48 protein-coding genes, 1 tRNA gene and 1 pseudogene (2 of these 50 running past the window's edge) are annotated in these 57,671 nt (G+C 52.4%); 11 read left to right on the top strand and 39 right to left on the bottom strand.

From position 1 onward, the window contains the following. From ACN0YD_RS05865 to ACN0YD_RS05850, 4 genes are all read right to left on the bottom strand, one after another. Positions 1-406 carry the 5' portion of an NAD(P)-dependent oxidoreductase gene (locus ACN0YD_RS05865; protein ID WP_417317761.1) on the bottom strand. Its footprint begins 542 nt before the window's first position, so 406 of the gene's 948 nt are visible here — the first part of the coding sequence; its start codon is at positions 404-406; its stop codon lies beyond the left edge, outside the window. Between the two features lie 51 nt (positions 407-457). Next, complete coding sequence (locus tag ACN0YD_RS05860) at positions 458-949, bottom strand: OsmC family protein (protein ID WP_417317759.1); 492 nt, start codon at positions 947-949, stop codon at positions 458-460. A 113-nt stretch (positions 950-1,062) separates the two neighbouring features. Then, positions 1,063-3,297, bottom strand: coding sequence for a molybdopterin cofactor-binding domain-containing protein (locus ACN0YD_RS05855; RefSeq protein ID WP_417317757.1), 2,235 nt, complete (start codon positions 3,295-3,297; stop codon positions 1,063-1,065). Continuing rightward, positions 3,287-3,766 carry a (2Fe-2S)-binding protein gene (locus tag ACN0YD_RS05850; protein ID WP_417317755.1) on the bottom strand — a complete coding sequence of 160 codons (480 nt, stop codon included), beginning with the start codon at positions 3,764-3,766 and terminating at the stop codon, positions 3,287-3,289. Before ACN0YD_RS05850 ends, ACN0YD_RS05855 begins: the two co-directional genes overlap by 11 nt. A 788-nt stretch (positions 3,767-4,554) precedes the next feature. Between ACN0YD_RS05850 and ACN0YD_RS05845 the strand changes: the two genes are divergently transcribed. Further along, positions 4,555-6,918: a TonB-dependent receptor gene (locus ACN0YD_RS05845; RefSeq protein WP_417317753.1), complete on the top strand. Its 2,364-nt coding sequence runs from the start codon at positions 4,555-4,557 to the stop codon at positions 6,916-6,918. A 101-nt stretch (positions 6,919-7,019) separates the two neighbouring features. On the opposite strand, the gene ACN0YD_RS05840 is transcribed toward ACN0YD_RS05845, so the two are convergent. From ACN0YD_RS05840 to ACN0YD_RS05810, 7 genes are all read right to left on the bottom strand, one after another. Beyond that, a complete protein-coding gene (locus tag ACN0YD_RS05840) occupies positions 7,020-8,054 on the bottom strand; it encodes an ABC transporter substrate-binding protein (protein ID WP_417317751.1) in 1,035 nt (344 codons plus the stop codon). 112 nt (positions 8,055-8,166) lie between these two features. Continuing rightward, entirely contained in the window at positions 8,167-9,183 is a 1,017-nt protein-coding gene (locus ACN0YD_RS05835; RefSeq protein WP_417317749.1) for a LacI family DNA-binding transcriptional regulator, read from the bottom strand. Between the two features lie 157 nt (positions 9,184-9,340). Then, positions 9,341-10,582, bottom strand: coding sequence for a dihydrolipoamide acetyltransferase family protein (locus ACN0YD_RS05830; RefSeq protein WP_417317747.1), 1,242 nt, complete (start codon positions 10,580-10,582; stop codon positions 9,341-9,343). A gap of 35 nt (positions 10,583-10,617) precedes the next feature. After that, positions 10,618-12,066 (bottom strand): NAD-dependent succinate-semialdehyde dehydrogenase, encoded by a 1,449-nt coding sequence (locus ACN0YD_RS05825; protein WP_417317745.1) that lies wholly within the window; start codon positions 12,064-12,066, stop codon positions 10,618-10,620. A 4-nt stretch (positions 12,067-12,070) separates the two neighbouring features. After that, positions 12,071-13,045 (bottom strand): alpha-ketoacid dehydrogenase subunit beta, encoded by a 975-nt coding sequence (locus ACN0YD_RS05820; protein ID WP_417317743.1) that lies wholly within the window; start codon positions 13,043-13,045, stop codon positions 12,071-12,073. Beyond that, the gene (locus ACN0YD_RS05815; RefSeq protein WP_417317741.1) at positions 13,033-14,022 is read right to left on the bottom strand and encodes a thiamine pyrophosphate-dependent dehydrogenase E1 component subunit alpha; all 990 of its coding nucleotides are present in this window, start codon (positions 14,020-14,022) and stop codon (positions 13,033-13,035) included. The genes ACN0YD_RS05820 and ACN0YD_RS05815 overlap by 13 nt, the downstream gene beginning before the upstream one ends. A 41-nt stretch (positions 14,023-14,063) precedes the next feature. Continuing rightward, positions 14,064-15,368, bottom strand: a complete 1,305-nt coding sequence (locus tag ACN0YD_RS05810) for a M24 family metallopeptidase (RefSeq protein ID WP_417317738.1) — start codon at positions 15,366-15,368, stop codon at positions 14,064-14,066. A gap of 245 nt (positions 15,369-15,613) precedes the next feature. Between ACN0YD_RS05810 and ACN0YD_RS05805 the strand changes: the two genes are divergently transcribed. After that, the gene (locus ACN0YD_RS05805) at positions 15,614-15,952 is read left to right on the top strand and encodes an FmdB family zinc ribbon protein (protein ID WP_417317736.1); all 339 of its coding nucleotides are present in this window, start codon (positions 15,614-15,616) and stop codon (positions 15,950-15,952) included. Between the two features lie 68 nt (positions 15,953-16,020). On the opposite strand, the pseudogene ACN0YD_RS05800 reads toward ACN0YD_RS05805, so the two are convergent. From ACN0YD_RS05800 to ACN0YD_RS05745, 12 genes and pseudogenes are all read right to left on the bottom strand, one after another. Further along, positions 16,021-17,268, bottom strand: a pseudogene (locus ACN0YD_RS05800) (malic enzyme-like NAD(P)-binding protein); the annotation flags it as partial. Between the two features lie 11 nt (positions 17,269-17,279). Further along, entirely contained in the window at positions 17,280-18,686 is a 1,407-nt protein-coding gene (gene lpdA, locus ACN0YD_RS05795; protein ID WP_417317734.1) for a dihydrolipoyl dehydrogenase, read from the bottom strand. A gap of 126 nt (positions 18,687-18,812) precedes the next feature. Continuing rightward, complete coding sequence (locus ACN0YD_RS05790; protein WP_417317732.1) at positions 18,813-19,580, bottom strand: glutathione S-transferase family protein; 768 nt, start codon at positions 19,578-19,580, stop codon at positions 18,813-18,815. 164 nt (positions 19,581-19,744) lie between these two features. Next, positions 19,745-20,377: a peptidylprolyl isomerase gene (locus ACN0YD_RS05785; protein WP_417317730.1), complete on the bottom strand. Its 633-nt coding sequence runs from the start codon at positions 20,375-20,377 to the stop codon at positions 19,745-19,747. A gap of 30 nt (positions 20,378-20,407) precedes the next feature. Beyond that, the gene (locus ACN0YD_RS05780; protein WP_417317728.1) at positions 20,408-21,628 is read right to left on the bottom strand and encodes an amidohydrolase family protein; all 1,221 of its coding nucleotides are present in this window, start codon (positions 21,626-21,628) and stop codon (positions 20,408-20,410) included. A gap of 53 nt (positions 21,629-21,681) precedes the next feature. Further along, positions 21,682-23,946, bottom strand: coding sequence for a TonB-dependent receptor (locus ACN0YD_RS05775; protein ID WP_417317726.1), 2,265 nt, complete (start codon positions 23,944-23,946; stop codon positions 21,682-21,684). A 147-nt stretch (positions 23,947-24,093) separates the two neighbouring features. Then, complete coding sequence (locus ACN0YD_RS05770) at positions 24,094-25,119, bottom strand: helix-turn-helix transcriptional regulator (protein ID WP_417317724.1); 1,026 nt, start codon at positions 25,117-25,119, stop codon at positions 24,094-24,096. Positions 25,120-25,336: 217 nt separating this feature from the next. Continuing rightward, positions 25,337-25,412: transfer RNA gene (locus ACN0YD_RS05765), tRNA-Glu, on the bottom strand. A 105-nt stretch (positions 25,413-25,517) separates the two neighbouring features. Continuing rightward, entirely contained in the window at positions 25,518-27,332 is a 1,815-nt protein-coding gene (recJ, locus tag ACN0YD_RS05760) for a single-stranded-DNA-specific exonuclease RecJ (RefSeq protein WP_417317723.1), read from the bottom strand. After that, on the bottom strand, positions 27,332-28,303 hold the full coding sequence (gene glpX / locus ACN0YD_RS05755; RefSeq protein WP_417317721.1) for a class II fructose-bisphosphatase: 972 nt from the start codon (positions 28,301-28,303) through the stop codon (positions 27,332-27,334). Before glpX ends, recJ begins: the two co-directional genes overlap by 1 nt. A gap of 92 nt (positions 28,304-28,395) precedes the next feature. Further along, positions 28,396-29,688 (bottom strand): homoserine dehydrogenase, encoded by a 1,293-nt coding sequence (locus ACN0YD_RS05750; RefSeq protein ID WP_417317719.1) that lies wholly within the window; start codon positions 29,686-29,688, stop codon positions 28,396-28,398. Continuing rightward, the gene (locus ACN0YD_RS05745; protein ID WP_417317717.1) at positions 29,685-30,917 is read right to left on the bottom strand and encodes an LL-diaminopimelate aminotransferase; all 1,233 of its coding nucleotides are present in this window, start codon (positions 30,915-30,917) and stop codon (positions 29,685-29,687) included. Before ACN0YD_RS05745 ends, ACN0YD_RS05750 begins: the two co-directional genes overlap by 4 nt. A 209-nt stretch (positions 30,918-31,126) precedes the next feature. Between ACN0YD_RS05745 and ACN0YD_RS05740 the strand changes: the two genes are divergently transcribed. The 5 genes from ACN0YD_RS05740 to ACN0YD_RS05720 all read left to right on the top strand — a co-directional run bounded on the left by ACN0YD_RS05740 (position 31,127) and on the right by ACN0YD_RS05720 (position 37,844). Continuing rightward, a complete protein-coding gene (locus tag ACN0YD_RS05740; protein WP_417317715.1) occupies positions 31,127-32,908 on the top strand; it encodes a PHA/PHB synthase family protein in 1,782 nt (593 codons plus the stop codon). Between the two features lie 88 nt (positions 32,909-32,996). Next, entirely contained in the window at positions 32,997-34,196 is a 1,200-nt protein-coding gene (locus tag ACN0YD_RS05735; RefSeq protein ID WP_417317713.1) for a hypothetical protein, read from the top strand. Positions 34,197-34,209: 13 nt separating this feature from the next. After that, positions 34,210-35,403: a hypothetical protein gene (locus ACN0YD_RS05730; protein WP_417317711.1), complete on the top strand. Its 1,194-nt coding sequence runs from the start codon at positions 34,210-34,212 to the stop codon at positions 35,401-35,403. 153 nt (positions 35,404-35,556) lie between these two features. Then, complete coding sequence (locus ACN0YD_RS05725; RefSeq protein ID WP_417317709.1) at positions 35,557-36,759, top strand: hypothetical protein; 1,203 nt, start codon at positions 35,557-35,559, stop codon at positions 36,757-36,759. Positions 36,760-36,782: 23 nt separating this feature from the next. Continuing rightward, on the top strand, positions 36,783-37,844 hold the full coding sequence (locus ACN0YD_RS05720; protein WP_417317707.1) for a sugar-transfer associated ATP-grasp domain-containing protein: 1,062 nt from the start codon (positions 36,783-36,785) through the stop codon (positions 37,842-37,844). 2 nt (positions 37,845-37,846) lie between these two features. Here ACN0YD_RS05720 and ACN0YD_RS05715 read toward each other — a convergent pair whose 3' ends face one another. From ACN0YD_RS05715 to rplM, 10 genes are all read right to left on the bottom strand, one after another. Then, entirely contained in the window at positions 37,847-38,398 is a 552-nt protein-coding gene (locus ACN0YD_RS05715; RefSeq protein ID WP_417317705.1) for a gamma carbonic anhydrase family protein, read from the bottom strand. A 26-nt stretch (positions 38,399-38,424) separates the two neighbouring features. Next, positions 38,425-39,555, bottom strand: coding sequence for an N-acetyl-gamma-glutamyl-phosphate reductase (argC, locus tag ACN0YD_RS05710; RefSeq protein WP_417317703.1), 1,131 nt, complete (start codon positions 39,553-39,555; stop codon positions 38,425-38,427). Positions 39,556-39,692: 137 nt separating this feature from the next. Further along, positions 39,693-41,042 (bottom strand): hypothetical protein, encoded by a 1,350-nt coding sequence (locus ACN0YD_RS05705; RefSeq protein ID WP_417317701.1) that lies wholly within the window; start codon positions 41,040-41,042, stop codon positions 39,693-39,695. A gap of 212 nt (positions 41,043-41,254) precedes the next feature. After that, positions 41,255-42,406 carry a cupin domain-containing protein gene (locus ACN0YD_RS05700; RefSeq protein WP_417317699.1) on the bottom strand — a complete coding sequence of 384 codons (1,152 nt, stop codon included), beginning with the start codon at positions 42,404-42,406 and terminating at the stop codon, positions 41,255-41,257. 86 nt (positions 42,407-42,492) lie between these two features. Then, positions 42,493-43,737 carry a methyl-accepting chemotaxis protein gene (locus tag ACN0YD_RS05695; RefSeq protein ID WP_417317697.1) on the bottom strand — a complete coding sequence of 415 codons (1,245 nt, stop codon included), beginning with the start codon at positions 43,735-43,737 and terminating at the stop codon, positions 42,493-42,495. A gap of 4 nt (positions 43,738-43,741) precedes the next feature. After that, on the bottom strand, positions 43,742-44,272 hold the full coding sequence (locus ACN0YD_RS05690) for a PAS domain-containing protein (RefSeq protein WP_417317695.1): 531 nt from the start codon (positions 44,270-44,272) through the stop codon (positions 43,742-43,744). Positions 44,273-44,657: 385 nt separating this feature from the next. After that, a complete protein-coding gene (locus tag ACN0YD_RS05685) occupies positions 44,658-46,028 on the bottom strand; it encodes a hypothetical protein (RefSeq protein WP_417317693.1) in 1,371 nt (456 codons plus the stop codon). A gap of 237 nt (positions 46,029-46,265) precedes the next feature. Then, the gene (locus ACN0YD_RS05680) at positions 46,266-47,606 is read right to left on the bottom strand and encodes a hypothetical protein (protein WP_417317691.1); all 1,341 of its coding nucleotides are present in this window, start codon (positions 47,604-47,606) and stop codon (positions 46,266-46,268) included. Between the two features lie 158 nt (positions 47,607-47,764). Beyond that, positions 47,765-48,256, bottom strand: coding sequence for a 30S ribosomal protein S9 (rpsI, locus tag ACN0YD_RS05675; protein ID WP_417317689.1), 492 nt, complete (start codon positions 48,254-48,256; stop codon positions 47,765-47,767). A gap of 2 nt (positions 48,257-48,258) precedes the next feature. Continuing rightward, complete coding sequence (gene rplM, locus ACN0YD_RS05670; RefSeq protein ID WP_417317687.1) at positions 48,259-48,723, bottom strand: 50S ribosomal protein L13; 465 nt, start codon at positions 48,721-48,723, stop codon at positions 48,259-48,261. A gap of 284 nt (positions 48,724-49,007) precedes the next feature. Here rplM and ACN0YD_RS05665 point away from each other — a divergent pair, with 284 nt between their 5' ends. Then, the gene (locus ACN0YD_RS05665) at positions 49,008-50,294 is read left to right on the top strand and encodes an O-acetylhomoserine aminocarboxypropyltransferase (protein ID WP_417317685.1); all 1,287 of its coding nucleotides are present in this window, start codon (positions 49,008-49,010) and stop codon (positions 50,292-50,294) included. A 53-nt stretch (positions 50,295-50,347) separates the two neighbouring features. On the opposite strand, the gene cutA is transcribed toward ACN0YD_RS05665, so the two are convergent. Together cutA and ACN0YD_RS05655 are read right to left on the bottom strand one after the other, a co-directional pair. Further along, positions 50,348-50,653 carry a divalent-cation tolerance protein CutA gene (gene cutA, locus ACN0YD_RS05660; protein ID WP_417318853.1) on the bottom strand — a complete coding sequence of 102 codons (306 nt, stop codon included), beginning with the start codon at positions 50,651-50,653 and terminating at the stop codon, positions 50,348-50,350. Between the two features lie 19 nt (positions 50,654-50,672). Beyond that, complete coding sequence (locus ACN0YD_RS05655) at positions 50,673-51,683, bottom strand: COX15/CtaA family protein (protein ID WP_417317684.1); 1,011 nt, start codon at positions 51,681-51,683, stop codon at positions 50,673-50,675. Between the two features lie 156 nt (positions 51,684-51,839). Here ACN0YD_RS05655 and ACN0YD_RS05650 point away from each other — a divergent pair, with 156 nt between their 5' ends. Next, a complete protein-coding gene (locus ACN0YD_RS05650) occupies positions 51,840-52,259 on the top strand; it encodes a hypothetical protein (protein ID WP_417317682.1) in 420 nt (139 codons plus the stop codon). Between the two features lie 53 nt (positions 52,260-52,312). After that, positions 52,313-52,513: a hypothetical protein gene (locus ACN0YD_RS05645; RefSeq protein WP_417317680.1), complete on the top strand. Its 201-nt coding sequence runs from the start codon at positions 52,313-52,315 to the stop codon at positions 52,511-52,513. On the opposite strand, the gene ACN0YD_RS05640 is transcribed toward ACN0YD_RS05645, so the two are convergent. Then, positions 52,505-54,811: an NADP-dependent malic enzyme gene (locus tag ACN0YD_RS05640; protein ID WP_417317678.1), complete on the bottom strand. Its 2,307-nt coding sequence runs from the start codon at positions 54,809-54,811 to the stop codon at positions 52,505-52,507. The two genes, ACN0YD_RS05645 and ACN0YD_RS05640, sit on opposite strands and share 9 nt — an antisense overlap. A gap of 157 nt (positions 54,812-54,968) precedes the next feature. Beyond that, positions 54,969-56,069, bottom strand: coding sequence for an alanine dehydrogenase (ald, locus tag ACN0YD_RS05635; RefSeq protein ID WP_417317677.1), 1,101 nt, complete (start codon positions 56,067-56,069; stop codon positions 54,969-54,971). A gap of 118 nt (positions 56,070-56,187) precedes the next feature. On the opposite strand from ald, the gene ACN0YD_RS05630 reads away from it, so the two are divergent. Continuing rightward, on the top strand, positions 56,188-56,673 hold the full coding sequence (locus ACN0YD_RS05630) for an Lrp/AsnC family transcriptional regulator (protein ID WP_417317675.1): 486 nt from the start codon (positions 56,188-56,190) through the stop codon (positions 56,671-56,673). Here the strand turns inward: ACN0YD_RS05630 and ACN0YD_RS05625 are convergent, their stop codons facing one another. Together ACN0YD_RS05625 and ACN0YD_RS05620 are read right to left on the bottom strand one after the other, a co-directional pair. Next, positions 56,674-57,447 (bottom strand): SDR family NAD(P)-dependent oxidoreductase, encoded by a 774-nt coding sequence (locus tag ACN0YD_RS05625; RefSeq protein ID WP_417317673.1) that lies wholly within the window; start codon positions 57,445-57,447, stop codon positions 56,674-56,676. Next, on the bottom strand, positions 57,444-57,671 hold the 3' portion of the coding sequence (locus tag ACN0YD_RS05620) for a phosphotransferase (protein WP_417317671.1). It continues 816 nt past the right edge of the window; only the last 228 of its 1,044 coding nucleotides appear in the window; its start codon lies beyond the right edge, outside the window — the gene reads right to left on this strand; its stop codon occupies positions 57,444-57,446. Before ACN0YD_RS05620 ends, ACN0YD_RS05625 begins: the two co-directional genes overlap by 4 nt.

The raw sequence follows: 57,671 nt of genomic DNA, 5'->3' as shown, positions 1-57,671 counted from the left end.
TGACGACCTTGCCGTTGCCGCTCACCGGCGCGGCAATGAAATCCGAACCGATTTTCTTTGCGGCTTCCCTCATTTCAGCGGAGGCTTCCACAGAAACACTGCTGCAATCGACAAAACATTTTGGCGCATTACCGGAGATGCCGGAAAATACACCGTTTTCTCCCGCCAATACCTGGGCCAGGTCTTTCGATGTGGAAACCATCGTGAATATCACATCGCAATCGGCCAGTTCCGCCGGCGTATCAACAATGCTGGCGCCATATTCCGTCAACGGTTCGGCCTTCGCCCGTGTTCTGTTATAAACTGCCACGTTGTTTCCAGCCTTGGCCAAACGGGCCGCCATGGGAAATCCCATTCGCCCAGCTCCAATCCAGCCAATTTTAAGACCGCTTTCTACCGATGACATATTTTTCTCCAAATTTGATTTACTTGACTTATTATAATCTTATTTCCCAATTCAGTTGCCGGAAGGGCATCTGACCCAGGTAAACTCTACATTGACCTCTGCATCTTTAAGCAGATTATACACGGGGCAGCGCGCCCCGACTTCCTCAATCACTTCCCGAAGCCGGTCCTCGGGTTCGTCGGTCTTTACGTTGGCCTGCACCCTGATTGTCTGAAAATGAGGAACAACTCCCCTGACCCCCTTGCGACCGCGCACATCAATCGTAAAACTGGAATCGAAATCGATACCTTGATAACTGAAGCCGAATTCCTTCGCCGTGCGATTAAAGGTGACTGCCTTGCACCCGCTCAGCGCACCCAGGACAGCCTGCAAAGGAGATGGGCCCTCTCCGCTACCACCATGTGGAACAGGCTCATCTGTGACAAAAGAGCCGAACTCCCCGCAATCAACAACAGCCTTCATTGAACCATCGTTGTGAACGGATACTGACTTCCGCCGGATGATTGGCTTGTCTAGCTCTTCTGCTGAAATAACCGTTACCATGATCTGCTCCTGTTCCTTGAGATATGACTGTCGAAGAATCACTTTCAAAATAATATGCATACGTTTGCATTGATTTGCAACAAGTAATTCTGAAATCTCTTTTCGTCCTGAAATCATACTGTGGACTGAATGGATTCCAGATTTTTTTCTGCTGTGAAAGGCAATGACCTCAGCCGGACTCCGGTCGCCCAGAACAAGGCGTTGGCAATGGCTGCAGACATTGGGCCCTGTGCCACTTCACCCGCCCCGAGCGGAGGATTATCTTTTGCCTCAATCAGGTGCACGTGTACTTCCGGCACAGAATCAAACGTCATAATCGGGTAGCTGACCCAGTCTTCAGACAGTATCTGTTTGCGATCGAAGCTGACCTGCTCATAAAGAGTCCAGCTAGCGCTCTGGAGCAGCCCCCCTTCAACCTGGTTCCGTACCCCGTCCGGATTGATCACCTCGCCGCAATCCACTGCCGCATTGATTTTCCGAAGCTTAATCGTCCCGTTTGTTGGGTCATAATCCAGATCCACACAAACTGCCAGATAGCCGCCCAGGTTCTTGTATCTGGCAAAAGCAAGACCCCGGCCGGCCGAACGGCCCCCGAAATTCTTCGCTGCATCCTGCCAACCGGCCATATCCGCTGCCTCAGTGATCACCGCTCGGCCCCTTGGGTCGGTCAGATGCTTCAGCCTGAAGCGAACCGGATCTGCGCCAACCCTATGCGCCAGTTCGTCCATAAAGGATTCAATGGCGAATATATTACCGTAAGCTCCCAACCCCCGTAATGCCGAGGTTCGAAGTGGACTATTGGGGATATAGTTTTTGGTGATCTTCTGGTCCGGAAGATCATAATAAGGAACTGCGTTCCGATCCAGACCACCTGCCGGTTGGGGTATCGGTCGCGGTGCCGAAAATTTCCGGTCCGGTTCAAGCAACCGGGCCGCCAGCAGATTTTCCCCGCCACCGTTGGGCCGTGTGGAATGGGGAAAGCCCCGGACATCATACTGCCAACTCGAGATAGTACCCTCTGTTGTCAATTCTGCCGCCGCTTCCATAATCATGGCCGGACCGTAAGGCTCCCATCTGAACTCCTCCTGGCGCATCCATTGCAGGCGCACAGGCACGCCCGGCATCTTCATGGCAATCCAGGCAGCCTCTAGCGCAGCATCATCTGCGCCGTTATGTCCATAACAACCGGCACCGTCCCGGTGAATGACTTTTATGGCCGCTTCCGGCAATTTCAAAAGGGCCGAAATTTCCCGCCTGAGCGGATAGATCCCCTGACTATGCGTCCAGACCGTAAGGATATTTTCTGACCAAAGGGCCAGCCCGATGGACGGCCCCAGGCTGGCATGCGCCTGGTAAGGTCGATAATAACGTGCCGTGTGGGTGAATGATTTGCGTTCAGAGACCGGCTTTCTGATGACTTCTGTCCTGGTGTCAGGGTGATCGCTGATAAAGGCCTCAAGACCATTCATATCCGGGAGTTGCCCAACTTCCTGCCAGTGCAATGTTTCAGCCAGTTTCTCTGCGGCCCCTATTGCTTGCTCTTCCCTTTCTGCGACTACAGCAACAAAATTATTTTCCCGGACTATTTTCGCAGAACCCGGAAGATCCGACGACACAATCCCTTCCATACTTCCCAGCCGTGCCGTGTAAGAAGGCGGCCGGACCATACGGGCATGACGCATTCCAGGAAGCCGGATGTCATGGATATATGACTCTTCAGCAAAGACCTTGGCCGGTATGTCAGTTCTGTTTACTGACGTTCCTGCCACCTTCCTGTCAACCGCCTTCCGGGGCTTCACACGACCACTGGCCTTTTCCTCAATATTTCCGGTTTCCTTGATCAGGGCGCCATAGGATATTGACCTGGACCCAACCGACAAATAGCCGTCATGAGTCTTGATTTGTCCTTCAGGGACAGCCCATTTTGTGGCGGCCCGTTCCACCAGCAGCCACCTTAATTCAGCCGCCGCCTGCCGCACCGCCATGCCGCTTTGCTGAATGGACATACTGCCGTAGGTATACCCCTCGTCCGGTGAGACATCGGTTTCTGCCGACCATACAGTAATTTGAGCCAGAGCAAGATCCAGTTCATCCGCCACTATCTGGGCAATCGCTGTCCTGATCCCCTGCCCCAGTTCCACCTTCCCGGTATAAACGACAGCCATGTTGTGTTCGTCAATGTTGATCCAGCTTGCCAATGCAGGTGTTGTCTGCAGGCTTTTCGCCAGCTTCCCCTGCGCCGCTGCGGCCAGATTTTCAGGGAGGCCAAAATAAACGGTGAAGGCCGCTGCTGCACCCGCCTTTAAAAGATGCCGCCTGGTCAAGACCGGGCAAAATTCAGTTGTCATCAGAACTCTCCCCGGCACATTGTGCGACCGCATCAATGATACGCTGATGAGCACCGCAACGACAAAGGTTGGCCGCCAATGCGTCTTTGATTTCCTCCTTTGTCGGGCTCTTATTGTCCTGAAGAAAGCCGGCCGCCGTCATGATCATCCCGTTGCTGCAATATCCACACTGCATGGCCTGCTGATCAATGAAGGCCTGCTGAAGGGGGTGTGGCGACTGCCTGTTACCCAGGCCTTCCAGAGTAGTCACTTCTGTCCCGTCGACATCCCCTGCATCGAGAATACATGACCTCATGGAGACACCATCCACCAGCACCGTACAGGCCCCGCACTGGCCAAGACCACAACCGAATTTCGGTCCGTTAAGCCTCAAATCGTTGCGTAATAGGTAAAGCAGTTTTGTCTCTGCCGGCACACTGAATGAAACAGCCTCACCGTTAATGACAAAGCTGATATCAAAATCTCCCATGAGCTGACCTCCTTCGAAAAGAGGAAGAAATGAAGACCGGGTAGTTCAATGTCCCCTATTCTACCTGACTGCACATGTGACATAAACAGCAGCCTCCATTCTTCCTCGGGAAGAATTGTGCAATCGTTTGCCTTTGTCAAGTTCTATCCTCTTATTCAACCTGATATCCTGACGCCAGCTCAATCGACATGGATCAAGCCAGCAGGATATCGGCAAATACAGAATGTTTGACTGTTTCAGAATTTCTCTGATGACTTCAGGGTATTAAATTTCAGAAATTTTGTCTTATTTTTCAGCTTGTTAATGTCTATTTCTAAAATCTATAAAATTTCATATTGAGCATTAAGGAAAAACATCTATACTGTCAGAGCAAACGTTTGCATTTGGTGTTAGTATGTGTAAGAGTAGCACAATGGGGGAAACCCGCTTAGTCGGCCACCTGCCAAAAACATACATAATCAGGCAAGTTTCCGACGCCAAAAGTACAATACAAGAAACAATGACTTTCAGAGCTTGGTCAGAATTTATTTAACCTTAAAAGCAAACGTTTGCATATCAAGTTCTGAGAGATTGATAGGGAATGACTAACTTTACTCTGATCCCGTTCCCGATGCTGCTGCGCAGCTCGTTCCAGCAACAGGTATCAGGGCTAAAGAACCATAAGGGAAGAACAGCTTCCCACCGGAAATAAAAATATTTCTGTCCGGGATGAAGCTGTTTGTGAGAAGATCATCTGTTTCGTGGGAGAAACCGGTGAAAACTTAAAAAAAAGGGAGGTTCATATACCCATGACCCATAAACAAAAACTTCTGCGATTCAATCTGGCCGGAGCGACAGCGATCGCCAGTGGAATGATTGCGTTGACGGGACCGGCAGTACCCGCCTTCGCCCAGGAAGAACAAATGATGACCCTGGAAGAAATTGTTGTGACATCCAGGCGCTATGAAGAAAGTCTGCAGGATGTGGCGGTTTCTGTTAACGCCATGACCGACGACTATCTCCGCGATCAGGGCATCAGCACAGTGAACGATGTTCTTGATTTTTCACCGGGCGGTGCCTTTGTCCGGTTCAACAAGATGCAGCATGAATACAGCATGCGCGGGATCAGTTCCCAGAGTGAGGGTGCTTCCGGTGATTCCTCTGTACAGACCGTCATCGACAACGTCGTGATCACTAAGGATTTCCTGAAAAACCCCGCCATGTTTGATATCGAGCGTGTCGAGGTCCTGCGTGGTCCTCAGGGAACATCTTTTGGACGAAACGCCTCTGCCGGCCTGATGCATATCATCAGCAAACGCCCAACCGAAGAGTTTGAAGCCGGTGTAACCTTGAATGCAGACACCTTCAATAGTGTTGGCATTGACGGCTTTGTCAGCGGCCCTCTTGGAGAGAATATCTTTGGTCGCCTGGCGGCCAATTACGACTATTCCGATGGTTATATGGAAAGCGCATCCACCGGTGAACGGCTGAGTGGCGAGAAAAATTACGCCATTCGGGGATCTTTGCTCTTTAACCCGTCAGATGATCTGCAGATCTACCTCAAGGCGGAATATAACAAGGACGACGACGAAACTTCTGTTCGCCGGTCTGCCGATTGCACCCAGCCCATGCTGGACGGCACCGGTGAAAGTGCGCTCGCCATGGAAGTTGGCCCCGGCCATCCGGCATGGGTTGACGACAATGGCAATCCCTTGGTTTATTTCGACTCCTGTGACTTCTGGAAGACGGAAATTTCCGATGGTGATTTTTTCATCAAGCGTGAGATGTTCAATATCACATCCGAGATCGTTTACAACATCAACGATGATGTGGCTTTGACCTCCGTGACAAGTTACATCGACGGCACCAATGACTATCTGATCGAGGCCAACGGTACGCCCCGCAATGTGATGTTCCAGGAAAACCATAACGATGCCTGGATCTTCAGTGAGGAAATCCGCTTGGACAACCATGGTTCCGGAGATGCATTGCGCTGGTTGTTCGGTGTCTATTATATGCAGGACCATCAGGAGCGTTTCGATGAAAACCAGTTCTATCTGGGCGAAAATGAGTACGGCCTGAACCGCATCGATACCAAGGATACCCGTATCAACAGCGGCGATACAGAATCCATCGGCATTTTTGGTGAACTGAGCTATGATATCACCGACGACCTGTCCGCAACCGGTGGCATTCGCTGGAGCAAAGACACCAAGGATTATACCTCCCAGCACTTTGGTTTCGGACGTGGAGCCATTCTTGAAGGCTTTGCGGACTGTACCTTTGATCCCGGTGCGGACCTGTTCAACTGCGGCACCAATGCCGACGAAGCCGTTGGCCTGATCACTCCGGTTTCCGCAAGCGACAGCTGGGACAAGATCAGCTACAAGGCTTCTCTGGAATATAAAGTTTCAGACGACAAGCTGGTTTACGCCCTTATCTCCTCCGGTTATAAAACAGGCGGTTTCCAGAACGAGCCTTTCCTGCTGGAAGACCAGACCACACCTTATGATGAAGAAACCTCAACCAACTATGAGATCGGCTTCAAGGGTGATTTTGGTAACCGCTTCCGCCTGAATGCCTCTGCTTTCTACATTTCCTACGAAGACATGCAGATCCTGCAGTTCGTGGGCCAGGGCGAAGGCTTCTCCCAGATCGTACGGAACGTTAAAGGTACGAATGTCTACGGCCTTGAACTGGAAGGCGTCCTCCAGGTTACGGACAATTTCCGCCTCAGCGGAAGCCTGGCGATCATCGATTCCAAGTTCAAGGACGGCACGCTTATCGCAACAGGCCCGGGTGAGCTCACTGACTTCGGCGGCACCCATCCGGATAACGCCCCCGACTGGACTGGTACGGTCGTTGCCGAATATGACATTGACCTTGGCAATGGCGATTCCCTCACCCTGCGCGGTGACTGGCGCGGACGCAGTGATGTCTATGATGATATCGGCGAGGTGCCGGAACGCCTTCGCCCCAGTGTCCATAAATTTGGCGCGCGCGTCTCCTACACGCCGGAAAGCGATGCCTGGACATTGTCCGTCTGGGGTAAAAACCTGACACAGGAAGCCGATATCATCGGTGTCGGCCCACCGCAGCCCAACAACCTGCAGCGCCCTGTGGCATTTGCTCCACCACGCTCCTTCGGGATTGAGTTCAGCGCGAACTTCTAAGCAACAGTATATACACATCAAAAAGGGCGGCACCTGGTGCCGCCCTTTTCTTTTTCCCAATCTGGTCAATCAGATTTTGTTGGACCATCCAAATCCTGCGGTTATTTTTGACCCCCGCGTACCGCATCAAGATAGCTGGTATCTATAAAATCAGACGGGCGGCCAAGAGGCCCCTCACCTGCTCCATACTGCTGACGCAGGGCCAGAACCGTCTCAATTCCGGCCAGATTAAAATCAGGAGAGAGCCCCCCAACCAGCCTCTTGACCGTATTCAGCGCCGCCTCTTTGGACATGCCATCTGTATAATGACGCAGGATATCGGCGGCTTCTACATGACTGTCGGGTTTAGCCAGCCAGCTTTCCGTGGCCAGAACCGCCCGGATGAAAGAGTTAAGCTTCTCAGGGTGTTCCGCTGACCAGCGTCGGCTGGAAATAAAGCAGGTCCCCTGGTAGTTGTCGGTAAAATCTGCGCTGGATCCGATCTGACGAAGACCGGCTGCCATCGCCATACGATTGAAAGAAGGCGTCAAAATAGCCCCTGCATGCTCCCCTGCTTTCAGGCTTGCCAGCCGGTCGCGCGCATTGCCGACGGACACCAGCTCATAATCCCCCATGCCAAGACCATGTGTTTCCAGGATTTTCCTTAGTACAAAGGAAAATCCTGTTGATACAGCGTCTACAGCAAGGGTTTTTCCCTTGAGGTCTGCAAAGTTCTTAATATCTCCCTGGACGATGAGAGGCAGGGTCATATTTCTGGAAATATTCATAAAACCGAAAAAGTCGGCAGGGCGAGACAACGGCACCTGTCCCTGTCCGCTATTATAGGCAATCACATTATCAATGGAAGATGTGGCGATATCATACTGCCCCTCAACAAGCTTTGTCGCCAGTTCCATGGACGTACGGGTAAATTCATGGGTCATTTCAAGCCCTTCACTGGCAAAGAACCCCTTCTCCCGCCCTGCCCAGATCAGCAAATTGAGCGACCCTGGAAAACTGAACAGTCGTATGGGTGTCAATGGCCCCGCACGGCCGGTTCCCGCTATCGCCATCCCCTTTACACTCAATCCCCCCACGGCACCTGCCGCCAAGGAGGTCGCCAGCGCCCGACGGCGCGTTATCATAGTCTTCACCATTAATCCTTCCCTTTTTGTTAGCTGAAAGCACAGTATAATGCAATCGTTTGCAAATAACAAAAAGAGAACGACAGGCCGGCTGAAAAATACGACAAAAGGGAATAACGGCCTATCAGGTGATTTTTCGGGTGGAGTCCCGGACGATCAGCTTTGGTTTCAACCGGGCAAGAACAATCTCGCCACCGCTTTCCTGAAGCTGGTTGAGAAGTATTTCAGCCGCCCGCTGACCGATCTGGTACTGCGGTATGGCGATTGTGGTCAGGGCCGGCGCGACACGATCCATCATCGGGATATCATTATAGCCAATCACGGAAATATCGTCGGGGCATTTCATGCCGGCTTCCTGAAGGGCATCAAGACAGCCCAGTGCAAGCAGGTCGTTACCGGCCAGAACTGCTGTAAAGTCAGATTTCTTGGCGAGCATTTTCTTCATGGCGTCATAGCCGGCTTTTTCCGTAAATCCGTTGGCAACAACCACCAGATCGGAGGGCAGTTTCTTCCCCTTGAGATGGGATTTAAACTTTCTGAGCCGCACAAAACCCGTGGATGTATCCTGCGGGCCGGCAATATGCATTATCCTTTTGTGTCCCAATTCGATCAAATGATTGAGAGCATCTTCAATTCCCGCTTCATCATCATTGATAACCGCGTTCACATCCTGACGATCCGTTGTCCTGTTCACCAGAACAAGCGGCAGTTTCTGCTTCAGGCAGTCATCAACCACCTGGTCCTGACGGTGAGCCGACGCCATAACGCAACCGTCAATGGCCCGCTCGCGCAAGCGGCGGAATGCCGTTTTTTCATATTCCTCGATATTGTCGCTGTTGACGGTGATCAGGGTATAGCCGGCCTTTTCAAGGCCATCTTCCAGTCCGCGTATAATCGGGGGGAAAACCGGGTTAGTAACATCTGGCACCAGCATACCTATTGTAAAGGATCTCCTTTGCACCAGCGCAGCGGCCATCCGGTTGGGAAAATAGCCCATTTCCTCTGCAGCCTTGGAGATTTTCTCAACAACCTCCGCCGTGATAAGATGCTTGGTGGATGGATTCAGCGCCCGTGATACAGTCGACGGATTGACCCCTACGGCTTTCGCCAAATCCCTGATTGTTACTCTTTTATCTGACATATCTTGTACTTCAAGTGTCGACCCATTTTGTAACGGGTCATAAATTTCATAAAACCTTATACTCCTTAATTACTTAACTAATGTACAAGTGTAAAGGTTGACGGACACTATATTATACGAGAGTATCGCGCCAACCCTAGCATTAAATGCAATTCATCTATATTTCCCGCTCCCAGTCATGCTGCTCCAGAAGCTGCTTGACCCGTCGCAAATAAGCGGCCGAATAAGCGCCGTCAATGGCCCTGTGATCAAATGACTGGGCAACGACCCCCACCGGCTGAATGGCAATGCTGTCTCCCTGGGGGCCCTCAATAACCACAGGCTTCTTCTGCACCCCGTCCGTCGACAGTATGGCCACCTGCGGAAGATTGATAATTGGCGCGGTAAATAACGTCCCAAACGAGCCTGAATTGGAAATTGTATAGGTTCCGCCCGAAAGCTCGTCCGGCTTCAGGCTGTTTGATCGCGCCCGTTGCGCCAAATCCCGAATGGCCAGAGCAAGACCGGCCACAGTCATCCGTTCGGCATTTTTGATCACCGGCACAATCAACCCTTCAAATTCCATGTCTACAGCGATGCCCAGATTAACCCCGCTGAAAAGCTTCATCCGATCACTCTCCAGATGAGCATTCAGGCGGTCAAATTCACGAAGCGCCATGCAGGTCGCCCTGGCGATAAACGGCAGATAGGTCAGGGAAAAGCCGTGTTGTTTCTTCCAGGCCGCGCCTTTAGCCTGGCGCACCCTGTCCACATTGCCGAACATAACTTCGGTGCCCTGGAACACATGAGGGGCCGTGGTTTTTGCCGCCACCATTTTTTCGGCCGTTTTGACCCTGACCCGGTTGAAGGGAACAATGGCAACACCGTCCCGGTTTTCCGCAAGCGGTGCCTGAACCGGTACAGCCGAGGCGCTTCCGGCAGCTTCCAGATATGTTTCGACATCCTTGCGGGTTATACGGCCGGCAGCACCGGTTCCCGTGATTTTATCCAGATCGAGATCATTTTCCGCCATCAGGCGACGCACTGCGGGAGATAACCGGGCGCGGCCGGCTCCTGATTGCGGTGCCATTTTAACTGTAACTTTGGCTGATGGCTCGGCATCCCCACCCACATTTTCAGTACTGGTTTTTGCATCGTTCTCCGTTTCATCGGCGCTGTGCTCTTCTCCCTCTCCCAAAAGAGTGGCCAGCCTGACACCAACGGCGACGGTTTCACCTTCCTGCACAAAAATCTCCGCCAATACACCACCCACTGGTGCAGGGATTTCCGTGGTCACCTTGTCGGTTTCCACCTCGAACAAAAGATCACCTTTGCTGACGGTGTCCCCTGCTGCTTTCAACCAAACCGCAATGGTTCCCTCTTCCACGGTTTCGCCCAACTGAGGCATGATAATATCCATGATTCACTCCTTACAGGAACTGCCCCCGGCAGCCCTTACCATTCCACTGCGATATACTGGCTTTCAAGAAATTCAAGCAGGCCCTCGTGGGCACCTTCGCGGCCAATCCCGCTCTGCTTCACTCCGCCGAAGGGCGCCGCCGGATCAGATATGAACCCGCGATTTACCCCCATGACACCTGCTTCTATCTGCTGTGCCACGCCGATGGCCCGGCCCACGTTACTGCCGAACACATAAGCCGCCAGGCCAAATTCCGTATCGTTGGCCATCCGGATCACATCCTCGTCATTCTCGAAGGTCACAATCGGCGCCACCGGGCCAAAGATTTCCTCATGCAGGATTTTGCTATCCGGTTTCACATTCACCAGGACGGTCGGCTCGTAAAAGAAACCCGGGCGCTGAGGCGCTTTACCACCGGTCAACACCTGAGCCCCGGCCGCAATGGCTTCATCCACCAGCTCTATGACCTTGTCACGGGTATCTGCGTTGACCAAAGGTCCTACATCCACCCCCTCTTCAAGCCCCGGCCCTACCTTGAGCTCAGCCATGCGGGCAGAAAATTTGGCGCAGAATGTGTCGTGAAGGGAAGAATGCACATATATGCGGTTCGCCCCGATACAGGACTCCCCTGCATTACGCATTTTCGCGACCATGGCGCCTTCAACCGCCTGATCGATATCCGCATCATCCAGAACAATTAACGGGGCATTGCCACCAAGCTCCATGGAACAATTGATTACTTTGTTCGCCGCCTGGGCAAGCAGTATCCGCCCGACCTCTGTCGAGCCGGTAAAGGAAATCTTGCGCACCCGGTCATCAGCCAGCATGGCGGAAACCACTTTTCCTGACTGCCGCGAGGGCACCACATTGACCACGCCAGCCGGCACACCGGCCTCTTCCAGAAGACTGGCGAGAGCCAGTGCTGTCAGCGGTGTTTCCGAGGCCGGCTTGAGTATGGTGGTGCATCCTGCTGCCAACGCCGGGCCGATTTTCCGGGTCGCCATGGCGGCCGGAAAGTTCCAGGGGGTGACAAGAACACAAACACCCACCGGCTTATGAGAGACCAGAATATTGTTATTCCCCGCAGGCGATCGGGAGAACTGTCCCAGACTGCGCGGCGCCTCTTCCGCATACCAGCGGAAGAATTCAGAAGCATAGGCGACTTCACCGAGCCCCTCGGCATAGGTTTTACCTTCTTCCAATGAAATCAGCCGGGCAAAATAGTCCTTGCGCTCGACCATCAGCTCAAAGGCCTTGCGCAAAATTTCCGCCCGCTCCCGTGGAGAGGTTTTAGCCCAGTTCTTTCCCGCTTCATGGGCAGCGTCAACCGCCCTGAGACAATCCTCAGGTGTGGCGCTCGACACATGGGTCAGGACTTCTTCTGTAGCCGGATCGTATACCGGAAACTCGGCACCGTCGCCGGCCTTTTGCCAACCGCCGTCAATATAAAGTTCCGTCGGGACGGTTGAGAGTATATTTTTCATCACATCACCCCATGTTTCTTTCGATGGTTTCCACAATGCGTTCCACAGACGGAACCGTGGCATCCTCCAGGTTATCCGAAGACGGCAGGGGAACGTGCGGTGTTGTAATTCTGGTCACCGGCGCATCAAGATCGTAAAAACATTCCTCCATGACAATGGAGGATATTTCCGCACCCCAGCCGCACAGGCGGGGGTTTTCCTCGACCGTAAACAGGCGTCCTGTTTTTGAAGTTTCAGCAAGGATCGTTTGCGTGTCCAGCGGCACCAGAGACCGTACATCAATCACGGTCAGGTTAATACCTTTGCCTTTCAGGATTTCTGCCGCTTTCACTGCCCTTGGCACCATCGCTGCCAGGGCGACAACGGTAGCATCATCACCACGGGTCAAAATTTTCGCCTTGCCCAGTTCATCCACCAGTTCACCGTCCGGCACTTCGCCCTTCATGGCATAAAGGGATTTATGTTCAAAAAAGAGTACCGGGTCCGGGTCGCGAACCGCAGCGGCCAGAAGCCCCTTCACATCCGCCGGACTGGAGGGCGCCACCACCTTAATGCCGGGAATAGCCATAGCCCAGTTTTCCACACTCTGGGAATGTTGGGCGCCGAACCGTGAACCGCCGCCGTTGGCCGTACGGATCACCAGCGGCACCTTGACCTGACCATTGGTCATATACCGGGCCTTGGCGATCTCGTTGGCGACCATATCCCAACATACCGCCAGAAAGTCGGAAAACATAATCTCGGCAATGGGCTTCAATCCCGTCATGGCCGCACCCATGGCAGCCCCGAGAATGGCATTTTCAGAGATGGGAGTATCAATCACCCTCTTCTCGCCGAACTGCTCCAGCAATCCAACAGTGGCTTTGAACACGCCACCTGCTGCCGCTACATCCTCGCCCAGGAACACCACATTTTCATCCCGCGCCATTTCCTGCGCAATTCCTGCTGCAACAGCATCCCTGTAGGTTAATTGCGCCATGCTGCACCTCCATCTGCCCATACATCTTTATCAATCAAATCAAGCGGCGGCGGCGGGGAAGCCTTGGCCTCTTCTGTCGCGTCATCAATGACTTTCTGGATTTCTTTCTCCAGCGCCGTCAGGTCTTTGTCAGCAAATCCACCCTCAATGAGACGCTGGCGGTACATGGGGATGGGATCCTTGGCCAGCCAGGCTTTTACTTCCTCATCGGGCCTGTATTTACCCGGATCTGCACGGGAATGCCCCTGGTGACGGTAGGTTTTCGCCTCGATCAGAGAGGGGCCCTTCCCCGCCCGGGCCTTTGCATAGGCATCCTGGGCCGCTTTATAGACCTCGTCCGCATCGTTGCCGTCGACAATGATTGGATCAAGACCGTAGGCAGAGGCCCGGTCAGCGCCCGGATGCTCCACTGCGGTCACCTTGCCGATGGACGTATATTCCATGTAAAGATTGTTTTCACAGACGAAAACCACCGGCAGCTTCCAGACGGCCGCCATATTCAGGGCCTCGTGAAAAGTTCCGATATTTGTCGTACCGTCACCGAAAAATACCGTGGTCACCTGCCCGGTATCCTTATATTGCGCGGTCCAGGCGGACCCCAGCGCAATACAAAGCTGGGCGCCGATAATTGCGTAAGAGCCCATGGCGCCATGCTCCACACTTGTCAGGTGCATGGAGCCGCCCTTGCCGCCCAGAATACCGCATTCACGACCCATCAGCTCCCCGAACATGGCAGCAACCGGAGCGCCGCGCACCAGGGTATGGGTATGCCCCCGATAGGTGCAGAAGGTATAGTCTTCCTTCTTCATCGCCACACCGAAACCAGCCGCAACAGCTTCCTGCCCCAGAGCCAAGTGGTTGGTCCCCTTGACCAGATTTTCGAGAAACAGATCCGACGCACGTTGCTCGAAATAGCGCGCCAGAAGCTGGGTCCGGTAAAGCTCCAGCCCTACCTCGTTACCTTTACTTTTTGACATTTTTCACATCATCCTGTTAGTCAGAACAGCCGTTCGGCAGATCAGTATTTATTGGCAATGAAAAGTTCCTGGGCCGGGAAATGGGTGATTACCCGGCACCCGTCTGCTGTCACCACGACCTCTTCCTCAATACGGGCGGCACCATTGCCATCGGCTGCGGGACAATAGGTTTCCAGCGCAAAGACCATGCCTTCCTTCAATTCAAAGGGATTATCCAGGGACACCAGCCGGCTGATAATCGGCCGTTCATGAAGGGCAAGACCGAGACCATGACCAAACTGCAGGCCAAAGGCCTCCATTTCATTTTCAAAACCAAATTCCTCGGCCTTCGGCCAGACAGAGGCAATCCGGTCCGTGGTCATACCCGGACGAACCAGATGAATTGCCGCATCGATCCATTCCCTGGCCTGATGATAGGCATCATGTTGAGCCTGGGTCGCCAGCCCCACATTCAGGGTGCGGTAGTAACAGGTGCGATATCCCATATAGGACTGAATGACATCAAAGAAAGCCTGGTCACCCGGCCGGTACATTCTGTCGGTAAAGTTATGGGGATGGGGGCTGCAACGCTCGCCGGAAACGGCATTGATGGCCTCAACATCATCAGAGCCCTGTTCGTACAGGAACTGATTGGCCATGGCGACGATCTCGTTTTCCCGAACACCCGGCTTCAGCATATCTGAAATTTTCTGATAGACGCCATCCACCATGGAGGCTGCCATGTTCAGCAAGATGATTTCATCCATGCTCTTGATTTCGCGGGCATCCAGAAAGACCTGCTGGGCATCCACGACCTTCAGACCTTCTGCCTGCAGGGCGAAAAGCATCGGCGGTTCACAGACATCGACGCCGAGCGGCATATCTGCAAGCCCTTCCTGTTCCAGCAAATATTTTATTTCCTGGGCCGCCTGCTTGAACAGCCCCGCATCTTCCGCCACTGATCCGCGCAACCCGAGCATCCCTGCCCGGCAGTGATCCTGTTCCAACCAGGGCGCATATAGCCTGTGATGAGCGGCAGCAGAGCCGAAATCCCAAAGGTAGGGTTTGGCAGACACCGTGAAGAGCGCATAGCGACAAATTTTATCCCGGGACCATTCCCCGATCACACTGCTTGTCAGATAGCGGATGTTGTTATTGTCAAAACAGAGAAGCGCGCCGATATCGGATTTTTCCAATGCCGCCTTTGCCCGGGCCGTGCGATAGTTATGAAGACGGCGAAAATTCACTCGCTCTTCAAAATCCACTGCCGTCCGGCCAGGCGCCGGAATTGGCCGGTCCCAATTCCATCCCGGATTGATATCTTCTGGCGTAATGATAGCCGGTTCCACCACGTTCTTACTGTTCATGTCTCACCTGTTGTTGAAATCCTTAATTGCTCCCGCTCAAGTAACCATCGCGAAAGCTTGATGTGCAAACGTTTGCATTTAAGCTATATAATTCCATGAGTGTGGTCAAGTGTTATTTTCATCACAACGACCTCCCCTGCCGCCATCACCACCACAAATAAGCCCATTGCAATCGTTTGCATTTTTTACCAAGATATCCTATATATGGAAATGTAATTCTACAGTTGCCTGCCAGGAGAAAATATATGCCAACCTACACCTATGAGACAATTCCCCAAAATGAAGACGAACAGGCAGAGCGCTTTGAAGTATTTCAGAAAATGTCTGATGCCCCCCTCGCCACCCACCCCGAAACCGGTGTTGCGGTGCGCAAGGTTATTGCCAGCAGTTTTGCCATGAAACGTAAAATCGTCAACGGTGGCGTTAACATCAGTCGGGCAAGTGCGGGGGCCGGCGCCTGCGGGTGCGCCACAGGAAAGGCACCGGGACTGGAACATAATCCCTTCCGGCGCGCCCAGCGCGGCAGTGGCGTCAATAGTAATACCCATAGTTTCGGCCACAAAAAACACAATCACCAACACTAGACTGAAAATATCGATTACGGACGGACAGGAACTGCCTCCCCACGGCCGTTTTCGATTCAGATTGCGGCCCGGGCAGACAGGGTTTCCAGATACATTTCCCTGTTTTCAATCGGCTTACGTGCAACATTGCTGGCTGCCGCTGCTTCTGCCACAGCAAGCGACACCCTGCCTAACAACCTGTCATCAAATGGTGACGGAATGACGCAATCAGGACCAAATGCCCAATCCGCAGCAGCCTCCCGTGCAATCCCGGCTATCGCCTCTACGGCCGCCAGCTTCATTTCCATGGTGACCGCAGTGGCACGCACATCCAGGGCGCCCCGGAAAATATACGGAAAGGCCAGAACATTATTCACCTGGTTGGGATAATCAGAACGTCCGGTACCAATGATGGCTTCCGGGGCAACTTCCCTGATCAGCTCGGGTGCAATTTCCGGGTCCGGATTGGCCAGAGCGAAAATTATCGGCTTCTCCGCCATGGACTGCACCATTTCCGTATCCACTGCGCCGGCCACTGACAAACCGATAAAAACATCAGCACCGCACATAGCGTCCTTCAAACTGCGACAATTGGTTTCAACCGCATGGGGTTCTTTCCAGACATTCATCCCGTCCTTGCGTCCTTTATAGACAACCCCGCGACTATCACACATCAGGATATTTTCGCCGGGAAAGCCCAGGTGCTTCAGCATTTCGATGCAGGACAGCGCCGCAGAACCGGCTCCATTGACCACAACCCGGCTCTGCCTTCTGTCCCTGCCCACCAGTTCCAGGGCATTGAGAATGCCAGCCGCAACCACAATAGCCGTGCCATGCTGGTCATCATGAAAAACCGGCCGGTCCAGTTTGGCCTGCACTTCCTTTTCGATAGTAAAACAGTCGGGCGCCTTGATATCTTCCAGGTTTATACCGCCAAAGCTGCGCCCGATCACCCGGACACAGTTGATCACCTCATCAACATCCTTGCTGTCCAGCTCAATATCGAAGGCATCTATGTCGGCAAATCTTTTGAGCAATACAGCCTTGCCTTCCATGACCGGTTTGGCCGCAAGCGGATCGAGATCCCCGAGCCCCAACACTGCCGAGCCGTTGGTGACTACCGCCACCAGGTTACCCAGCGAGGTATAGTCGTAAGCCCGGTCAGCATCCTTTTCAATCTGGATGCAGGGCCAGGCGACCCCCGGCGAATAGAGAATTGACAGATCACGGGCAGAAGCCAGGGGTTTGGTGCTGAGCATACCCAGTTTTCCCGGCCGGCCGGAAGCATGTAGGTCAAGAACCTCCTGCTCTGATACTTTTTCAAAGTCTTTACGCATCTGGCGGTTCCCTAGATATGAATAGCACGATCATCTGCATCCAGCACCGCCTCATGCATCACTTCCGAGAGGCTTGGATGAGGGAATATCACATGCGCCAGATCGTCAAGTTCCGCGCCGACAGTCAAAGCAATGACATACCCCTGTATCAACTCGGTCACTTCTGCACCGACCATATGGGCGCCGAGGAGTTCGTTATTGTCCGCATCAAATATAACTTTGACAAACCCTTCGGTTTCCCCGATGGCTATAGCCTTGCCATTCACAGAGAGAGGGAAGCGCCCTACCTTGATGTGACGGCCTGCCGACAAAGCGGCCGGTTCGGTGTAGCCGACGCTGGCGACCTGCGGATGGCTATAGACACACCCAGGAATATAAAGTTTTTCCATGGGCCGGACATGGCTGTCACCGGCAATTTTTCTGACACATATCAAGGCTTCGTGGCTGGCTTTATGGGCAAGTCTTGGTGCCTCCACCAGATCGCCGATGGCATAGAGGCCGGGCTCATCCGTCTCCAGCCATTCACTGGTTCTTATAAAACTACCCGTCAGTTTGGCAGCGGTGTTTTCAAGACCGATATTTTCTGTATTGCCCACAACGCCAATAGCCACCAAAACCCGCTCTGCTTCAATCTCTTCCGTCGCATCACCGGCGACAAGACGCCCCTTGACCTTGTCTCCGGAAACCTTATCGAGCTCGAAAGACGTTCCGGTTTTTACCGACACCCCTTGCCTGGCGAACTGTTTTTCCACAAAGGTGGAAATTTCAGGATCTTCTGTCGGTAAAATTCTTTCTGCCATTTCCACCAGGGTCACTTTCGTCCCCAGACTTTGATAAAAACTGGCAAATTCAGCCCCGATTGCCCCTGCCCCGATCACCAACAATGATTTTGGAAGTGCCTTTGCACTCAACGCTTCCCGATAAGACCAGATATGTTTGCCATCGACTTCCAGACCCTCGGGAAAACGCGCCCGGGCACCCGTTGCCAGAATGATGTGGGGCGCTGTGAGGTGTCTGCTTGCCCCGTCATTCATGACAACGGATATCTGTTTATTTCCTTCCAGCCTGGCAAACCCGCTAACCAGGTCCACCTTTGCTTTTTTCATCAGAAACTGAACACCCTTTGAAAGCTGGTCGGCCACCTTTCTTGAGCGCGCGATCATCTGCTTAAAGTCGAGCTTTGGCTCACCGATCTTGAAGCCGAATTCAGCTGCATTTTCCAGGATATGGCCAACCTCTGCCGACCTGAGCAGCGCCTTGGTGGGTATACAGCCCCAGTTCAGGCAGGTCCCGCCAAGACTTTCCGCCTCCACCAATGCCGTCCTGAAACCCTTGCGCGAGGCCTCGATAGCCGCCACATAGCCTGCCGGACCGCCACCAATGACAATCACATCATATGTTTCCATCTCTGCCGTCATTTCCCGTTTTCCTCAAGGACCTTGTTAAGGGCCCATTAAAAATAATGCAATCGTTTGCATTTGGATATCAGAATAGTTTTCGGAATGCAATCACCCTTTCACTTTTTCATGCTTATTGGAAGTCCGTCAGGGGGTTGGGGCACGGCCGCCACCCGGCAGCCAGTCTGTTACCGCCCGATTGAAGGCACGACGCTCTTCCAAATGCGCCACCCAGCGACGAATATTTGGATAGGGCGTGAAGTCATAGCCCTTGCCGGTCAGCAAAACATATTGCACGACCCAGGTAATATCAGCGAGGCTATAGCTGTCCCCGACCAGATAGGTGCGCCCTTCGAGTTGAGCTTCGACACGCTCAAAACTATCCTGGAGGATGGCAACCGCGGCTTCAATATCTTCCGCCGGAAAGCCTTCTATGCTTTTCCAGTGGAACTCCACCAGTTCCCGCCCCGGGGCCAGCTTTTCATACCGGTCCATTTCTGAACGGTCCTTGGTCACCAGTCCGGCCTTGCCATAGACAAAGGTCTTTACGCCTTTGACATGGATTTCCCCTGCCAGATCAATCCACCTACGGATTTCTTCACGGCTGTTGCTATCCTGTGGCAAAAAAGCAGGCTGGGGATATTTTTCCTCCAGATAATAAAGAATATCGATGGAATCAGTTACCGGCACACCATCATCAACAAGGGCCGGCACCAGGCCATTTGGATGGATACGGAAATAGGATTCCGTCAGATTTTCCCTTTTCACCAGGTTGAGATGATGACTGGTCCAGGAAAGTCCCTTCTCCTCCAGCAACAAACGCACCCGCGTTGAACAGTTGGACACATTGGTATGGAAAAGATGCAGCCCTTTCAGGTTTAAAACTTCGGCATCATTACATTCACGTATCGGCACGGCTTGACTTCCCAGGATAATGACTTGAATATTTAATGCATACGTTTGCATACACCTTAGGAGCAATTTTCCCGCCTGTCAACTGGTGGAGTGAAACGGGGCATGTAAATTATCGGATATCATGGCTAAAAGAATGCCCCAAAACCCTGGCTTATATTTGTGCCTTAAGGGGCGTTAATCCTTGTAACCGACTGGATGGCCACAGGTTTCACCAACATCTGTCCACTGGTATATTCAAGTTCATCGCCCATGGGCTGAATGGTTGGCATCTTCTGAACCCGACGCACGATATCCATGCCGGTGATGACTTTGCCAAAAGCGGCAAACCCCTGGCCATCGGGGTTACGCATCCCCCCGTAATCGAGACTTGGCTGGTCGCCGATGCAAATAAAAAATTCAGATGTCGCACTGCCCGGCTTAAAGCGTCCCATTGAAATCACGCCATCCTTGTGAAGAAGACCACTGCTTTTAGTCGTTTCATGAACCACAGGCGGAAAGACTTCTGTTTCGACATCCATTCCCCTGCCCCCCTGGATTACCTCGATCCTGATGTTATTTTGGGCCTGGTTGTCCTGACGCACCACACGATAAAATTCACCGCCGCTATAATACCCCCCGTCCACATAACGGAGGAAATTTTCGACAGTCGCGGGTGCCCGTTCAGGATATAGTTCCAATAGGATATCCCCTGCATCTGTTGCCATCAGAACCCTGACAACCTCGGAAGCCATAGCACCGGTTATCGTTACCAGAGAGAGGGTTAATGAGACGAAAAGAGAGAGTATGATGTTCCGCATAGCTGTATCCTGACTACGATCTGATTGAATTCACGAAATAATTTCGCCGTTTTTCATCACCATTGACAGGTTGTGACTATCCCCTGCCAACAGAGATATATCCTCAAGAGGATTGCCATTCACCAAAAGAAGGTCGGCTAATGCCCCTTCGGCTACAACACCCAGCTCCCCGGTTTTATTGAGGATCTCCGCATTTACCGAAGTCGCGGATCTGAGAATCTCAAAAGAGGACTGCACTTCTTTTCGAATGAGAAATTCTTCTGTCTGATGCACATGCATTTCACCGATCAAGTCAGTACCAAACCCGGTTTTAATCCCGGCGGCAACCGCATTTTCAAGGCTTTGCAGACCTGCCCCACTCACCTCATCCAGTTTGCGGAATTGCTCATCCGTAAAGCCGAATCTCCGGCCTTTGTCGCGCAAAGCTTTGTAAGTGACCAAAGTCGGTACAAGAAACACATCTTTGTCGGTCATATAATGTGCCGTATCCAGGGTGAGGAAATTTCCATGCTCAATTGTTCTTATGCCAAGATCAACCGCCTTGCGGATCTGCCGGTCCTGATAGACATGGGCCATGACATATGAACGGCGACGATTTGCCTCATCGACAGCAGCTCTGATTTCAGCATCCGTGAACTGACACAACCACACAGGGTCAGTTTCCGATGAGATGCCACCGTTGAGCATAATTTTAATCTGATGGGCGCCTTTGCGGAATTCCTCCCTGACGGCCTTGCGTATCTCATCCTCACCATCGACAACTGCAACCATATGGCCCTGGTGGGATGCGCAAAGACACGGTTCAGTGTGAGATCTGGACCGCATATCCCCATGACCGCCGGTCTGGGTCAATGGCCTGCCTGAACAGAATATACGAGGCCCGTTGATGATCCCCGTACGGGTTGCTTCCGCCAAACCAAAATCGGCGCCACCCGCATCACGAACCGATGTAAAACCGCGGCGCAGGGAAGCCTCTAATAAATTGGTTGCGGCGGGATATAATAATGAAGGAGGGATTGTCGCCAAATCATACCCGCTGACCTGCACCAGGCAGGCGTGGTAATGAGCGTCAATCAATCCCGGCATCAGGGTTTTTCCCTGACCGGAAATAACAGACGCACCGGGAAGACGAACTTCCCGGTGCGAAATTTCTTTTATGCGCCCCTGCTCGATAACCACATGATGATTTTCCATGATCTCCGGCGAAAGGCCGTCAAAAATATCAACATTTTCGATCACTATCATCGTCATGACGGGTCAGTATTCCTGATGAACAGACGAACAGTTGCGCCTTACACCAAAAATCAGAATTCAGTCTTGGCAGTGAGACCAATGGTACGCGGCTGAACGCGAATTGCCCCATCCGGATCAAACGGTGCCCGACGCAGTGACCGTACAACGCCACGACTGTCAAACAGGTTGTCGGCAAACAGGGAAACTTCCATATTGTCCCATGTTACGCCAACCCGGATGTTAGCCAGATTATAGGCGTCCATATCCCGATAATCGGCATAGGCCCGGTTGAACTCAGTCTGACGATGTCCGACATGCTGGTAGTTGAGCCAGACAAATCCGTCCATCTCATCAGACAGCTGATGAACATATTCCAGTGTGGCATTGAGGCTGAATTCCGGAACATAAGGCGCACGGTCACCGGAAACAGCGTTCAGGCTCGGAATGTCCGTATCCAGGTTGGAATTCATGTAAGTACCGCCAGCGCTGAAAGTCAGGCCTTCAACAAGGTTGGCGCTTACTTCGAACTCAACCCCTTTACTGGTCAGGTCCGTCACATTCTCACGGTAACCGAAACCGCATTCAAAGCGGCGGCTGGTCTGCACGTCATCCCATTTAATCAGGAACACAGCTGCATTGACCATCAACTTGCCGTCCATCATACGGCCCTTGACACCGGCTTCGTAGTTCCAGGTTTTATCAGGTGCAAAGGTCTTGAGGGTATCAACGTCGATACCCAAGGCATCAACTTCAGCACCACAAACATCCAGCGGAATGGAGGCATTGATACCACCATAGCGGAAACCACGGGCCACCTGGCCATAAACCAGCATATCGTCGGTCAGGTCATAGGAAACGTTAAGCTTGGGATTAAAGCCGTCAGCTTTACCCTGGGCCGGATTATCCGTTTCCGCGCCACCGGCAATGATACCGGATACATATGTGGCAATATCCTGTTTCCAGTTGAAATAACGCAGTCCGGCCGTAACAGTCAGCTTGTCAAAGCTATAGTAAGCCTCACCAAACAAGGCAAACGACTTAACTGTCAGATCATCCGTACCGTAATAGATGTAATCGGTCGGCGCGCCAAAGTCGGAAGCAGGAACGCCCAGCACGTCATCGGAACCCGGAACAGGCCAAGTATTTTCATAGGCCACGTCTTTCTGGTCAAAATAGGTGCCGACCGTCCACTGAAGCGGGCTATCCGTAGTGGAAGCAACGCGTAGTTCCTGAACAAAAGTATCTGTCTTGGTGAAATCAACAAGTTCGTGCGGTGTCAGATCGCCAAATCCATCTACCAAAACATAAAACTGGTCCAGTGACCGGGGGTTGATCACATCACGTTTGAAGTATGATGTTGAAGAGACCAATTCAGCTGCGCCCATATCATAAGTCATGGTCAGGTTGTAAATCTGCATCTCGTCATCATAGCCGTCAAATGACGGATAGTTCCGGGCCAGTTCCCCGGCGGAGTCCACATCTTCAGGACGACCGTTGTCGGAATAATCATGATGCATGAATGTGAAATCAAGCGTGAGGGCATCATTGACCTGGAAGCGCGCGGCAACTTTCACACCTTTAGACGTGCCGTTGTTCACGTCTTCTGCTTCGTGGCCTGCCAGTACATTGTCAATATAACCGCCGTTGCTCAGGAAGTAACCGCTGGTACGCAGGGCAATCTTGTCTTCAATGATCGGCACATTGACCAGACCTTTGAGGGAATAGTTCTCTCCGCCTTTGTTGATGGTGGACAGACCGACTTCCGCCTTGCCTTCCACTTCATTCAGGTTCGGCTTCTTGGAAACCAGGCGAATGGTTCCGGACATGGAACCGGCACCGTACAAGGTTCCTTGCGGTCCGCGCAGAACTTCGACCCGCTCAAGGTCAAACAGGCTCAGCTCAGGATTAAGTGCACCCATGGAAATCGGAATTTCATCCAGATAAACACCCACTGTTTCCTGGTTCTGGGTATCATTGTCGTTACCGCCACCGTTGGAAACGCCACGGATTGCAATACGGGTCCGGCCCGGACCGTTTTGATAGGCCGTCAGGCTGGGTACTGTACCAAGAATATCGGTAAAGTCATTGGCGCCCATTTTCTCGATCCTGGCTTCCGATACCACATTAATGCTCATCGGCACATCCAGAAGTGTCTCGGAGCGTTTCCGGGCAGTCACAACAATTTCATCAAAGTTGGTCATATTTGCCGCTTCTTCGGCAGACGCCAGGGTCGATACAGCGAATCCGCCCGACAGCAAAATGCTTGCAAGAGCCGTTGTCTCTGTCAGTCTCTGGGACAATCGCTTCCGATTGTTGAAATCAGGTGTAGTTTTCATTCCTCATCCTTTCGAAAGGTTCAGTGCAGCACATACCGCAGGGCTTTTTGTTTATTAAGGAATGCCACTAGTAGCAGAAACAACTTGCCAAGAATGATGAAGTCGTACGAATGAATGATGCAATGATCAGAATATATGAAATATATCTTACAACAGCCTGATAACCTTTGGTAAAAAACCATACTGTTTTTTAAAAGCAGCCGTGAAATTCGTCGGATGTTCATAACCGACAGCCTCGGCAACTTGGGAAATACTCAGATTGCGGTCCTGGAGAAGCTCGCGCGCCTTGTTCATCCTGTAACTCTGCGCAAATTCGGCGATTGTCACGCCGAACATTTCCCTGAATTCCATACACAGCCGGGTACGGTTAAGCCCGACCTTTCGCGCCAAAACCGCTATCGTCGGCGGAGAACGGTAATTGGCAACCAAAATACGCTGCGCTTCATAGAGTTTCATTTTCAAGGTATGCGCCGGGGTAGCCAACACCGGTGTTGCCTTGAAGTCATCCTCGATTTCCTGGAACAGCCGGCAAATCAGCTCCGCTGTTTTGGCTTCGGTGAAAATCCGCCGCCGCGCACCCTGATACGGCATACGCAACAAATCAAGAATATTGTTCATCATGCCAGGGCTCAGGGGAAAGTTATACAGGTTTTTATCCCCTGCATCTCCGAAAACCACATCCTGGAGATGCGACGGCAAACTGGCGCGATCAACGCCAAACCCCTTGTATAAGAACTCTGGTTTCATATGAAGCGTAACCGAACTGAGATGACTGTCGTTGGCAATAGACAAATCAAATTTCCGGTCTTCTTCCGTATAGATAATGGACGCTGACGCCGGAGGGATTGTCACGTTATCCAGATTGTCAAACATCAGGCCGTAATCACCTGACAGCACGAAACGCAGGGTTACCAAATCCCTTGTCGGGACGATCTCCTGACTATAGGGAGCGTGATAATGTCCTTCAGCAAGACATATCAATAATTCATTATTCGGCCTGTAAAGTTCCCAATAGCCCTGTGCGACATCATCATTCAGTTGAAGTCTCAGGCCGTTATCCGTATCTCCGAACCGGCTTATATCCAGAAACTCAAACCGTTCCGGTTCAGCATGATAAGCTTCGTTAAAGCCCTCATAAATTCTGTTGATGTCACTTTGAGTAGGTACTTGCATACGCGGCACATCACATTTGGAAACGTGGTTTTCCAGCCCTCGCACTATTCAACTGGAAGAATGCCGGGAATATATCAGAATATTCGCAAAATAAAAGGAGCATGTCTGGGTTCGACCATACTATTGGATGATCGAAAACCCCTGAAACCTGGCAAACATTTTGTAGAAAGTTGGAAACATTGAGCCATCCTTTTGTTAAGTTATTGAAACTTAGGGATGGTGACCCCTACGGGACTCGAACCCGTGTTTCCGCCGTGAAAGGGCGGCGTCCTAGACCACTAGACGAAGGGGCCAACTTGGCTTGGTGAGGTGGTTTCTAACCGTTTCACCGGGTCCGGTCAATAGCTATTTCCCAAAAAAATGACTTTTTTGTAAAATCGCCCGACCAGCCTTTGTTATCAGCGGACAGGCGCTGCATCGTCGATAAAGATTTCCGCCGATGTCCGGCCATTCCAGCTGTTGTTTTTCAGGGTTCCCGCCACATGAATATACTGTCCCCGGGATCCCAGAATAAGTTGTCCCAGGGGCTGCTCGGCAGAGCGGAAAGCCATGCCCTTGATGGTGGTGCCGTCCCTGCCCTGCAAAGAGCACTTTACATGGTCCTGGCCGACCACATCCGCATAAGTCACCTTCATATGCGAAAGTGCAAAACGCGGCTGGGCATTGCCCTGACCGTAGGGGCCGACCCGGTTGAGCGCGTCCACCAGTTCCGGGCGCACCGCCGAGGCGGCAAGCGCCCCGTCCAGTTTCAGGCTCAACCCCTCGAGCGCTTCGCCCACCTGGCGACCAAGACGGTCTGCGAGAAAACCCTCGAACTCCTCCAGGAGCTCCCCGGACAGGGTAAGGCCTGCCGCCATGGCGTGGCCGCCGCCATTGATCAACAGCTCCTCCTGCCGGGCTGCCGTCACTGCCGCCCCCAGATCAACACCGGGAATGGAACGGCCAGAGCCCTTGCCAATTCCGTTCTCGTCAATACCGATGACAAAGGTGGGACGCTGGTAAAATTCCTTGAGCCGGCCCGCGACAATACCAATCACACCCGGATGCCAGCCATCGCCATGGGCGATTATCACTGTCGGCACCTCGCCTGCCGGGCCTATTTTCGCGGCCACCTGTTGCTTTGCCTGCTCCAGCACCATCATTTCGATGGCCTGGCGTTCCGCATTATACTGATGCAGTTCCCGGGCCAGGGTTTCGGCCTGCAGGCGATCATCCGTAGAAAGAATTTCAAAACCGGTCTCGCAGCGTCCGACCCTGCCGCCGGCATTAACCCGGGGGCCGATCAGGAAACCGGCATGATAGGTGCCCGGGGCTTCAGTGGTGCCACAGACGTCCAACAGAGCATTGATGCCCGCATTGCCGCGACGGGCCATGATTTTCAGCCCCTGGGCCACCAGCGCCCGGTTTACACCCTTTAGCGGCACCACATCACAAATGGTTCCCAGCGCCACCAGATCAAGCCACTGCAACAGGTCAGGTTCCCCGATGCCCTGTTCCTCGTACCAGCCACGCTTTCGCAATTCACGGCTCAGGCCCACGATCACCAGGAAGGACACGCCAATAGCGGCGAGCTGGCCATAGCCCTCCTGCTCGTCCAGCCGGTTCGGATTAACCACAGCCACGGCCCTGGGCAGGGCGGGTTCAGCCTGATGATGATCGACAACAATGACCTCAAGCCCGGCCTCGGCCGCGGCCTCCAGCGGTGCGAAGGAGACAATGCCGCAGTCGACGGTAACGACCAGTTTTGCGCCCCGCTCTTTCAGTTTCAGAAAGGCGTCCACATTGGGGCCGTAGCCCTCTTTCATGCGATCGGGAATATAGGCGATAAGGTCCCGGCCAAGAGCCGAAAAAAAGCGCCTGAACAGGGCGGAAGAGGTGGCACCGTCCACATCATAGTCGCCAAAGACGGCAACCTGCTCGTTGTTCATGACGGCGTCGGCAAGACGGGCACAGGCTGCGTCCATGTCCCGGAAGGAAGAGGGATCCGGCAGACTTTCCCTGAGGGTGGGATTCAGAAAGGCCGGGGCATCCTCGATGGAAACGCCCCTGCCCGCCACCACCCGGGCGATAATTTCGGATACATTATTCTGTTGGGCAATAGCCTGGATTTCACGGTATTCAGCGGGCCTGACTTTCCAGGCCCGCCCGGTAACGGATTTTTCCACACCGAGCAGAAACTCACTCTGTTCCGTGTCAGAAAAAACTTCCGTCATCAGTTTGTCTTGCGTTGATGTTCACCCTTGATCCAGCGCACGGTCTTGGTCTTGGAGCGCATCACGACGGAATCTGTGGTGTATTTCTTACCGTCAGCAGAACTGTGAACACCGCGCAGCATGGTGCCGTCGGTCACACCGCTGGCCGCAAAGATCACTTCGCCGCTGGCCAGATCCATGGTGTTATATTTACGATCCAGGTCCTCAATACCCCATTTGCGGGCGCGGCCACGTTCATCATCATTCCTGAACAACAGACGTCCCTGCATCTGGCCGCCGATACAGCGCAGGGCTGCAGCCGCCAGAACACCTTCCGGTGCGCCGCCCGACCCCATATAGATGTCAACGCTGGTTTCCGGGTTTGTCGTGGCGATCACACCGGCCACATCGCCATCACCGATCAGTTTAATACGGGCGCCAGCTTCGCGGACAGCCTTGATCAGGTCGGCATGACGAGGACGATCCAGGATACAGACCAGCATATCGCTTACGCTCTGGCCCTTGGCGTCAGCCACCGCCTTGATATTTTCTGCCGGCGTTTTGTCCAGGTCGACAATTCCCTCTGGAAGACCAGGTCCGACAGCAATTTTATCCATATAGACATCGGGAGCATTGAGCATGTGACCTTCTTCTGACAGAGCGATCACCGCCAGTGAATTCTGATCAGCCTTGGCAGCAATAGTCGTCCCCTCCAGCGGGTCGAGAGCAATATCTACTTTCGGTCCGTTACCGGTACCTACTTCCTCACCGATATACAGCATAGGTGCTTCGTCACGTTCCCCTTCACCAATCACCACACGGCCCTGGATATCCATCTGATTGAGGGCATCACGCATGGCGTCCACAGCGGCGGCATCTGCTGCCTTCTCGTCACCTTTACCCACCAGCTTGGCCGCAGCTACAGCTGCTGCTTCGGTTACCCGTACAAGTTCGAGGACAAACAGACGGTCCATATTTGATTCAAATGACATTAGCTCACAATTCCTCTTCTGGTGATTTCCCGATATATTTCATTCTCTCCCGAGACGAGAGTATTCCTTTACGAGTGTTTTTTCAAACAGTCTCACAAATTTTCAATCCGGATGGCCAGCGGTTCCTCCTGCACGGAAGACAATTCACCGATCCTGTTCAGCGCCTCGGACAATATTTTTTCCTGTATTTTATGGGTCACCAGGACCACATATACAGAACCGTCCTGTTCATGCCCCTTCTGCAACATAACATCAAGAGAAACGTCATGTTCCTTCAGGATAGATGTAATATCAGCAATCACACCCGGTTTTTCCTGGACATGCAGACGAATATAGCAAGCGCCTTCATGTTCACTTATCGGCACCGGTGCGGCCTTTTTCAATTCACCTGACGGTACGAAGAAAGCAGGCCCGGTATGACCGCGGGCGATATCAATGATGTCTGCGACAACGGCGGAAGCGGTCGGCCCCTGACCGGCACCGCGTCCCTGATAAAAGGTCCTGTCGATGAAGTCGCCTTCCGCAACAACGGCATTAAAAGCATCCTCCACCTGGGCAATGGGTTCATTCTTTTTCACCAGTGCCGGGTGCACACGCTGCTCCAGCCCCTTTTCGGTCAGCCGTGTAATTCCCAGAAGCTTGATCCGGTAGCCGATTTCCCTTGCATACTCGATATCCACAGCTTCGATCCGGCGAATACCTTCAGTATAGACATGTTCGAAATCGGTCTCGGTGGCAAAGGCCACACTGGAAAGGATCGCCAGCTTGTGCGCGGTATCAATACCATCCACATCGAAGGTGGGGTCAGCTTCCGCATAGCCCAGCCGCTGGGCCTCGGTCAGCACTTCTTCAAAGCTCTGTCCTGTCGCTTCCATTGTGGTCAGGATGTAGTTGCAGGTCCCGTTGAGAATACCGTAAACCAGATTAAGCTCGTTCGCCGCCAACCCCTCACCAATAGACTTGATGATCGGGATACCGCCGGCAACCGCTGCCTCATAGCGAAGAGCAACGCCTGCCTCCTGGGCGGTATTGGCAAGATCCGCCCCGTGATGGGCCACCAGTGCCTTGTTGGCGGTGACAAAGGACTTGCCCGCCGCCAGCGACTTCTGCGCCAGCTCCTTGGCAATACCGTCAGAGCCGCCGATCAGTTCGACAACCACATCGATGTCATCCTGGCCGGCAAAATCCAGGGCATTGTCAGACCACTGATAACCTGAGATATCAACCCCGCGGTCGCGCGCCCGGTTGTTGGCGGATACTCCCACGACTTCAATGGAGCGACCGCAACGGGACCGGATCAGGTCCTTATGGGTTTCCAGAATTTTGACCACACCGACACCGACTGTTCCCAGCCCCGCGATAGCTACTTTCAACGGTTTACTCACTTGTTCTCTTCCCTGTTTTTCAGGTGCTGTCTGGATTCCTCCAGATATTCATCGCTTTTCGACATAAAGCGTTTGATGTTTCGTACGGCCTGACGGATACGTTGCTCATTTTCCACGATGGCAATGCGCACGTACCCTTCACCATATTCGCCAAAACCGATCCCCGGCGAGACTGCCACCTGGGCATAGGTCAAAAGCTGCTTGGCAAACTCCATACAGCCCACTTCCTTCCATTCCTCGGGGATTGGCGCCCAGGCAAACATAGTCGCCCGGGGCGAAGGAATGGACCAGCCCGCGGCTTCCAGCCCCTGCACCAGCACATCCCGCCGCGCCTTGTAAATAGCGCGAACCTCGTCGATATAATCCTGCGGACCATTCAGGGCCGCCGTGGCCGCCACCTGGATCGGTGTAAAGGCGCCGTAATCCAGATAGGATTTAACCCGTGTCAAAGCACTGATCAGTTTCTCGTTGCCGGCAGCAAATCCGATCCGCCAGCCCGCCATAGAATAGGTCTTGCTGAGCGAGGTAAACTCTACAGCAATATCCTTCGCCCCTTCCACTTCCAGAATGGATGGCGGCGGTGTGTCGTCAAAATAAATCTCCGAATAGGCAAGATCGGAAAGAACCCAGATACCGTGCTTGCGGGCAAAAGCCACCACTTTTTCATAAAATTCCAGGTCAACCACCTCGGCCGTAGGGTTGGACGGATAGTTCAGCACCAGCGCCAGCGGCTTTGGCACACTGTGGCGCACGGCCTGCTCCAGGCTTTCCATGAAATTTTCCTGGGTGCCCGGCGGCAGATGACGGATGGTTGCCCCGGCGATGATAAAACCGAAATGATGAATCGGATAGGTCGGGTTCGGCACCAGGATCACGTCACCGGGTGCGGTAATGGCCTGAGCCAGATTGGCAAGACCTTCCTTGGACCCCAGCGTTACAATGGCTTCATTGTCAGGATCGATATCCACGTTGAAACGCCGCTTGTAATAGGCGCACAACGCCTTGCGCAGCCCGGGTATGCCCTTGGAGGCGGAATAGCGATGGACCTTGGGGTCCGGCAGGGTGGCCACCAGCTTGTCCATGACATGCTGTGGCGGCACCAGGTCCGGGTTTCCCATCCCTAAGTCAATGATGTCTTCACCGGCCGCTCGCGCTTTTGCTTTCATCGCATTGACTTCGGCAAAAACGTAAGGCGGTAATCTTTTGATCCGGTAGAATTCTGACTCCATTGGAAACTCGCTTAAATTGTCGATAAAAATGCCGGTTCTTCCAGCAGAAAGTCTCTTTAGCAGTTATTTGCCGGAACGAAAACATTCATTCACCGAAAATATGAAAAAAATAAGGAAAAAGTGCTGTCATATGAATGACAAGCCCCATAAAATAGTATTTGCGAAAGTATATAGTCTTTCATTTGGGTCTGACACTAAGGAGAAGGTCTATGGACAAAGACATGCCGGACATGGAACAGTTTACTGATAACATGAAGGCATATGCGGAAAAGTTCCAGAAACTTGCCAGCGACTTTCTGGAGAAGCAAAAAGAGCATCCATCCTCCGCAGATCCCGATCCCCTGAATCTTTCCGGCGCCATGATGGAGATGACCAAATATTTCGCCGAAAACCCCGAGCAGATTGTCGAAAAACAAGTCAATCTGTGGAAAGACTATATGAAACTGTGGCAATCCACCGCCCAAAAAATGGTCGGGGAACAAAATGTCGAACCGGTTGTCCGCCCTGACAAGGAAGATCGAAGGTTCAAGGACAAGGATTGGGAAGAAAACCAGGTTTTTGATTATATCAAGCAATCCTACCTGTTGACTTCCAAATGGATCGAGGACCTGGTAAACGAAAACCCGATTGCCGACAGCCATGAGGGCCGGAAACTCAAGTTCTTTGCCCGACAGTTCATCGATGCCATTTCGCCGACCAACTTTGCCATGACAAACCCGGAAGTGATCCGCGAGACCATCGAAAAGAATGGCAAGAACCTGCTTGCCGGCCTGGAAAATATTGCCAAGGACATTAATCCCGAAACCGGCGAATTCCGAATCCGCATGACCGATGAGACCGCCTTTGAGCCGGGCAGAAATGTGGCCAGCACCCCGGGCAAAGTGGTTTACCAGAACGAACTGATCCAGTTGATCCAATATGAGCCAACAACCGAAAAGGTCTACAAGACACCCATCCTGGTCACACCGCCCTGGATCAACAAATTCTATATCCTGGACCTGAGACCGGAAAACTCCCTGATCCGCTGGCTTGTTGAAAAGGGCTATACGGTCTTTGTCATTTCCTGGAAAAACCCAGACAAAAGCATGGCCGAGCTTGACTTTGATGACTATATGACGCTTGGGCCGCTATCCGCCCTGGGCGCCATTGAGGATGCCACAGGAGAAAAATCCGTCAACGCTATCGGTTATTGTATCGGCGGCACCCTGCTGGCCTGCACCCTTGCCTTCCTGGGCGCAAAGAACTCCATTGATCGGGTAAAGAGCGCCACTTTCCTCGTGACCCAGGTTGATTTCAGTGAATCAGGTGAGCTGCAGCTGTTTGTTGATCAAAGACAGCTTGCGGCAATGGAAAAAATGATGATGGAGAAAGGCTATCTGGACGGCAGCACCATGGCCCAGACCTTCAACATGCTGCGCTCGAATGACCTGATATGGTCCTTTGTCATCAACAACTATCTTTTGGGACGGGATCCCTTCCCCTTCGACCTGTTGTACTGGAACAGCGATTCAACCCGTCTGACCCGGGCCTGCCATACCCAGTACCTCAAGGAAATGTACCTGGAAAACAATCTGGTCAAACCAGGCAAGCTTGTGCTTCACGATACCCCGATCGATCTTTCGAATATCACCATCCCCACCTATATCCAGGCCGCCCAGACGGATCATATCTGTCCCTGGAAGTCGGTCTATAAGGCGACCCAGCAGTTCAGCGGCAAAAGACGTTTCATGCTGGCAGGGTCCGGCCATATTGCCGGCGTGGTCAATCCCCCCTCCGCAAAGAAATACAATCACTGGGTAAACAAGGAAACTCCGGAAAGCCCTGATGTCTGGCTTGAACAGTCGGAGGAACACCCCGGCTCATGGTGGTCGGACTGGCACAAATGGCTGAAAGGGAAATCCGGCAAAAAAGTTCCCGCCAGAATTCCCGGAGACGGCAAGCTTGATGTTATCGAGGATGCCCCCGGCAGCTATGTGAAAATCCGGTATTAGTCCATTTGTCTTAACATAAGAAACAATGAATTTTCACTTACATTTATCACTTTATATCCTATAAAGCGAAATAACAGGGGGAGTTATAATGGTTGGGCCCGAGACAAAAAATAACCATATTCTCATTTCAGATGTCACTCTGAGAAAACTGGAGGATGGTCAGGAACTTTCCGCCAACATTAATGGCGAGAAAGTCTGGTATAATTTTCCAACTGAATTTCCCGTCCGGGCCCGGCCGGAGCCGTTCCTACCTCTCGCCCTTTTTGAAGCGATGCTAGACAATGTACCGGTCGTAATTGACCCTGAATTCCCTCTTTCAAGAGAAAATCTGAAGAACCTCGAAACCTTCCAGGACATCATGACGTGCTGGAATACAGACCTTAACAAAGTGGACATCAAGGCAACAACAGGTGAACTTGAACCAGCAGGGGAAAATGTCTATTGCTGCTTCTCCGGCGGTGTGGACAGTACATACAGCTATGCAAGGCACCAGGATGAAATCACCCACCTGCTGACCATTCAGGGTTTTGATTCATCCGGCTTCAATGACCAGGTCTGGCAGGATACTATCGGAATCCGCAAAAAATTTGCGGACCAGGAAGCCGTCAGGCTGGTTCATGTCAGCAGCAACGTCAGAAACTATTGTGAGGGACGCAGGTTGCCCTGGAGTCCGGTCCATGGCAGCATACTCGCCTGTCTCGGCCTGACACTAAACGCCAGAAAGCTCTATATCCCTTCCACATTCACATATAACACGCTGTTTCCCTGGGGCTCACACCCCTTGCTTGATATCCAGTGGTCGAATGAAAATACCGAAATTATCCACGACGGACTGGAGGCGGCCCGAAGCCAGAAAACAGCCTATTTAACCAAATATCAAAACCTGCTGGATCATATTCAGGTCTGTTGGGGATCTTCACACAGCAACTGCGGTCACTGCCCGAAATGTGTCCGCACCAGCCTCGTCCTGAATATACTGGGGAAATCTTCTGCAAATCTGCCTGATTATAAAACCCACGGGGATATCAAGGTCCTCAAACCGGCAGGCTATACCACACTGGCCTATTTTGACGACCTCATATTCTTTGCTTACGAGCACGACCGGCACGATATCGTCAGGCAACTTAAATCCATGCGGAAAAAATTTGTCATCAAACATGCGCTCCAGACCATCGGAAAAACACTTGTCGGCAACTTCGGAAAAAGAATTTATCGCAGGCTCTTTCCTGCCCGGTGGACCTTGACCCGAACAGGCATTATAGCACGGAATTCGATCCTTGATGACTGAGGGTAGTTAGGGAATGAACAAACAGGAAAATGGCACCGAAATCAGGATATCCGGCATAAAGCTCGAAAAAAATGCCGGCTACCAGATTTTGTCAGCCATTGTTGACGGGGAAAGGGTCTGGTTCCGTTTCCCGGCACATATTCCTCTCAGAGCACGCCCTGAAATCTTCGTCCCCTTCTGCCTTTATGATGCCATGTTGCGCAACATCCCTATCGAAATAGATCCAGCTTATCCCGTGTCTCCCCTGTTCCTGAAAGGCTTTGAAGAAGCCCAAAATATCTACAGCTGCTGGAACAGCGACCTCACAAGGGTCAAACTCATCGCAACTCCAGGTGAACATGATGAAAAAAGCAATGATGTCTACTGCTGCTATTCAGGCGGCATCGACAGCGCTTACAGCTATGCGCGGCACAGGGATCATATCACACATCTGCTGCTGATTCAGGGGTTCGACAAGACCCATGATCCGGATGAATGGGCCAAGTCCGTCGCCCAACGGAAAGCCTTTGCAAATTCCGAAGGCAAGAGCCTGGTCGAGGTGACAAATAACGCCTGGAAGTTCCTTGAAGATCGTAAGCTGAACTGGGTTCCCGTGCATGGCAGCATACTGGCCTGTCTTGGAGTCACCCTGGGAGCAGAGACCCTGTACATTCCGTCTTCCAATACCTACAACGGCCTGTTTCCCTGCGGATCCCACCCCTTGCTGGATGTTCAGTGGGGTACAGAGAATACGCGGATCATTCACGACGGACTTGAGGCAAGCCGAAGCCGGAAAACCGAATATATCGCGCAATATCAGGAACTTCTGGATCAGTTACAGGTTTGTTGGTACTCCCCCGGTTCAAATTGCGGCAAATGCTCCAAATGTATCAGAACCTCCCTCATCCTGCATATCCTGAATAAAAAATCTGCCAGTTTGCCGGATTTTGCAACCCACGGAAGCATTGAAGCCATGAAGCCAACCAGCAAGGCTTCGCTGACCTATATTGACGATTTTGCCCACTTTACCCATGTGCATGGCCAGATGCAGTTTAAAAAGAAACTGCTGAAAATGAGAAAAAAGTATATCATTTCTGACAGCAGCTCAACTATCCTGAAAGCAGTAGTTGGCGGTTGGGGCCGAAAAATACAACGCCGTTTTTTCCCGAAACCGTGGGAGGAATATCGTGCGGGGCTGACAAGTCGCCATTCCATTCTGGATAAATAACCCGATAATTTACGGGTCGTTTTATTTTTTTGACACCATATTCTGATATTTGTTTGTTTTCATTGATAAAGAATAAACTTTTTTAGCCTACCTTGTTGCAACATATAAGAGACTACGGCAAGCAAAGCTGCGAGCCCAGGAGGGGATACAGATATGTCGGATAAATCGGAACGGGAAAAAAAGACAGAAATCAGAATTTCTGATATCAGGCTTGAGCGGAAAGATGCTCACCAGCTTCTATCCGCCACTGTGGACGGAGAAACTATCTGGTTCAGATTCCCGCTGGATGTTCCCGTGAGACCGCGGGCAGAACCCTTCCTTCCCTTTTGTTTTTTTGATGCCATGGATCATGGGTGTCCCATCGTGGTAGAGCCCGGCTTCCCCATATCCCGGCATATTCTGCAAAATTTTTCCACGCTGATGGATATATATCACAGCTGGAACTATAACCTGAAAAAAGTGGAACTGGTCGCGGAAAGCGGTGACCTGGAGGAGCCGGGAGAGGAAGTCTTCTGCTGCTATTCCGGGGGAATCGACAGCACTTACAGCTTTGCCAAACACAGGGGCGAGATAACCTCTCTTCTCAGTCTTCAGGGCTGGGACCACGGACATACGGAACAGACCTGGAACGACGGCATACGGATCAGGACGGCTTTCGCCGAGAGCCACGGCAAAAAACTTATCGCAGTCGCCACCAACGGCCGACAGTTTCTCGAAGACCGCAAGCTTTCCTGGAGCCCTCTTCAGGGCAGTATTCTCGGCACGATGGCCATAACCCTGAATGCAAAGAAGCTTTTTATCCCGTCTTCCTTTACCTATGACAATCTGTTCCCCTGGGGAACGCATCCATTGATTGACGTTCTGTGGAGCACGGAAAATACCCAGATCGTCCATGACGGGCTGGAAGCACGGCGGACGGAAAAAACCGAATATATCGCCCGCGACCAGGACCTGGTCGACCAGTTACAGGTCTGCTGGCAGTCCCCCAACAGCAATTGCGGCAAATGCTCCAAATGCGTCCGGACCTCAATTGTTCTGGATGCCCTGAATATTGAGTCAAAAAGCCTGCCGTCTTTCAAGTCTACCGGGGACATCAAAACGCTCAAGTTCAGAACCCGCAGCATGATGCCCTTCATTGAAGACCTGATTTTGTTCATGCATCGCATCGGTCATAAAGAGCATGAGAAAACCCTTAAAAAATACCGCCATTCCTTCATTATTGCGGACAGTACCCATGCCATTGGCAAGGCCATTCTGGGCAACCGGGCCAGAAACCTCTATAACAAGCTGTTCCCCAATCCATATTTCGAGAAACGGGAAGGGCTTATACCCCACAGTTCAATTCTCGACGACTGACAATAACAATAAAGAAACAGGCAATGTCGTTTATAAACAAAATCAGATATGTCTACGGCCTCAGCAGGGACAGGGCCGCCGAGGGTCATGCCTCGGTACCCCGTCAGATCTTCGAAATGATCTGGCTCAGGATAACTACCGGCATAAATTACAATGTCTACCACTACGCCCGAATGTGGCGCAAAGACCTGACCTGGCACTATAAAACCGGATTCACTTCCGCTGCCGAATACAGAAAGCTGGTGGCCCAACTGAACCGCGGAAAATATCACGGCGTCTCCCAGTACAAGCCCTTTGAAAAAGCCTATTTCCGACAGTTTAACCTGCCGACTCCGAAATATCTGGGAACCTTCCACAGCAAGCACGGCCAGACGGCCGATGGAGCGCCCCTGTGCTCCCTCAAGCAACTTGAACGTTTCACTCTGCCTTTTGCAGGAGAAAAAATATGCTTCAAGAAAGTGGTCGGTTATGGCGGAAGCGGCTTCAAGGCGTATGAAATCTCTCTTCAGGAAGACCAAGTGGTTTTCAAGTCACTTTCTGACAACCGGATAGTCCCGCTGGAAGAAATCTTTCAAACCCTGCTTGCGGAAAACCCGGAAGGCTGGCTGATCGAGGAATATATGACCCAGCATCCGGTCATGGCCGGCCTCAACGCCTCAAGCGTTAATACCATCCGCATGTATATCTATGAGAACAAGGCCGGTGAAGCGGTTATTCTGGGCACCAGGATCCGGATCGGCCGCAGCGGTTCACTGATTGATAATGTGGAAGCAGGAGGAATTGGTGGCAATGTAAACCCCGAAACGGGCATAGTTGAATTTGCGCACGAGCCCTCTACGTCCATGAAGGAAATCACTCATCATCCGGATAGCGGTGTTGAATTGCGCGGCTTCCAGGTTCCCCTGTGGCAGGAAATCAGGGAACTTGGCATTAAATCCCTGTCCTATATGCCGGAAACCCGCTTCCTTGGGCTCGATATTGCCCTTACAGACAAGGGACCGACGATGATCGAGATGAATGTCGAGCCCAGCATGGGCGGACTTCCCAGATGCGGAGTTCCCTTCCGGCATATTTTTGAGGTATAGGCCTAGAGCTCTTCCAGATATTCAGCAGCCAGTTCGTGATAATGCGTGGTTCCGGCTTTCAGGCCTTCCTTCATGTCATCGGACAGGTCCTTTACATGTCTGGCCGGCTGACCAATCCACAGTTCTCCCGGCCCGATCTTTTTACCCGGACTAAGCAAGGCACCCGCGCCCAGCATACCCCCCGAACCGATATGGCAGTCGTCCATGGTGACAGCCTTCATACCGACAAAGCCGCCGTCCTCGATCGTCGTACCGTGCACAAGGGCAAGATGGCCGATAAGAACCTCATCGCCGATAATAGTGGCTGCACCGCCACCCTCCACATGGACAACAGAGCCGTCCTGGATGTTTGTCTTGCAACCGATACGGATCTCGTTGACATCCCCGCGCAGAACACAGTTGAACCAGATGCTGCTGCCGGCACCGATATGGACATCACCGATAATCCTGGCACCGGGGGCGATGAACGCAGTTTCATGGATTGTCGGCCAGACTCCGCGATAGGGATAAATCCTGCCCCCGCCATTGACCAGACGGCCTTTTTCTTCGGACATGTTGCTCTCCTTGATAGACGGGCAGCTTAAGGGAACAAGGGCAACTGTTCCAGAGACAATGTTTCCTCAAATCCGAACATCAGATTCATATTCTGGATCGCCTGTCCGGAGGATCCTTTGACCAGATTGTCTATGGCCACCACCAGGATGGCCCGGCCCGGCACTCGGTCTTCAAAAACATTGATCACACAGTGGTTGGAGCCGCGTACCTGGCGTGTCGCCGGCACGACGCCTTCCGGCGCAACAGTCACAAAGGGATCGTCCATATACTGCTGTTCCAGCACCTTCCGAAGATCAGCAACTGTCTTGCCCCCGGCATACTGGACATAGATGGTTTCCAGTTCCCCCCGGTTCATGGGCACCAGATGCGGGGTAAAGGTGACATAGACCTGCTCTCCCAGCGCCTTTGTCAGTTCCTGCTCGATTTCAGGGGAATGACGGTGAGAGGCAATACCGTAAGGGTGCATGGCCTCGGCAACTTCAGTAAACAGATTGGTTTCCTTCAATGACCGCCCTGCCCCGCTCACACCGGATTTGGCATCAATAATGATATTGTCCCTTGAGACAACCTTTTCGCGCAGAAGCGGAACAAGCGTCAGCAGGGCCGCAGTCGGATAGCAGCCGGGACAGGCCACAAGCCGCGCCCGGGCAATATCCTCCCGGTTGAGCTCTGTCAGGCCGTAAATCGCTTCCTTCTGCAGTTCCGGAGCCCGATGCTCATCCCCGTACCATTTTTCATATACGGACAGGTCCCGAAGACGGAAATCCGCAGACAAGTCGATCACCTTGACCGATCCTTGAATGGCATTGGCGTAATCCGACGGGGATTCGATAACCATCTCGTCGATAAATCCGTGCCCGGTGGCATGCAAAATGCCCTTGATGATCTCCTGGGAAGTGGCGTGCGGTAAAGCGCAGAAAACCACGTCAAGCTCCAGGCCCGGCCATTCCACGTCATCAACCGCCATGAGATCCGGCAGATCTGCCGTGGCCAGATGCGGAAATACTTCCGCAACCGGCTGGCCGGCCTTGCGGTCGGCGGTCATGAGAACAATTTCCACATGGGGGTGCGGGACCAGCAGGCGAACAAGCTCCGCCCCCGTATACCCGCTTGCTCCAAGAATTGCGGCCCTGATTTTCTTCCCTGGCTTGCTCATTTCACGTTGATCCTGATGCTTCGCAGATTGATTTGATGTCATTCGAAGCCATGTCTAAACCGAAATATTATAATTTTCAACAGATATAATGAAAAATATAATTCTTTTTATAATGTTTATTCAGAATATTATTTCGATTAGATGTCGGCGCTATTGACGAGTTCCTGCCATTTGATCTTCTGCATATGTTCAGGAATCTCGCAATAGTCACCTATTATATCACCGCTCAGGAAATTTACACCTATCTCCCGCGCAATCAGGAACTGTTCAACAGCATTTACTTCAGCAAGGACGCTCAGCAGTTTGTGTTTTTTACAGGACAGGGCGAATTCAGCTATTTTTACCCAGAAATCCTTGTCAGTGGATTTCTTTACAGGAAGCCGATACTTCAGATATTTAAGCCCCGGCATCACAAATCCGGAACAGTCACGCGGCGGGCTCGCGCATTCAAGCTGTATAGAATTACAATACGGACTGAGAGACGAGACAATCATCTGCAATTTTGGAACGGGTATCCCTGCAGGAACTGACGCCAGGCTGAAGATCACATATTTCCGCAGCTCCTCAGGTATGGTTCGACAGCGGGCCAGATATCCTTTGATCCGCTCCTGGCTGAAGACTGTCTCGTAATGAACGGGAATAGTGTACACAGTTCTGAAATTATTGAAATACAATCCCTGCATGGTCTCAATGGCATCTGCGAGAAGCAACCAGTCGAGGCCGATCAGGCATTCCAGGGAAGTCTTGTCCTTCAAAACATTATAGTCATAACGAAAATTGCCCTTGGCATCGCTTGCGCTGGCATGGACGGAATAGGTCGTTATTGTTTCGTGCCTGACACTCCAGTTCGGACGGTATAAAAGATCAAACCTCTCGTTGCTGACAAACAGCTGGTCAATGGAAGACTTGCTGTCATCGACCTCCTTGCCTTTTTTCTTATCCCCCTTTTCGGCCGCCTCCTCCCGCTTCTCTGGATCAAAGATGAGTTCGCCATCTTTCATTCCATAGATGGTCCGGGCCAGATCAGGGTCCGGCTTCATTTCACCAAGAAACTTCCGGGCCACAGCCGTCATCAGATCCCGGCACAAATTACTTAGATCGTCCGGGCTTTTGTCTTCTGCTGTCTGGGATGAAAAGACCGCGATATATTCCTCATCGGACCTTTTAAAGAGATTGTCATTAGGCCCGCAGGAATTTTCCATGGAATTTTCAAAGGCCGCTCCCAGACGTCCCTTGATGCCGTCCCAACTGTCCCCCAGGCGCTCCTGAAAGGAGATGAGGCTGATAAGCTGTGCCCGGCCACTCAGCGCCAGGTCATCGTTTTCCAGAAGGCTTTGAAGTGTGCTGTTCGTAATAGGCTTGACGGAGGACGCCTGGTCGTCATCAGATGCCAGCGAACGCAAAGGCCGGTTTTGGGGTGGAGACAGCTTCTGCCCACCCTTTCCAGACTTGAACACGTCAAATACAGAACGTTTATTCTGCGCCATATAAGAACACACTAACCCTCTGATAAATATATAAAAATAAAAACAGGAAGGCGACCCCGAACTACCAAAAACTATTATCGCAGAATTAACAAAAACCTAACAAAGAAGGTAAACAGAAGGGGAAGAATGCTTCTTGGAATATGTGCAATTTAGATAAATTTTTACGCACATCCAAAAATCAAGCAGTGTCAGAATGTTGGCATATTAATCTATTACCGGTGGTCGTATGAAGCCGCGAAAATATTTTTCAGAAGTGCCGGCAAATCGTCGTTCCCGATCTGCCCTTCGAGACTGGTTATGGTAAATTTTTCACCGGATTCGAGTTTTCGGACAATAGGCGCATTTTCGGGAGAGATGCGATAACAACGGCCACGATATCCCACCAATTGCCATCCGCTGGTGGTCGCGACGATCACCATCTTGTCTTCTTCCGGTCTGGCCAGGCTGATTTCCGCCCCGGAACGGTCCATTGCCGCCTGGGGGTCTGCCTCTGAATATTCGCTGACAATCCCCGGTTCGGAAAAATAGGCCGTCAACCACTCGGAAAAATGATCCCCCTTAAGCCCCGCCTGCATCAGGTCCCTGATACCCTCGACAACATTTTTTCCGATGGAAAATCCGCTATCCTCAAGACTTGCACCGCCAGCCAGGAAACGTTCCCCGTCCGCCCCCTGTTCCGCAAGATACTGACCGTAGGCCATGAACAGTTCAGGCACGGAAGGGCCGAGAAATCCGACGGAAAAAGTCAGTGCGCTTTCAAGGGTTATCCCCTCATGGGGAATTCGGGGTGGAATATAGATGACGTCTCCCGCCTCCACTTCAACGGAGGTACCTTCGAATTCATCCTGCAAAACCCTTAGATCAATCTCCGGAATATAGTGTTCATTCATTAGGGGCTGCGAACCAATCTTCCAGCGCCGCTTTCCCTGCCCCTGAACAAGGAACACATGATAACTGTCAATATGCGGTCCGACCGACCCGCCAGGCACGGAATAGCTAACCATAATATCGTCAAGCAACCATCGCGGAGAAAAGGCAAACAAAGGAAGCAGGTTTGCCACAGGCGGATGAAACTGTTCCACATTGTGCACCAGGAGATTCCACTGCCGGTCCACCGGCATGTCAAAATCTTCTTCTTCAAAGGGGCCGTGGCGACAAGTCCATCCTCCCTCAGGCCCGCTGACCAGCCGTGACCTCACATCCTCTTCCAGGGAAAGTCCCGCCAGTTCCTCGGGCGTAAGCAGTGATCGGACAAGTTGGTCATCAACCCCTGCCTTGACGACAAAGGGTCTCCGGTTCCAGTAGTCCCGATAAAAGATACCGGGTTCCGGAAATGAGTGCAGGATGTCGAGTTCGAATGTCATGGCGCCACAGTAAAACAGCAAAACCCGCCGATCAAGCGGCGGGTTTCTTATTTACTTGATTTCTGCACTGTTCCCTGACCTGCCGCCTAGCGGGTCAACATGGCCTGCAGAAAAGTTTCCGCCTGTTCGCGCAGCAGAACGGCCTGGTTTTCCATCAGGCTGGAGGCTTCAGCCAGCTTATTAGCACTCTCCATGGTTTTAATGGCGGTGCTACTGACCTGGGTTATATGAGCAGAGACATCCTGGGTGCCCTTTGAGGCTTCCTGAATATTCTTGCTGATTTCGAGAGTGGCGGCGGACTGCTCGTCAGTTGCCGATGCAATATTGGCGGCAATTGCACTGAGCTGTTCGATACTGGCAGCGATTCCGTCCACAACCTCTACTGTGGACCCTGCATTTTCCTGGATGGTTCCCACCTGATCGGCAATATTTCCGGTGGCTTCGGAGGTCTGGGTGGCCAGCGATTTCACCTCGTTGGCGACCACCGCAAACCCCTTACCGGCTTCACCAGCCCGGGCCGCCTCGATTGTCGCGTTCAGAGCCAGCAAATTGGTCTGACCGGCGATATCGTTAATCATCTTGACCACTTCGCCAATGGAGCTGGAAGAGACCTGCAGGGCATCGATAGTCTCTTTGGCGGCCGTGGCTTCCTGTGCCGCGGAACTTGATTTTTCGGAAGACGTGGAGACCTGCCGGGCAATCTCTTCCACTGATTTGGTCAGCTCTTCCGCAGCAGAGGCCACCGTCTGAACGTTCACCGTAGCCTGCTCGGATGCAGCTGCCACACTTGCTGCCATGCTCTGGGTCTCGGATGCATTGCTGTTAAGCAGGTCCGACATTTTTTTCAGATCACTAATTTCGCCGGCAATCGTTGTCAGCGACTGCATCACCTTTTCCTTGAACTCACCGGCAAGGCGCTCACGGTCCGTAAAGGCCTTTTCTTCCATATTCTTCATATTTGCGGCGGCCTGGTTAATCACTTCGGCCCCGAGACCAAAGCTGCCACGCATTCCCCGTGTCATGAACTGCCTGTAATATTCGCCGTTCTGCGCCGCCTCAAGCGAAGCGCCAGCCTCACGAACATAGGCATCGGAAAGATCCAGCAAATAGTTGATGTCCGCCAGGGTTCCTGAAAGTTCGCCATGGTCCTGCCATCCAACGATCCGCGCCTCCAGATTTCCCTTGCGAAGTTCCGGGCCCAGCTCCTGCAAAGCCGCAAACGCCTTCTCGTAAAGGGCGAGTTTTTCCTTTGTCGTTTCAAGCTCTTGTGCAAGAGCGCTATTATTGTTGCCAGATGCGGCTTGTGCTGAAGAATTTCCAAAACGAAACATGATACTAGGCTCCTACGGACCAGATAAATTCATCATAAGAGGTGGCATTTTTTACGGCCTTTTCGACCAGAAATTTTGAACCGGCAAGCATGCCTTCCTTGCGGTTTTCGTGCTGGCGTTCCACCGCAGCGATTTCCTTGTACAGGCTGTCAACTTTTTTAACTTCATTAGCTGAAACGCTGCGCCGATTTGAATGATAGCCAATGACATTTCCATCCTTGCCCAGCGTCGGCGTGACATGGGCAAGCACCCAGTAGTATTTTCCCGATCTGGAGATATTCTTCACATAGGCAAAAATTTCTTTTTTGTGCTGAATTGTTTCCCACAACAGCTGAAAGACGGAGCGCGGCATGTCAGGATGCCTGATGATGCTATGCGGTTCTCCGAGAACGTCTCTTTCGTCAAGTTCCGCAACCTTGCAGAAAGTATCATTCACATAGGTGATACGTCCCTTAAGGTCGGTTTTCGATACAATAATCTCGTCTTGTCCGAATGTGTTTTCTTCATTCACAGGTTCAATATTGAATTTAACCATTACAGTTCCTTAAATATATGCTCCGGGCACTGTTTATACCGTCGTTGATCTGTCAGTGTTTCCGATCCGTAACTTCTGGCTTCTTTATTCATCTACTTCAACCATCAAGTCCGAACCGCAGTTTTATATTACATTTTTCTTATATAAATACACGGTTAATAAGCATTTAATTATACTAAATGCTTGTAAATATTCCCTTTTGTTAGATGCAAAACATGAACAGGCTCCGCCATTTGAAATTCACATTGCGAAGTCCTGTATGAATGGAAATAGGTAAAATTTTTATTTATTTTAGGTGGGATTCTGCATGTTTTGATAGAAATAGTGTTCTTTAGTGATATTTTTTAAATTTATAATATTCGACTATTTATTGATGATTGACAGGTCAAAAGCTTGGACGCTTTCCCGCCAGCAATTCCTTCCAGTTTATTTTCACCATGTGGCCCGGGATTTCCGTATGTTTGCTGATGGAATCTCCGGCGATAAAATCAAAACCGGCCTCGCGGGCCAGAAACAGTTCATTCGGGGTGTGAACATTAATCACAGTCGTCTTTATTGAATTCTGATCACACTTGTCAGCCATCAGGATCAGTTTGTTCCAGTAGAGTTGGTCATTGCGCTTGCCTTCGGGAATACTCATACTGATTCCCCTGACACCGCATTCTTTGTAAAGTGTCAGATCCTGCGGAATGTAGTCAGGACAATAAAGAACAATCATCTGACTGAACTTACTGAGACAGGACGTAATGTAGCGAAACTTGGATTCTGGTATTCCTGCGGGAAACTCCATCAGGGTTATGATCATATAGCGTCTCAGATCCGGGGGTATCTGTTGCAGCACGGATACATAGGCAGACATGAGTTCAGGATTAAACACTGTCTCATAGCAGACCGGTACGCTGAAAAGCGCCCTGAATTTATTGGCACTGAATTCCCTTAGCATCTCCTCGCAGTCTTCGGCGAGAACATGGTCAAAAACAACCTTGTCGCGGCTCTTCAGTTTTCCGATCAGATTGACATAGGAACCGGCAGACGGCTTGTTTTTCAGGTTAAAGTCGACGGCATAGGTCGAGAGTACATCGTGCCGGGCGTCCCAGATCGGAAGGTAGGTTACATTGATAAGATCACGAACTCTGCCCTTTTGCCGGTTGATGTAACTGGACAGTCCGTTTACAGATCTTTTCTCGGACGGGTCCCGGCCTGTAACTTTGTCGGGTACCTCGACCGGCTTGAGATCCTGCACAGAGTTCAGAATTTCTTCCAGAGTGGCCTCTTTAAAGGCAAGCACGCCGTCCAGATGACCTGTTGCCGTCCGCACGATGATATCTTTGGTCTCAACATTCCCCAGTAGTTTGAGGGTGAGCTCCTGAAGAATCCTGGCGCAGACAAGACGTGCCTCATTTTCCTTCAGCTTGGCAAACACAATAAGGTGTTCATCATCACTCCTGGAAAAGAAGACATCTTCACGGCTGATATTTTTTTCAACAATCTGCTGAAGGAGGAATAGAACACTCTTGCGTGCGGAGAGCCATTTCTTGTCTCCGACCATATTCTTGATCTGGCCCAGGCCGAGCAATTGCACCTGCCCTGTCCTGACAGCCGAGCTTTCGGTCAGGATTCTGCGGAGCTTCTTTTCCAGAAAGGCTCTTTTCTCGTCAAATTCGCCTTCTTTGGCAGTTTCTTTCTTGCTGTCGTCAACCGTTGAAGCAGACCCATCAACGTCATACAGAAGATTGGTAATCAGACTATCCATCATTACTTAAAACTCACTTTAGCAAGCCCTTGGTAACTCCGGCCCCGAAAACCTAACTCAATCCTTGCTTTACTTATATTAAGATTTTTCTTATTAATAATTTACTAATATTATTTCTCCTCTGACAATAAGTTCACAAAAAAACTCGCCCGAAGGCGACTTCCCTATTTACTGGACAGGTCATAAAGTAGAGGGGGTGGTCGTGAGCCCTTGCGATGGGCGGGAATTTGAGAGATCTGTTTATTTGGTGAGAAGTTCCTGACAACTGATCCTGAGCATATGTGCCGGTTTTGTTGTACTTCGTTTTACCGCATCTCCGGAGAGGAAATCAAAGCCGCATTCATTGGCGAGAAGCATCTCCTCTGGCGCTGACACCTTTGTCAGCATTGTTCTGAGATGTATCTTGTGAAACTGGCTCACCGCCGTCGAAAGCGAGGTCCAGTAGTTCTCGTCCTGCGTTTTTTCTGAATTCAGTTGCAGAATGACACCTTGCAAGCCGCATTCTCCATAAGACTCGGGATGCGGGGGTGGATTGCCAGAAAATTCCAGCATCACGGTCGGGCTGTACTGTCGCAGCAACGACGAAATATAAAATATCTTGGCGCTGGGAGTCCCGGCGGGAAATTCCTTCAGGGTAATCGACGTGTAACGGGACAGCTCCTTGGGAATATGCATTAATTTCTGAACATAGGCTGCCAGGAGATGGGAATTAAATACTGTTTCATAACTGACCGGAAGACTGAATACGGCCCTGTACTTTTTACCATAGAATTCCAGAAGCTTGCTTCCGGCTTCCTCAGCAAGCATATGGTCCAGACAGACCTTGTCCCGGCTCTTGAGCCGTCCGATAAGGCTGGAGTAATCGCCGGTGGCAACCTCGCCTCTCATATGACAATCGACTGCATATGTGGACAAAACTTCGTGTTTCCTGTCCCAGACCGGGATGTAGGTGGCCTTGAACTTTTTCCTGATGCGTTCTTTTTCTCCCGACAGAAAACTCAGTATATTACCGGCGTTCCGTGAACTGCTCCCGTCATTGTCCTGCCCATTACCTGAGGCTATGTCCTTATTCTGCACGCTGGCGCTCGACAATACGCTATGAAGGGTATCTTCCTGAAAGGTGAGATTTCCATCGAACTGGCCAACCGCTGTACGAACGACTATTTCCCTGGTTTCGACCTGTCCCAGAAACTTGATTGACAATTCCTGAAGGATTTTCGCGCATACCAGTCTTGCTTCATCTTCTCCAAGATGAGCAAACACAACAAGATGCTCCTCTTCACTTCTGGAAAAGAAAACATCCTCGTCGCTTATTCTCTTGCGGACGATCTGCTCAAGTCCGATCAGAACTGACTCCCGGACACCCGGCCAGTGGTCGCCAAGTTTTTCCTTCAGTTCCTGCAGCCCCAATAGCTGAATACGCCCCGTATTCACCATGGGACTCTCGGAAAGCAATTTGATCAGCTTTTGCTCAGTTGATGGGGTCGGCCGGCTTCTGAGACCGAAAGTACGCTCTTCCGGCTTGGCCTCACCGGCCTCATCAACATCATACAGAAGCTTTTGAATAAGTTTTTCCAGCATGATCCGTCGACACCCCCTGGGAATCGAAGCTCGATTGAATTACCTAAAGCCTAGCAGACCCAAAATATGATGCCGGTGATTAACAATTCCCTAACTGCCCAAATACAAAAAGCCGCCCGAAGGCGGCTTTAAAACATCTGCTGTCGTCTGAAACAGTATTAACGTTTGGAGAACTGGAAGCTCCGGCGGGCTTTTGCCTTACCGTATTTCTTACGTTCTACGACACGGGCATCACGGGTCAGGAAGCCGTTGGCTTTCAGGACCGGACGCAGACCCGGCTCGTAATATGTCAGAGCCTTGCTGATACCGTGACGTACGGCACCGGCCTGACCGGACAGACCGCCACCTTTTACGGTGCAGTCCACATCGAACTGATCCTTGCGGCCAGCTACTTCAAACGGCTGGTTCACGATCAGGCGCTGTGTCGGGCGGGCAAAATAAACCAGCTGGTCACGGCCATTGACAGTGATTTTACCTGAACCCGGCTTGATCCAGACACGGGCTACCGCGTCTTTACGTTTACCGGTTGCATAGGCGCGACCCTGGGCATCCAGTTTCGGCTCGACTGCAACTTCCTCGGCAGCAACCGCAACGGTGGCTTCAGAGGTGATCTCTTTCAGGTCTTCAAGAGTTTTCTTTTCTTCAGCCATGATTAGCGGCTCCTTGTGTTCTTGTCATTCATACCGGCAACATCCAGAACTTCCGGGTTCTGGGCGGTATGGGGATGTTCGGTACCGGCATAAACGCGCAGGTTGCGCATCTGCTGACGGCCAAGCGGGCCGCTCGGGATCATGCGCTGTACAGCCTTGGTGATCAGACGCTCGGGATGCTCGCCTTCCAGGATCTGCTTGGCGTTGCGGCTTTTGATGCCACCCGGGTAACCGGTGTGCCAGTAATGAATTTTGTCATCCATTTTCTTACCGGTCAGTTTAACTTTCTCGGCATTGATAATAATGATGTTGTCACCGTCATCCATATGCGGTGTGAAGGACGGCTTGTGTTTACCGCGCAGACGATTGGCGACAATGGAGGCCAGACGGCCCAGGACAACGCCCTCGGCGTCAATCACATACCATTTCTTTTCAATGTCTGCCGGTGTAGCAGAAAAGGTTTTCATCTTCGTTTTCCTTGACTTAAGCCAACCAGCCTCTGAAATATTCAGAAAGCTGGCCGGCTTTTTGGTGTTCCGGTGTTATTTTCCGGGCCTCCGGATCAGACCGGGACTCGATAAATAGCAATGGCGCGCAATATGCCATTTACAAAATAAATGTCAATGATATATTTCCTTTAAAATTCAAGGACTTGAAATTATGGTATTATAATACCTCATAGATAACCCCCTTGATTTTACAAACAAAAAACAAATCAAAAAGCCACATATTTGAATTGAGGAACAAAACCATGTCAGACTCGCACAAGTTTTCGACACTTGCCATCCATGCCGGCGCCCAGTCAGACCCGACCACAGGCGCTGCTGTCACCCCCATTTACCAGACGGCCTCCTTTGAATTTGAAAGCCCTGAACAGGCTGCCGCCCTGTTCAACCTGCAGGAATTCGGCAATATCTACAGCCGCCTGACCAACCCGACCGTAGGCGTTCTTGAAGGCCGCATGGCCGCCCTGGAAGGTGCACCTGCCGCTCTCGCCGTTGCCTCCGGCCATGCCGCACAGCTGATCACTTTCCATACCCTGATGGAACCGGGCGACGAAATCCTTGCTTCGACAAAACTTTATGGCGGCTCCATGACCCAGCTGGGCCAGAGTTTCAAGAAATTCGGCTGGGGCGCAAACTTCGTTGATCCCGATCCGGCGAAAATGAAAGCGGCCATTACGCCCAATACCAAAGCCATCTTTATCGAAAGCCTGGCCAACCCGGGCGGTGTCGTTACCGACATCGCCGCTATCGCCGATGTGGCCCATGAGGCCGGCATTGTGCTGGTGGTGGATAATACATTGGCCACCCCCTACCTCTGCCGCCCGATCGAGCACGGCGCCGACATTGTGGTGCACAGCCTGACCAAGTTCCTGGGCGGTCAGGGCAACAGCATCGGCGGGGTGATCGTCGACTCCGGGAAATTCGACTGGATGAAAAGCGGTAAATATTCCACTCTGTCCGAACCCAACGCCTCCTATCACGGCATGGTCTTCGGCGACGCATTCGGGGAAGCCATGGGCAACATCGCCTTTGCCATCGCCTGCCGGGCCGTGGGGCTGCGCGATCTGGGCCCGGCTCTGTCCCCCATGAACGCCTTTTTGATCATGAACGGAATCGAGACCCTGCCACTGCGTATGCAGCGGCATGCGGACAACGCCCTCGAAGTGGCCAAATTCCTGAAAGCCCATGACAAGGTGGAATGGGTGTCCTATGCGGGACTGGAAGACAGCCCCTATTATGACCTGAAGCAAAAATATATGCCGAAGGGCGCAGGCGCTGTCATGACCTTCGGCGTCAAGGGCGGCTATGAAGCCGGTGTCAGTGTGGTGCGTAATGTGAAGCTGTTCAAACACCTGGCCAACATCGGCGACACCCGGAGCCTGATCATCCATCCCTCTTCCACCACCCATCGGCAGCTTGAGGAAGCGGAACAGGTCAAGGCCGGCGCCGGACCGGATGTTGTGCGCCTGTCCATCGGCATCGAGGACGTGGAGGACATCAAGGCCGATCTGGATCAGGCCCTGAACAGCTAAACAGGATATAATCAGAATTGCAGGAACCGGTGAAGAAATTCGCCGGTTCTTTTTTATGCGCTGCCCAGGCTGTCCGTCACCCATTTCAAATAGGCCGGGTTGCCTCCTTCAATAGGCCAGACGGTGACGCAGGGCACGTCATAGGAATGAAGCTCAATGATGCGGGCAATGGCCCGCTCCCGCTTATCATCCAGGGTCTTGAGCAACACCACTACCTCTGCATCTTCGCAGGTTTTTCCTTCCCAGACATAGACCGATGTCATGCCGTCAAAGATATTGGCGCAGGCTGCGAGCTTCTCCTCAACAAGGGCCCGGGAAAGCTCAAGAGCCTCTTCCCGGTCTTTGCAAGTAACATACAGCGTACAGTAGTCAGAAATTTCAATTCTCCTGTTTCAGCCGGTGCAGGAAATAAAGACTTGCAGAGAGTAGCACAACAGCCCCTGCCTGGTGAAGGGCCGCCAGCGGGATCGGCACTACATGAACCAGCGTCAGGATACCAAGCGTTACCTGCGCCAGCACCGCCGCGAGAAGCAGCCTGCCCGCCACAGGCCGGTATTCCCGGCTTTTCCAGAACAACCAGACAGCCAGCACCGTAATGATATAGGCGCCGATCCGGTGGTCAAACTGCACCGTCATCAGGTTCTCAAAGAAATTCATATACCAGGGACTCTCATAAAACAGCCCCTCGGGGATGATCTGCCCGTCCATCAATGGCCAATCGGTATAGATGAATCCGGCATTGAGCCCGGCCACCAGCCCGCCGAGCAGGATCTGGCCAAAGACAAGCCAAACAAGAACCGCTCCCGGCCGCGTGAACTTGGTTTCGCCATTTCGCGGAGAGACCAGATCAAGCGCGACCCAGAATATGTAAAGATAGATCAATACCGCCAGACCCAGATGGGCGGTCAGGCGATAATGGCTGACATCCGGTTGATCCACCAGACCGCTTTTCACCATCCACCAGCCGAGAAGCCCCTGCAAGCCGCCGAGAATGAACATGACCCACAATTTGGGTTTAAGCGCCGTCTCCACCCGCCCCCGCAACAGGAAGACCATGAAGGGGATGAAAAAGGCGAGCCCGATCAGGCGGCCAAGAATGCGATGTGAATATTCCCAGAAGAAAATGCCCTTGAATTCGTCAAGCGTCATCCCGCTGTTGACCTTCAGGTATTCGGGATACTGTTTATAGGCCTCGAACTCTTCCTGCCATTGCATCTCGTTCAGCGGCGGCACCACCCCGTGAATGGGATGCCAGTTCACCATACTGAGACCGCTTTCGGTGAGGCGCGTGATTCCCCCCACAACAATCATCAGGAAGATCAGGGCACAAACAGAAAACAGCCAGACTGCGATCTGCCGGTTATTTTTTTTATGGTCTTCATTAATCATGGCCATCCCTTTCTGCAACGTTCCTATCTTATCGCCTTTCTGTTTTCAAGGTGTTAGAAAAAACCTGAAACGACAGAGGACCGGCCTGGTTAACTTTAGCTAAAGTTTTAGCAAAAAATCATAAATCCTTAACTGACGACACCTAGACTTTTTGACATGGAAAGAAGCGCCGTTTGCAATGGAGGCATCATTCATCTCAGCAGTCTTTTTCTGCTGACCGGCCTCATTGTGGTGATCTTCCTGTTTCCCCGAACAGCACATTCCCAGGATCTGAAACTGTACCTGCGTGCGCCTGCCAAAGAGGCCCAGTCCTTTCAGGTGAGCAGCAGTTACAAGGATAGTTTGACCATATCCAGCGACCTTGAATTAAATAATAACAATTATTTTTCAAATAGTTATGTTATTAAATTAAGGTATCAGATTAATAAAGGCATTTATTTTCTCGTGGGACGGGGAATCAAACATACGGTTGACCCCCAGCTCTATGCGCCGCCGGGAAGCCATGAATTCAACCCTGCCCTGACACTGAACCGCGCCCCGGCTCTCGGACAGTTTGGTTTCATCATTCAATATTGACAGTGTGCGCCCTGATGCTTACCTAGAGCCGGGAAACGGTTTGCGGAGCATCCATGGATATCGTCACAACTTACAGCCTTCTGGCCCTCAGCCTGGTCCTCACAGGACTTGCCAATATTATGGCCCGCAGACCGAAGGAAATCGGCCGCGCCTGGACCATTCCGTGGAACGGCCTGCAGTTCGTCTTTATCCTGATTGCCATTCTGATGATCCGCCATCTGATCACCCTGTATGGCGGCAGCGGGTCAGTCTGACCCGCCCGGCTTCACATCTTCCCGAGACGCGTTATTCTTGGCATCCACGGCAGCAATGGCCGTCATATTAAAGATGCCGCGCGCACTGGTAGCCGGTGTGACGATATGTGCTGACTGGGCCGCGCCAAGAAGGATCGGCCCGACGAGCAGACCGTTGTCGATATTCTTGACCATATCCAGGCAGATATTCGCCGCATCGAGATCCGGGAAGATCAGCAGGTTGGCCGCCCCCTTGAGGCGGCTGTCGGTAATCAGTTCATTGCGCAGGGCTTCATCCAGCGCCGCTGCCGCATGCATTTCCCCGTCAACTTCCATGTCGGGGAATTTATCTCTCAGGATACGGGACGCCTGCCGCATCTTGCGGGCGGACGGCGCCCGGGAGGAACCGAAATTGGAATGGGACAGCAAAGCAATCTTGGGCTTGAGGCCGAACTGCTCCACCTTGCGGGCAGCGGCGATGGTGGTTTCCACTATCTGGTCCGCCGTCGGGTCCAACCCCATGAAGGCATCGGCCAGGAACAAAGTCTGACGCGGCAGGATCAGGGTGCTGAGAGTGGAAATATCCTGCGATCCACAGCGCTTGCCGATCACCTCGATGATATAGCGAATATGAAAATCGAAACGGCCATAGCTGCCGCAGATCATGGCATCCGCCTCGCCCCTGAGCACCGCCAGGGCGGCAATCACCGTGGTGTTGGTACGGACAATTGTCCTGGCGGCCTCGATGGAAACCCCCTTGCGCCCGACCAGGGAATGATAAAGCTGCCAGTATTCCCGGTAGCGCTCGTCCTGTTGCGGGTTGACCAGTTCGAAGTCCTCGCCCTGTTTCAGGCGCAGGCCCATCTTGTCAATCCTCTGGGCCACAACTTCCGGGCGGCCGATTAGAATAGGATGGGCCATTTGCTCATCCACAACCGCCTGCACGGCACGAAGCACGGACTCGCTTTCCCCCTCCGCATAGATCACCCGTTTTTTCAGGCTCTTGGCTTCCTCAAGCAGCGGCTGCAGCAGCATATTCGATCGGAACACAAAGTTGCCGAGCTTCTCCCGGTATTCATCGATATCCGCCAGCGGCCGGGTCGCCACGCCGGACTCCATGGCCGCCTTGGCCACAGCCGGGGCGACCTCCAGGATCAGGCGGGGATCAAAAGGTTTGGGAATAATATAGTCCGGCCCGAATTTCAGCTCTTCACCCCGATAGGCATCGGCGACCTGTTCAGACGTTTCCCGATAGGCCAGATCGGCAATGGCCTTCACGCAGGCTACCTTCATTTCCTCGTTGATGGTGGTGGCACCAACATCCAGCGCCCCGCGGAACAGGAACGGGAAACACAGCACGTTGTTGACCTGGTTGGGATAATCGGAACGACCGGTGGCGATCACCGCATCGGGCCTCACCTCCATCGCATCCGCAGGCAGGATTTCCGGTGTCGGATTGGCCAGGGCCAGAATAAACGGCCGATCGGCCATTTTAGCGACCATTTCCTTCTTGAGAATTCCCGGCGCACTCAGCCCCAGAAACACATCCGCCCCGCCGATGGCATCGTCCAGGGTCCGCATGTCCGTCTCGACGGCATAGCGGTCTTTATAGGGGTTCATGTCTTTTTTCCGCCCCTTGTAGACCACCCCTTCGATATCCACCAAGATGATATTCTCCTTCGGCAGCCCCATGCTGACCAGCACATCGAGACAGGCCAGCGAAGCGGCACCGCCGCCGGTGGAGACCAGCTTCACGTCCTTGAGTTCCTTGCCGACCACACGAAGGCCGTTATAGATGGCGGCACCGGCGACAATGGCGGTACCGTGCTGATCGTCATGGAAAACCGGGATATTCATCCGCTCTTTCAGGGCTTTCTCGACAATGAAACACTCAGGCGCCTTGATGTCTTCGAGATTGATACCGCCGAAGGTGGGTTCCAGCGAGGCGACAATATCGATCAATTTTTCCGGGTCCCGTTCATCGATTTCGATATCAAAGACATTGATACCGGCGAACTTCTTGAACAGGACCGCCTTACCTTCCATTACCGGCTTGGCCGCCAGAGGCCCGATGGCGCCGAGCCCCAGAACCGCCGTGCCGTTGGTCACCACACCAACCAGATTGCTGCGGATGGTCAGGTTCGCCGCCTCGGCCGGGTCCTCGACAATAGCCTCACAGGCATAGGCCACCCCCGGAGAATAGGCCCGGGCCAGGTCGCGCTGGTTAGCCAACGGCTTGGTCGGCACGATGGCCAGTTTGCCGGGCACCGGCTCATAGTGATATCTGAGGGAAGTTTCTTTGAGCTTGTCGTCTGCCATTCTCGTCTGTCCGTATGATGCTGCCCTGGCGGGCAGTCTGTTTTTACCTTGCCCCTATAAAACACAAATGAGGGACAATTGGTACTGTTTCAGATGAAAATAACAAAAAAAGGGAGGCAATGCCTCCCTTTTGTTTCAAACAGTTATCCTGTCCGGTCTAGATCGGATGATATTCCTTGCCCAGATCGCGGGCCACGGCTTCGTAAGTCACATGGCCTGCGGAGATATTGACTCCGTTTTTAAGGTGCGGGTCATCGGCCACCGCCTGCTTCCAGCCCTTGTTGGCCAGCGCAAGCCCGAACGGCAGGGTGGCGTTATTAAGGGCAAAGGTGGAAGTCCGGGCCACCGCGCCGGGCATATTGGCCACACAATAATGTACCACACCGTCAACGATGAAGGTGGGGTCTGCATGGGTCGTGGCGTGGGAGGTCTCGAAACAGCCGCCCTGGTCGATGGAAATATCCACCAGCACCGCGCCTTCTTTCATCTTTTTCACCATTTCAGCCGACACCAGCTTCGGTGCCGCAGCACCGGCCACCAGAACCGCACCGATGACCAGGTCGGCAGCGAGCACGGCCTCTTCCAGGTCGTGACCGGTGGAAAAGCGGGTTTTCACAGCGCTCTGGAAACGGTTATCCAGCTTGCGCAGCACATCGATATTACGATCGAAAATACTCACATCCGCACCCATGCCGACAGCGATTTCCGCTGCATTCATGCCGGATACGCCACCACCGATAATCACCACTTTCGCCGGCGCCACACCGGGAACACCGCCGAGCAGAAGACCACGGCCGCCTTTTTCCTTCTCAAGGGCATGGGCCCCGGCCTGGATGGACATACGCCCGGCCACTTCACTCATGGGCGCCAGAAGCGGCAGGCCGCCGGCTTTGTCCGTCACCGTCTCATAGGCAATGGCGGTACAGCCAGACGCCATCAGCGCCTCGGTCTGTTTAGGATCGGGGGCGAGATGCAGGTAGGTGAACAGCAGGTGCTTTTCGGTCAGCATAGCGCATTCGTTAAGCTGCGGCTCCTTGACCTTGACGATCATTTCCGCCTTGGCAAAAACCTCTTCAGCAGTGGAGAGGATTTCCGCACCAACAGCCCGGTAGGCGTCATCGGTAAAGCCGATACCTTCGCCAGCTGCAGTCTGGACAAATACCTGGTGGCCATTGCGGATAAATTCCGAGGCGCTTCCCGGCGTCAGGCCGACGCGATACTCATGAACCTTGATCTCTTTTGGCACACCGATAATCATGTGATCTCTCCCTGTCCTGTGCGAAGACGCAAGAATAATGCAAAAGCCACCGCATGTCCTTGCAAAGAAGGCCATGATAAACTTGTTTATTCGCAGATTATTGCGTATATATCTAATTATGAGACAGAAGTTTGACCACATACAGCTAGACAAGATCGATCTTGCCATCCTGCAAATTCTACAGGAAGACGGGCGCATCAGCAATGCCGACCTGGCGGAAAAGGTCGGCCTGTCCCAGAGCGCCTGCCTCAGGCGCGTCAAGGCACTGGAGGAAGAAGGCATCATTACCGGCCATTCCGCCGTTGTGGACCAGACAGCCGCCGGTTATCCGGACAATGTCTTTGTCCAGATCACAGTGGAAAAACAGACCAAGGAAAAGCTGGCTGAATTCGAAGTCAAAGTAAAGGAATGCCCCCAGATCATGGAATGCTACCTGATGTCGGGGGATGCAGACTATCTTCTTAGGGTGATTGTCTCTGACGCCTCCGACTATGAGCGGCTGCACATGGACGTGCTGACCGCCCTGCCTGGCGTCAGCCAGATCAAGAGCAACTTCTCCCTGCGCACCGTGACCAAGACCACCGTGGTGCCATTTCGGACCTGATCAGGAGGCTGTAAGGCCACCATCCAGTACCACGGTCTGCCCCGTCAAGAAACTGTTGTCCGGCGCACAGGCCCATAGGATGCCGTTAACAATCTCATCAACTGTGGCAAATCGCCGCATGGGCACCGCCCCGACAACCTTGTCAACTGTTGCCCTGTCCTGTTCCTCATTCCGGAAGCGGGTCACCATGGGCGTGTGGGTCATACCCGGGCAGATAGCATTGATCCGGATGTTGAAGCGTGCATTCTCTACAGCTGCCGTTTTGGTCAGCCCGACAACCCCGTGCTTGCTGGCCGCATAGGGCCCCATCAGCGGCGCACCGGAAATCCCCGCCACAGAAGCCACATTAAGAATAACGCCCCCCTTATTGCGCTCAATCATATGCAGCAATTCATATTTCAGGCAGTAAAAGACCCCCTTGAGATTGACATCGATAATCCGGTGCCACTGCTCATCATCACACTGGGAGATCGGAAGCAGTTCATGCTCCACCCCGGCGTTGTTGACAGCCACATCAATACGGCCGAGAACACTGATGGAACCTTCGATCATATTCTGCACCTGCACCTTGTCCCTGACGTCGCACAGGCAGTGAGCCACGGTGGCGCCCAGCGCCTCAGCCTCGCGCACGGTTTCGGTCAATGGATCACGGTCCACATCGGACAGGGCCAGTTCTGCACCGGCTTTGGCAAAAGCCAGCGCCGCCGCCCGGCCGATACCAGACCCGGCACCGGTAATCAGGACGGTTTTTCCCTTGTAATCATAAGCGCTCATTTGATTTCTTCTCCCCTGTTGATCACGTCAATGGCATATTGGGCAATTACAGGTACTAGCGCCCCTAACATATGTGCTTTCTGGCTGGAGGCATTGCCGTCCAGCGCTCGTTTGTAAACTCCCTGGACAATGGCGGCGAGCCGGAAGAAGTTGAACGCCAGATAGAAGGGCCAGCCCTCAATCTTCTCGATCCCGCGGCGTTCGCAATATTGCCGGACATATTC

The organism is Emcibacter sp. (assembly GCF_048269205.1).
Classification (GTDB): Bacteria; Pseudomonadota; Alphaproteobacteria; order Sphingomonadales; family Emcibacteraceae; genus Emcibacter.
This window is presented reverse-complemented; position numbering and strand designations above follow the sequence as displayed.

Excerpts from the sequence above, each read along its gene's own strand:
- ACN0YD_RS05775 (WP_417317726.1), bottom strand. The coding sequence starts at position 23,946 with ATGAAAACTACACCTGATTTCAACAATCGGAAGCGATTGTCCCAGAGA.
- ACN0YD_RS05630 (WP_417317675.1), top strand. The coding sequence starts at position 56,188 with ATGAGACAGAAGTTTGACCACATACAGCTAGACAAGATCGATCTTGCC.
- ACN0YD_RS05650 (WP_417317682.1), top strand. The coding sequence starts at position 51,840 with ATGGAAAGAAGCGCCGTTTGCAATGGAGGCATCATTCATCTCAGCAGT.
- ACN0YD_RS05855 (WP_417317757.1), bottom strand. The coding sequence starts at position 3,297 with ATGACAACTGAATTTTGCCCGGTCTTGACCAGGCGGCATCTTTTAAAG.
- ACN0YD_RS05780 (WP_417317728.1), bottom strand. The coding sequence starts at position 21,628 with ATGACGATGATAGTGATCGAAAATGTTGATATTTTTGACGGCCTTTCG.
- ACN0YD_RS05715 (WP_417317705.1), bottom strand. The coding sequence starts at position 38,398 with ATGTCCGAAGAAAAAGGCCGTCTGGTCAATGGCGGGGGCAGGATTTAT.
- ACN0YD_RS05690 (WP_417317695.1), bottom strand. The coding sequence starts at position 44,272 with ATGGTTAAATTCAATATTGAACCTGTGAATGAAGAAAACACATTCGGA.
- ACN0YD_RS05665 (WP_417317685.1), top strand. The coding sequence starts at position 49,008 with ATGTCAGACTCGCACAAGTTTTCGACACTTGCCATCCATGCCGGCGCC.
- ACN0YD_RS05740 (WP_417317715.1), top strand. The coding sequence starts at position 31,127 with ATGGACAAAGACATGCCGGACATGGAACAGTTTACTGATAACATGAAG.
- ACN0YD_RS05860 (WP_417317759.1), bottom strand. The coding sequence starts at position 949 with ATGGTAACGGTTATTTCAGCAGAAGAGCTAGACAAGCCAATCATCCGG.
- recJ (WP_417317723.1), bottom strand. The coding sequence starts at position 27,332 with ATGACGGAAGTTTTTTCTGACACGGAACAGAGTGAGTTTCTGCTCGGT.
- ACN0YD_RS05850 (WP_417317755.1), bottom strand. The coding sequence starts at position 3,766 with ATGGGAGATTTTGATATCAGCTTTGTCATTAACGGTGAGGCTGTTTCA.
- ACN0YD_RS05720 (WP_417317707.1), top strand. The coding sequence starts at position 36,783 with ATGTCGTTTATAAACAAAATCAGATATGTCTACGGCCTCAGCAGGGAC.
- ACN0YD_RS05815 (WP_417317741.1), bottom strand. The coding sequence starts at position 14,022 with ATGTCAAAAAGTAAAGGTAACGAGGTAGGGCTGGAGCTTTACCGGACC.
- ACN0YD_RS05640 (WP_417317678.1), bottom strand. The coding sequence starts at position 54,811 with ATGGCAGACGACAAGCTCAAAGAAACTTCCCTCAGATATCACTATGAG.
- ACN0YD_RS05770 (WP_417317724.1), bottom strand. The coding sequence starts at position 25,119 with ATGCAAGTACCTACTCAAAGTGACATCAACAGAATTTATGAGGGCTTT.
- glpX (WP_417317721.1), bottom strand. The coding sequence starts at position 28,303 with ATGTCATTTGAATCAAATATGGACCGTCTGTTTGTCCTCGAACTTGTA.
- ACN0YD_RS05845 (WP_417317753.1), top strand. The coding sequence starts at position 4,555 with ATGACCCATAAACAAAAACTTCTGCGATTCAATCTGGCCGGAGCGACA.
- ACN0YD_RS05820 (WP_417317743.1), bottom strand. The coding sequence starts at position 13,045 with ATGGCGCAATTAACCTACAGGGATGCTGTTGCAGCAGGAATTGCGCAG.
- ACN0YD_RS05840 (WP_417317751.1), bottom strand. The coding sequence starts at position 8,054 with ATGGTGAAGACTATGATAACGCGCCGTCGGGCGCTGGCGACCTCCTTG.
- ACN0YD_RS05735 (WP_417317713.1), top strand. The coding sequence starts at position 32,997 with ATGGTTGGGCCCGAGACAAAAAATAACCATATTCTCATTTCAGATGTC.
- ACN0YD_RS05830 (WP_417317747.1), bottom strand. The coding sequence starts at position 10,582 with ATGGATATTATCATGCCTCAGTTGGGCGAAACCGTGGAAGAGGGAACC.
- ACN0YD_RS05825 (WP_417317745.1), bottom strand. The coding sequence starts at position 12,066 with ATGAAAAATATACTCTCAACCGTCCCGACGGAACTTTATATTGACGGC.
- rplM (WP_417317687.1), bottom strand. The coding sequence starts at position 48,723 with ATGAAAACCTTTTCTGCTACACCGGCAGACATTGAAAAGAAATGGTAT.
- ald (WP_417317677.1), bottom strand. The coding sequence starts at position 56,069 with ATGATTATCGGTGTGCCAAAAGAGATCAAGGTTCATGAGTATCGCGTC.
- ACN0YD_RS05680 (WP_417317691.1), bottom strand. The coding sequence starts at position 47,606 with ATGCTGGAAAAACTTATTCAAAAGCTTCTGTATGATGTTGATGAGGCC.
- argC (WP_417317703.1), bottom strand. The coding sequence starts at position 39,555 with ATGAGCAAGCCAGGGAAGAAAATCAGGGCCGCAATTCTTGGAGCAAGC.
- ACN0YD_RS05805 (WP_417317736.1), top strand. The coding sequence starts at position 15,614 with ATGCCAACCTACACCTATGAGACAATTCCCCAAAATGAAGACGAACAG.
- ACN0YD_RS05625 (WP_417317673.1), bottom strand. The coding sequence starts at position 57,447 with ATGAGCGCTTATGATTACAAGGGAAAAACCGTCCTGATTACCGGTGCC.
- ACN0YD_RS05645 (WP_417317680.1), top strand. The coding sequence starts at position 52,313 with ATGGATATCGTCACAACTTACAGCCTTCTGGCCCTCAGCCTGGTCCTC.
- ACN0YD_RS05705 (WP_417317701.1), bottom strand. The coding sequence starts at position 41,042 with ATGGCGCAGAATAAACGTTCTGTATTTGACGTGTTCAAGTCTGGAAAG.
- ACN0YD_RS05695 (WP_417317697.1), bottom strand. The coding sequence starts at position 43,737 with ATGTTTCGTTTTGGAAATTCTTCAGCACAAGCCGCATCTGGCAACAAT.
- ACN0YD_RS05700 (WP_417317699.1), bottom strand. The coding sequence starts at position 42,406 with ATGACATTCGAACTCGACATCCTGCACTCATTTCCGGAACCCGGTATC.
- ACN0YD_RS05685 (WP_417317693.1), bottom strand. The coding sequence starts at position 46,028 with ATGATGGATAGTCTGATTACCAATCTTCTGTATGACGTTGATGGGTCT.
- ACN0YD_RS05745 (WP_417317717.1), bottom strand. The coding sequence starts at position 30,917 with ATGGAGTCAGAATTCTACCGGATCAAAAGATTACCGCCTTACGTTTTT.
- ACN0YD_RS05655 (WP_417317684.1), bottom strand. The coding sequence starts at position 51,683 with ATGATTAATGAAGACCATAAAAAAAATAACCGGCAGATCGCAGTCTGG.
- lpdA (WP_417317734.1), bottom strand. The coding sequence starts at position 18,686 with ATGACGGCAGAGATGGAAACATATGATGTGATTGTCATTGGTGGCGGT.
- ACN0YD_RS05730 (WP_417317711.1), top strand. The coding sequence starts at position 34,210 with ATGAACAAACAGGAAAATGGCACCGAAATCAGGATATCCGGCATAAAG.
- rpsI (WP_417317689.1), bottom strand. The coding sequence starts at position 48,256 with ATGGCTGAAGAAAAGAAAACTCTTGAAGACCTGAAAGAGATCACCTCT.
- ACN0YD_RS05785 (WP_417317730.1), bottom strand. The coding sequence starts at position 20,377 with ATGCGGAACATCATACTCTCTCTTTTCGTCTCATTAACCCTCTCTCTG.
- ACN0YD_RS05810 (WP_417317738.1), bottom strand. The coding sequence starts at position 15,368 with ATGAACAGTAAGAACGTGGTGGAACCGGCTATCATTACGCCAGAAGAT.
- ACN0YD_RS05725 (WP_417317709.1), top strand. The coding sequence starts at position 35,557 with ATGTCGGATAAATCGGAACGGGAAAAAAAGACAGAAATCAGAATTTCT.
- ACN0YD_RS05835 (WP_417317749.1), bottom strand. The coding sequence starts at position 9,183 with ATGTCAGATAAAAGAGTAACAATCAGGGATTTGGCGAAAGCCGTAGGG.